The sequence below is a fragment of the Streptomyces sp. DSM 106670 genome (genome assembly GCF_055792845.1).
Map to the genome: position 1 here is coordinate 5910663 of NZ_CM147704.1, position 57671 is coordinate 5968333.

Consider the following 57671-nt stretch of genomic DNA (forward strand, 5'->3'; position numbering starts at 1 on the left):
CGACACCGCCGCCCGCCGGGTCCACCGCGGCGAGGACGAATACGCCCTCACCGCCAAGGAGTTCGCCGTGCTGGAGCAACTCGCCCTGCGCGCCGGGCAGGTGGTCAGCAAGGCGGAGATCCTGGAGCACGTCTGGGACTTCGCCTACGACGGCGACCCGAACATCGTCGAGGTCTACATCTCCACCCTGCGCCGCAAGTTGGGCGCCGCCGCCATTCGTACGGTGCGCGGCGCCGGCTACCGGCTGGAGGCGGCATGAGGTCCGTCCGGGCCAGGGCCGCCATCGGCGCCACCCTGGTCGTCGCCGCCGCCCTGGTCGCGGCCGGGCTCGCCGTCCTCCTCGTCCTGCGGGCCAACCTGATCGACCAGGCGGACCTCCAGGCCGAGGTGGCGGCCCGCGAGGCGGCCGGGCAGCTCGCCACGGGCACACCGTACGAGGACGTGGAGCTGGACGACGAGGAGGACCACCCGGTCCAGGTGACCGACGAGGAGGACCGGGTCGTCATCGTCTCCAAGGACCTGCGGGCCGTCACCGGCACCGGCGCGAGCGGGGTCACCCCGGTGCCCTCGGCCTCGGCGGGGGCCACCCCGTCACCCGGCGACGATGACGACGGGGACGACGACGCCGACGACGACGGGGACGACGACCGCAGTCGGCCGGGCCGGGGCGAGGTCTCCTCCGACGACCCGGACTTCTCCGACGGCACCGCCACCGTGGGCCGCACCACCGCCGACTACCGCTTCGCCGCCGTCGAGGCGACCACCCCCGACGGTGTCACCCTCACCGTGTACGCGGGCGCCCCGCTCGCCGCCGAGCAGGAGGCGGTGAACACGGTGCGCGGGGCCATGCTCACCGGGCTGCCGCTGCTTCTGGTCGTCGTCGCCGGGGTGACCTGGCTGGTGACCCGCCGGGCGCTGCGGCCGGTCGAGGGCATCCGCCGCGAGATGGCGGCGATCACCGCGTCCGAGGACCTGGCCCGCCGGGTGCCGGAGCCCGGTTCGCGGGACGAGATCGCGGCGCTGGCCCGGACGACGAACGAGACGCTCACGGTGCTGGAGGCGTCGGTGGAGCGGCAGCGGAGGTTCGTCGCGGACGCCTCGCACGAGCTGCGTTCCCCGATCGCCTCGCTGCGCACCCAGCTGGAGGTGGCCGAGGCCCACCCGGAGCTGCTGGACCTCCCGGGCGCGGTCGCCGACACCGTACGGCTCCAGGTGCTGGCGGCGGACCTGCTGCTGCTCGCCCGGCTGGACGCGGGGGAGAAGCCCGGCAGTGCGACGGTGGAGCTGGGCGCGCTGGTCCGGGAGGAGGTGTCGCAGCGGACCGGGGACCGGATCCCGGTGGCGGTGGAGGTCCCGGAGGGCGGTGCGTTCGAGGTGAACGGGTCGCGCGGGCAGCTGTCCCGGGTGATCGGCAATCTGCTGGACAACGCCCAGCGGCACGCCGATGCAAGCGTCGCGGTGTCGGTGGCGGCCGACGGGCGCGGTGTGCGGGTGGAGGTCCGGGACGACGGGGCCGGTGTCCCCGAGGAGGAGCGGGAGCGGATCTTCGAGCGGTTCGTCCGGCTCGACGACGCCCGCAGCCGGGACGACGGCGGGGCCGGTCTGGGCCTCGCCATCGCCCGGGACGTCGCCTCGCGCCACGGCGGGACCCTGACGGTGCACCGGGCGGCCGAGGGCGGTGCGGCCTTCCGGCTGTGGCTGCCCCGCCCGTCCTGAGGCGCCCAGGGCGTGTCCGGCGGATCCTGACCGGGGCCGCGACGCCTGGCACGCCCCAGCCGCTACGGCTTGCCGCGCTTGCCGCGCAGGTGTTCCGCGATCGGGGTCAGTGCCGCGTGCAGATCGGCCAGCGCCTCGGGGGACAGCAGGTCCATGAAGTGCTGCCGCACCGAGTCGACGTGGTGCGGGGCGACCTTCCGCATGGTCTCCGCGCCGTGCTCGGTGAGGACCGCGAACAGTCCGCGCCGGTCCGACTCGCAGTGCGTACGCCGCACAAGACCGGCGGTCTCCATGCGGGTGATCTGGTGCGAGAGCCGGCTCTTGGACTGCAGGGTGGCGGCGGCGAGGTCGCTCATCCGCATCCGCTGGTCGTCCGACTCGGAGAGGTTGACCAGGATCTCGTAGTCGTTCATGGTCAGGCCGAACGGCTGGAGGTCCTTCTCCAGCTGGTGCGTCAGCAGCCTGCTGACGTCCAGGTGGGTGCGCCAGGCGCACTGCTCCGTGTCGCTCAGCCAGCGGGTGGCCGTCTCGGTCTCCATATATGGATTCTACCTAAGAAGTTGAAAGCCGGACGAAATCAGGAAGGTCTGAGAGTGTGACAATCGGCGCACACGTTCGATGTCACACTCCGCAGACTACCGCTCACAACCCGAAGCGACGCTGGAGGTCCCCCAGCTGGCCGGGCATGCGCGGGCCGGATCCGGGGTGACCGCCGCCCGGAACGCCCGGCTCGTTGGGCACCGCACCGGTCGCCTGCTCCGCCATCAGCGCCTCGCTCGACTGCATCAGCACCGTGCCCGCCCCGACGAACTCGAACTGGTGCTCCTCGCCCGACGTCCCGCCGATCCCCGTGAGCGACCGGATCCCGCCCATCACGCCCGTCATATAGCCGTGGTCGTAGTGGTGGCACGGCGAGGGGCAGTCGGCCCAGCCCACCAGTGCCTGCGGATCCACCCGCAGCGGCGGCTCCATGAAGACCACCGGCCCGTTCGACGCGGCCACGAACTTCCCCGTACCGATCAGCGTCACGAACCCCGGCACGATCGACTGCTTCAGCGCCAGCGACGGCTGGTACGCCAGCAGATTCCCGGACCGGATGGTGAGGTTGCCGTCGTCCAGGTCGAAGGAGTTCACATCGAACGCCCGGTCCGCCAGCAGCATCTTCCCGCTGCCCTCGGCCACCACCCAGTCGCTCGCGTGCAGCGGCGAATGGAAGCTGGAGCGCACCAGCCGCTCGAACCGGCCGTGCCCGATGCCGTCGAAGTTGATCTGCCCGTAGTAGGCGATCATCTTGCCCTTCTGCAGGAACCACTGGCTCCCCTTGAGCTCCACGCAGAAGGTGTAGGAGTTGACGTTGTCGTCCGACGGCAGCGTCATCGGATCGAAGACCACGGGCGCGCTCACAGCTTCTCCTCCGACGCCTGGACGTACACCGCACCACTGCCGCTCAGCTCCAGCTGGAACGCCTCTCCGGAGCCCCGTCCCACCATGTCCCGCCAGCCGACCGCCGTGGACAGCTTGTTGCGGACCTCCCCGTGGTGGGCGACGTACGCCTGCGGGTCCACATGGACGTCCCGGCCCGGTGTGATCGGCAGTTCGATCACCCCGCCGTGCGCCATCACCGCGACCGCGCCGTGCCCCTTGAGGGTGGTGGTGAACAGGCCCTGGCCGGTCACCTGGCCGCGCACCATGCCCATCACGCCGCCCTGCGAGCCCATGAACATCGTGCCCTGCTGGAGCGTCCCGTCGAACGCCAGCAGCCGGTCGGCCTCCACGTACAGGGTGTCGCCGGACAGATTGATCACCTGGATGTGGTGACCGCCGTGGCCGAACATCACCGTGCCCGAGCCCTCGACCGTCATCAGCGGCGTCGCCTCGCCCGCCACCCGGCGGCCGATCATCGACGCGAAGCCGCCCTGGCCGCCCTGGATGTTCGGGGTGAAGGACACCTCGCCCCGGTACGCCAGCATCGCGCCGCGCTGGCTGAACAGCTTCTGGCCCGGGGCCAGCGTGGCCTCGACCATCTTGGAGTTGATCTCCCGGAACGGCATCAGACATCGCCTCCGACGGTGTTGCGCTCGCTCGGCTGTACGTAGACCAGTCCGTCGCCCTCGAAGCGGATCTGGAACGCCTCGCCGGAGCCCTCGCCCATCAGCGTCCGGAAGTTCACGCCCGACTGGAAGCTCTGCTGGAGCCGGCCCTGATGGGCGATGTACGCGCCGGGGTCCACCATCAGCGGATACTGCGGCGACACCCGCAGCAGCACCGCCGCGCCGTCCGACATGATCGCCGCCTGCCCGGTGCCCTCCACCGTGGTGGTGAACAGGCCGTTGCCGCTCGCCCCGCCGCGCAGCCCGGTGAAGGTGGTGCCCGTGCGCAGCCCGGCGTCGGTGGCCAGCAGATTGCTCGCCTCCACGTACAGCTTGTCGCCGTGCAGCGCGACCAGGCTGATCTCGCTCGCCCGGTCGGCGAAGTAGCAGGTGCCCTGCCCGGACACCTCCATCACGGTCATCTGCTCACCGGTCAGCCGGCGGGTCACCATGCCGCGGAGCCCCTCACCGCCGCCGGTCATCTTCTTGAAGGTCATCCGGCCGTCGTACGCGACCATCGAGCCGTTCTTCGCCTTGACGGAATCGCCGGCCAGATCGACGGCGAGCGTCTTGCTGCCTTGGAGTCGGAACATCGCCACGCGACGACGTTAGCCCTCCGCGCCGCACCCCGGCCAGAGTCTCCGGAACCGTTACGCCCCTGATGCTCCCCTGATGCACACCCGGACCGGCCCTGATATGCGGCGATACGCCCGCCCGCGGCCGGGGCGGAACCCGGCGACGGGGGCGTACCGGCGCGATGCCACAATGGGGGCGGCTTGTGCCTGGGTTCACAAGCCCTCGCGACCCTCCCACCGAAGGTGCCCCTGTGGACATCAAGACCGCTTCCGCCCTGCACCGGCTGCGCCTCATCTCGATTCCCGAGGCGCTGTCCTTCCCCGCCCTGATCCTCTTCGGCTCGGTCCTCAGCCGGGTCTCGGACATCGACTTCCTGATGATGCCGCTCGGCATGATCCACGGCATCCTCTTCGTGATCTACGCCGTGTTCCTGCTGGACGTCTGGATGAAGGCGAAGTGGCCGCTGGGGCGCGTCGCCCTGTTCTTCCTGCTGTCGCTGATCCCCTTCGGCGGCCTCTACGGCGACAAGCGCCTCAAGCAGTACGAGGCCGACGGCGTCATCGCCGCCCGCGCCCGCCGCGAGGGCACGGTCAGCGCATGATCGTCGCGTTCTCGGTCTCCCCGCTCGGTGTCGGTGAGGACGTCGGGGAGTACGTCGCCGACGCCGTGCGCGTCGTCCGTGAGTCCGGGCTCCCCAACCGCACCGACGCCATGTTCACCTCCATCGAGGGGGAGTGGGACGAGGTCATGGACGTCGTCAAGCGCGCCGTGGCCGCCGTCGAGGCCCGCGCGGGCCGCGTCTCCCTGGTACTGAAGGCCGACATCCGGCCCGGTGTCACCGACGGTCTGACCTCGAAGGTCGAGACCGTGGAGCGCCATCTCGCCTCCTGACGCACCGTCGCGCGGGCCCGGCCCGCGTTCACCCGAAAAGCCCCCGGCACCACACGGCCGGGGGCTTTTCCGGTGCCGGACCGAAAACCGCTCACTCGGACCTGCCAAGTCGACACGCCGTTAGCTGTCCCCTTCTGTGGGGATATCAACCCGTTCGACAGTGGGAGGCACGGTGCGGTCGGAGGGCTACGACTACGACACCTACAGCCGGCTCGCGGGTCCGCTCACGGAGCCGGATCCGACGGGGTACCGGGTGCGGTACAAGAGCCTGCTCTCGACGGAGAAGCACCGAATAAGAGCCGTCCTGCTGATGACGCTCGCCCCGGTGCTCACGGGCATCCTGCTGCTCTACCTGGTCTGGCCCACACACTGGACCGAGCGGGAGAACGGCGAGCGCTGGCTGGTCGTCGCCGACACCGTGATGCTGGTGTCGATCGCCCTGATCGAGCTGTTCATGCTGGTCAACGTGGTCTCCATCGCGCACGCCACGCTCGTCGCGCGCGACCCCGTGCCGGTGACGGCCGAGCCCGGCACCCGGGTCGCCTTCCTGACCACGTACGTCCCCGGCAAGGAACCGCTCTCCATGGTCCGCGCCACCCTCAAGGGCGCCGTACAGCTGAACCACCCCGGCCCGCTGGACGTCTGGCTGCTCGACGAGGGCGACGACCCCGGGGCCCGGATGCTCTGCGCCGAACTGGGCGTCCACCACTTCACCCGGCACGGCGTCCCCGAGTGGAACCGCGACAAGGGCGTGCACAAGGCGAAGACCAAGCACGGCAACTACAACGCCTGGATCGCCCTGCACGGCGACGACTACGACTTCTTCGCCTCCGTCGACACCGACCATGTGCCGATGCCCAACTTCCTGGAACGGATGATGGGCTACTTCCGCGACCCGGACGTCGCCTTCGTCGTCGGGCCGCAGGTCTACGGCAACTACGACTCGGCCGTCACCAAGGCCGCCGAGTCGCAGCAGTTCCTCTTCCACGCCCTCATCCAGCGCGCGGGCAACCGCTACGGCGCCCCGATGTTCGTCGGCACCAACAACGTCGTGCGCATCGCCGCGCTGCGGCAGGTCGGCGGCCTGTACGACTCGATCACCGAGGACATGGCCACCGGCTTCGAGATCCACCGCCGCCGCAACCCGCGTACCGGGCACTACTGGCGCTCCGTCTACACCCCCGACGTGCTCGCCGTCGGCGAGGGCCCCGCCTCCTGGACGGACTTCTTCACCCAGCAGCTGCGCTGGTCCCGTGGCACGTACGAGACGTTGTTCAAGCAGTACGGCAAGGCGCTGTTCCGGGTGCCGCCCGGCCGGCTCCTCAGCTACACGCTGATGCTCGTCTACTACCCGATGACCGCCGTCAACTGGCTGCTCGGCGTCCTCAGCTGTGTGCTGTTCCTCTGGTTCGGGGCCTCCGGCACCCAGGTCGCCGCCTCCATCTGGCTGATGCTCTACAGCGACGCCGCCGCCCTCCAGATCGGGCTCTACCTCTGGAACCGCCGGCACAACGTCTCCCCGCACGAGCCCGAGGGCTCCGGCGGACTCGCCGGCATGGCCATGTCCGCGCTCTCCGCGCCGATCTACCTGAAGTCGCTCGGCTCGGCCGTGCTGCGCACCGACGGCCGGTTCGTCGTCACCCCCAAGGGCGGCCAGGCCTCCCCGGACCGGCTGCTCACCTTCCGGATCCACCTCTTCTGGGCGGCGGTCCTGCTCTCCTCGCTCGCCGCGTCCGTCTACCTCGACCACACCCATGTCGCGATGCGGACCTGGGCGACGCTGGGCCTGGCGATATCCCTCTCCCCGGTCGTCGTCTGGGCCTGGACCGTCCGGCAGGACAAGCGCGCCGAGGCCGCGCGCGCCGTCCCCGTCCCGGCGCCCCCGCCGCCCGAGCCGGCGTACGTCACCACCACGACGGCCCCCGCCCCGTCGGCGACCACCACGGCGAGCGCCGGCACCACCGCCACCACCACCGCAGGAGGGAACTGAGCCATGGCCTACCGGCCCTCGAAGAAGATGAGGAAGACGCTCCTGGGCGGCGGCGCGGTGGTGCTGCTCGCCGGGCTGAACGCGCCCGCCGCCCTGTCCTTCGCCGAGGACAGGTACCACGCGTACAAGATCGACCAGCCGGCGTACAAGGCGGAGTACGGCTCCTGGGAGCGGGTGAACATCCCGAAGGAGTACCGCACCAACGCCATCCACGCGGCGCTCCTGCACACCGGGAAGGTGCTGATCGTCGCGGGCTCCGGCAACGACGAGAAGCACTTCGACGAGGGCACCTTCGACACCGTCCTGTGGGACCCGGCCGCGAACACCTTCCAGAAGATCCCCACCCCCGAGGACTTCTTCTGCGGCGGCCACGCCCAGCTCCCCGACGGGCGGCTCCTCATCGCGGGCGGCACCGCCCGCTACGAGGTGCTCGACGACAAGGTGAAGCGGGCCGGCGGCGGTATGCGGGTCAAGAACGAGAACCCGGACAAGCCGCTGAAGCTCAAGAAGGGCACGGTCTTCCGCTCGCCCTCCGGCGTGGAGTACCGCGCCAAATTCGACGTCACCGTGCCCAAGGCCAAGCGCGAGTTCGAGGTCGACTACTTCAAGAGCGGCCAGATGAAGCCGTGGAAGACCAAGGTGACCGCCGCCGAGCAGCGCGTCTTCGTCGAGGCGGTGGACGACGGCCCCGAGGCGGTGGCGACGGACGCCGCCCAGTACGAGATCGTCGGGCTCAAGGGCAAGGAGGCCGACAACTCCTACGGCCTCGCCGAGAAGATCACCATGGACAAGCAGGACTTCCAGGGGATCCGCGCCGCCTACGAGTTCGACCCGACGGCGGAGAAGTACATCAAGGTCGACCCGATGAAGGAGGCCCGCTGGTACCCGACGCTCGTCGGCCTGGAGGACGGCAAGGTGCTCGCCGTCTCCGGCCTCGACGACGTCGGCGCGATCCTCCCGGGCGACAACGAGATCTACGACCCGAAGACCAAGAAGTGGGCCAAGGGCCCCTTCCGCTACTTCCCGACCTACCCGGCGCTCTTCCTGACCAAGGGCGGCAAGCTCTTCTACCCGGGCGCCAACGCCGGTTACGGCCCGGCGGACAAGGGCCGCGAGCCCGGCATCTGGGACCTGAAGAAGAACACCTTCACCAAGGTGCCCGGGCTGACCGACACCGACGAGCTGGAGACGGCGGCCTCGCTGATGCTGCCGCCCGTACAGGACCAGAAGGTGATGGTGCTGGGCGGCGGCGGGGTCGGCGAGTCCAAGAAGTCCACGGCCCGCACGGCGGTCATCGACCTCAAGCAGGACAGCCCGGCCTTCGAGGCGGGCCCCGACCTGCCGCAGGGCACGCGCTACCTCAACAGCGTGATCATGCCCGACGACACCGTCTTCACCAGCGGCGGATCCGAGGACTACCGGGGCCGCGGCGACAGCAACATCCTCAAGGCGCAGTCCTACGACCCGAAGACCAACACCTTCAAGGAGGCGGCCGAGCCGACGGTGGGGCGCAACTACCACTCCGAGGCGCTGCTGCTGCCCGACGGACGGGTGGCGACCTTCGGCTCCGACTCGCTCTACGGCGACAAGGACAACACCAAACTCGGCAAGTTCGAGCAGCGGATGGAGGTCTACACCCCGCCCGCCCTGCACCGCGGCAAGGACAAGCGCCCGGTGATCGGGAACGGCCCGGAGAACACCGAGCGCGGCGCGACGGTGACGTACGAGAGCGCCGACGCCGACCGGATCGCCACCGCCCGGCTGATGCGCCCGAGCGCCGTCACCCACACCACCGACGTGGAGCAGCGCTCCATCGAGCTGGGCCTGAAGAAGGCCGGCGGCAAGCTGAGCGTGACCGTGCCGGACGACCCCACCCTGGTCCCTCCCGGCTGGTACATGCTCTTCGTGACGGACACCGACGGCATCCCCTCCGAGGCGAAGTGGGTCAAGGTGGCCTGAGCAGGCATAGCGGGAGGCGCCCGCGCGCGTCAGTACGGTCAGGGAGGGCAGGGGGCTCGCCCGGGAAGAGAAGGTGACCGTGGACGCGGCAGGCCAGGAGAGCTTCGTCGAATTCGTGAGCACCCGTTCGGCGGCGCTGCTGAAGACGGCCGTCCTGCTCAGTGGCGGGGACCGCCACGCGGGCGAGGACCTGTTGCAGAACGCGCTGATCAAGGCCGCCGGACGGTGGGGGCGGATCGACGAACCCGAGGCGTACGTACGCCGGATCCTCTACCGGCAGCAGGTCAGCCGCTGGCGGCTGAAGGGGCGCAGACGGGAGCTGACGGTCGCCGAGCCGCCCGACCGCGGCAGCGGCACGGACGGCGCGGGCGCCGCCGAACTGCGTCTGGTGATGCGTGAGGCGCTGTCCCGGCTCACCGCCCGGCAGCGCACCGTCCTCGTGCTGCGCTTCTTCGAGGACCTGCCCGAGGCCGATGTGGCCCGCCTCCTCGGCTGCTCGGTCGGCACCGTACGGTCCACCACCCACCGCTCCCTGGCCCGACTGCGCGCCCACGCGCCCGAACTCACCGCCCTCGGCGGGTCCGGCGCGGAGCAGCCGTCGTCCCGCAATCTCGCTGCCGTGGAGGTACGACCGTGAACGTCGAGGAACTCGTCCGTGACTCCCTGCGCGAGCAGGCGGCCGTCGTCCCGGCTCCGCGCCCCGGTCTGGCCGGCCGGGTGCTCGCCGAGCGGCGGCGTCGCCGGGCCCGTACCCTCGCCGCCGCCGCGGCCACCACGGTTCTCGTCGTCGCCGCGGCCGTGGGCGTACCCACGCTGCTCGACGCCGAGGGTCCGAAGAGGATCCATGTGGCCGGCGGCGAGGTCTCCGACCAGGGCGTCCAGAGCCATGTCGACCAGTCCCCGCCGCGCGACCGGATCGCCGTCGGCGACCAGGTCCTCGCCGCGTACTTCACCTCGAAGAAGGTCCGCCAGCCCAACCGCGACGAGATCGTCGAGCGCACCTATTCGGTGCTGAACCAGGAGACCGGCCGCTACGAGGCGGACGAGCGCTGGTCCTTCCTCGCCGTCGCGCCCGGCATGCGGACCGCCGCCGTCCTGGAACGCGAACTGCCGGCCCCCCGCATCGGGCTGCTCGACCTCCGTACCGGGAAGGTGACCCGCTGGATCCCGCTGGACCGGGGCGCCGGTGGCCTGTTCTTCTCGCCCGACGGCAGCAAGCTGGTGGCCACCACGTACGACAAGAACCCGGACCGCGCCTACTGGTCCCACAAGGTCCAGGTGAACGACGACTTCGAGCCGTGGCGGGTGCCCTGCCGCACCGGGTTCGCCGTCGTCGACGTGGCGACGGGGGCCTCCGACTGGCATGCGCTGCCCGCGTTCTCCGGCGGGGGCGGCGGCTACGGCTCCGGCGAGAACCTGCGCTTCAACGACGACGGCACCCTGTTGTACGAGCCCATCAACATGGACCCCGGCGTCATCTACCGCGACTTCGACGGCCGGAAGGTGACCGCACCGGCCGGGGAGGCCCACATCGACCTCTGGTCCGCGCCGGCCGGCCTCTCCCCGGACGGCAAGCTCGTCGCCGGGGGCTTCGCGGGCGGTGCGAAGACCACCGCAACCCAGGTCCTCGACCCCCGCACGGGTGAGCGCGTCGCCAAGCTGCGGGGCCAGGAACTCCTGGCCTGGGTCGACAACGAGCGACTGATCGCCTGGGACATCGCACCGGGCGGCGGGGAGTACGAGAACCGTCTGGTGCTGGTCGGCATCGGCAGCAAGAAGACGATCTCCCTCAGCGGCGCCCGTACGCCCAAGGACCACTCGTCCAAGCGCTGGGAGCCGATCTTCGCCCGGAGCTGAGGGCGAGCGGCGGCCTCAGGAGGCGGCGCGCCGGGCGAGGCCGAGTGCGTACTCCGGCCACCAGTCGCCGGCCGGCGGGCCGCCCCGGCAGGTGCCGTCGGAGTCGCCCGGCCGCTTGATCCACAGATAGGCGTCGAGCCGGTCGTCGCCGGTGTCGGTGGTCGGGGGTGTGCCGAGCCCCCGGCCCGGCGGATTGCACCAGGCCTCCTCACGGCCCCCGGACAGGGGGCCGTTGCCGTTGCGGCTGGTGTCGATCACGAAGTGCGCGCCGCCGACCGCGTCGGAGAGCTGTCCCGCGTACGACTTCACGCTCTCGTTCGACTGGAAGTTGGAGACGTTCAGCGAGAAGCCGTCGGCCCGGTCGATGCCCGCCTGCCGCAGCGGCTGCGCCATCTTGGCCGGTTCGTCGATCCAGTCCGGGTTTCCGGCGTCCAGGTAGACCTTGGTGCCGGGCCGGGCCTTGAGCGTGTCCACCGCCTCGGAGAGGAGCTGGTAGCGCTCGGCGTGGTGCTCGGGCGGGGTGCAGCCGTCCGTGATGTGGGGGAGGGCGTCCGGTTCCAGGATCACGGTCGCGGGCGCGTCCCCGATGGCGTCGGCGAACTCCCCGATCCAGGTCCGGTAGGCGTCCGCGTCCTTCGCGCCGCCCGCGGAGTAGAGCCCGCAGTCGCGGTGCGGGATGTTGTACGCCACGAGCAGGATGGTCTTCTTCGTCCGGGCGGCGGACCTCGCGGCGGCCCGGATCCCCGGGGCCGGGTCGTCCCACGCGGGCCAGTCGGCCACCGGCCGGCCGGAGATCCGCCGCAGGATCTTCGCCTCCGCCTCGCGCCCCTGTTTCTCCCAGGTGCGCACCTGGCGGGCCGCGTCGCTGTTCGGGTCGACCCAGTACGGGGAGGCCGCGCTCGGGGCGGGCTCGCCCCGGACGAGTTCGCCGCCCTCCTCGGCGGTCCCGGTGACCCGCGGCTCCGGCGTCGAGCACCCCGCGGTGAGGGCGCTCGCCAGGGCGAGGACGGCCAGGGCGCGGACGGTACGGGGGAGAGCGCGGGGGACGATTCTGCGGCCGGACATCCAGACCCCTCGGACGGCGGTGGCTCACGGACACGGGAAACAGGGCAATCGTGACATAACGGTTACGGGGAGTGGTGACGCGACACCGTCCGTGACACGTCCGTACGCCGGATGCCGACAGCCGCGCCCTCAGTCCGAGCCGGCCAGCGCGATCCCCAGCGGGGTGCGCTCGTACAGCACCTGGTGCCCGTACCGCCGCGAGGTCAGCAGCCCCGCCCCGCGCAGCACGGAGAGATGGGCCGACACGGACGAGGCGGCGAGGTCCAGCCGGTGCGCCAGCGCGCTGGTCCCGGCCGGTTCGTCCAGCGCGCACAGCACATCGGCCCGGACCCGGCCCAGCAGCCGGGTGAGGGCTTCCGGCGTCCGCTCCCCGGCCTCGCTCCACAGCCCGCCGATCCCGCGCGCCGGGTAGATCAGCCCGGGCTGCCAGGGCTCCAGGTGGCCGCCCACCACCTCGGGCCAGACGAAGACGCTCGGCATCAGCGCCAGCCCCTGGCCGCCCAGCACCTGGTGGTGGTCGCCCCGCGTCCCCTTCACGGTGAGCGTCGAACCGTTCCAGCTCAGCTGGGTGCTCACCTCGCCCAGCAGCCCTTCCAGACCGCTGTCCGCGAGCCGCCGGGAGTGGTAGGCGATGTCCGCCTCCAGCAGGGCCCGCAGCCGGGGCCAGTACGGCTCGATCAGGGCCCGCCAGACCTGCTCCAGCAGATCGGCGAGCTCGTGCACGGCCCGTGCCGGATCGGCCAGCAGGCGCCGGCCCGTCGCGGATTCCCGGGCGCCGGGCCGTCCCGCCAGCGCCAGCGCCATGTCCGCCCACGCCACCTCCGGGTCGACCGCCCGGACGCCCGCGATCTCCTCGTCGAAGGTGGCGAACGGGCCGATCGGCGGCGGGCAGATGAAGTCCGGGTTGTGGCCGCCGTCCGGCATCAGCAGCCACAGCGGCTCCAGGTCCAGGGCCGCGGCCGCCTCCCGGATCCGGCGGAGCCACGGCAGGTGGTAGCCGTGCCGGTGGCGACGGGCCAGGGTGCGCACGGCCTCCTGGGTCTCGAACAGCGGGGACAGGGCGAACCGGCAGCGCAGCAGGTCGCTCTCGCTGAAATGCAGCTGGAACGGCATGCCTCTCCCTCCGCCGCGAAGCCCCGGCGGGCAGCCCACGCGGGCCTCAACATTCGGCCTGAGCCGAAAGTCTACAAAGAGCGGGGTCCCGGCCCCAGGCTCGTCCCATGCCGACCGACAGCCCCGCCCCGGCGGACACACCCCGTACCCCGCCCGTCCCGGCGGCGCAGGTCCCGGCTCCCTCCCCGGAGCGTGCCGCCCACCGTGACCCGGGCCCCGGGCCCACGCTCCGGGACCCCGCCGCCCCGGCCCCCGAAGTCCCGCGCGGCTACCGCGCGGTCTTCGCCGTCGCCGAGTTCCGGGCCGTCTTCGCCGCGCACCTGCTCTCGCTGCTCGGCGTCGTCGTCAGCGAGCTGGCGCTCACCGTCCTCGTCTACGACCTCACCGGCTCCCCGCTGCTCAGCGCCCTGACCTTCGCGCTGGGGCTGCTCCCGTACATCGTCGGCGGCACGCTCTTCGCCGGGGTCGCCGACCGCTACCCGGCCCGTCGCGTCCTGGTCGTCTGCGATCTGCTCTGCGCGGCCTGCGTCGCCGTGATGCTGGTGCCCGCCACCCCGGTCGCCGGACTCCTCGCCCTGCGCTGCCTGGTCGCCGCGATCGCGCCCGTCTTCACCGGGACGCGGATGGCGGCGCTCACCGACATCCTCGGCGAGGGCGACCTCTATGTACTGGGCCGTTCGCTGCTGCGGATCGTCTCGCAGAGCGCGATGCTCATCGGGTTCGGCGCCGGAGGGGTGCTGCTCACCGTGCTCTCCCCGCGCGGCGCGATCACCGTCACCGTGGTGACCTTCCTCTGCTCGGCCGCCCTGCTCCGCTTCGGCACCCGCGACCGCCCCGCCCGCGCCACCGGTGGTGACGGCGGCGGGACCCTCCTCAAGGAGTCGCTCTCCGGGGCCCGCCTCGTCCTGGGCGACCGCCGCATCCGCGCCCTGATGCTGCTGTTCTGGCTGCCCGCGATGTTCGTGGTGGCCCCGGAGGCGCTCGCCGCCCCGTACGCCGACGCGATCGGGGCCCCGCCCGCCGCGCTCGGGCTGCTGCTCTGCGCGATGGCCGTCGGGCACATCGGGGCCGAACTGTTCGTGGGCTCCGCGCTCAGCCCCTGTAACCGCTCCCGGATCGTCCTGCCGGTCGCCGCCGTCGGCCTGTTCCCGCTCCTCGTGTACGTGGTCCGGCCCGGGCTGTCGCTCGCCCTGGCCGCCCTGGCGCTGGCCGGGGCGGGAGCGGCGTACGTCATCGGGCTCGACCAGTGGTTCGTCGACGCCGTGCCCCAGGAACTGCGCGGCCGGGCCATGACGCTGCTCACCGCCGGACTGATGACCGTCCAGGGCCTCGGGATGGCGCTGGCGGGGCTCGCGGCCGAGTTCTTCCCCGTGCACCAGGTGGTCGTTGGATCCGGAATCATCGGTACCGTCTGCACGCTGCTGCTCGTCGCCGAGGTCCGCCGGACAGCCCCCGGACGGATGTCCGATACCGAAGGACGAGACGGGGCTGACCGGCATATGACCAGTCGGTAAGGTCGGTGCCGTGCCGAAGCCGCTCAGCCTTCCCTTCGATCCCATCGCCCGCGCCGACGAGCTCTGGCAGCAGCGCTGGGGACCCGTGCCCTCGATGGGGGCGATCACCTCGATCATGCGGGCCCAGCAGATCCTGCTCGCCGAGGTCGACGCCGTCGTCAAGCCGTACGGGCTGACCTTCGCCCGGTACGAGGCGCTGGTGCTGCTCACCTTCTCCAAGGCCGGTGAACTGCCGATGTCCAAGATCGGCGAGCGGCTGATGGTGCACCCCACCTCGGTCACCAACACCGTGGACCGGCTGGTCAAGTCCGGTCTGGTCGGCAAGCGCCCGAACCCGAACGACGGCCGCGGAACGCTGGCGGCCATCACCGACAAGGGCCGCGAGGTCGTCGAGGCGGCCACCCGGGACCTGGTCGCGGTCGACTTCGGGCTCGGGGTGTACGACTCCGAGGAGTGCGCCGAGATCTTCGCCATGCTGCGTCCGCTGCGGGTGGCGGCCCAGGACTTCGAGGAGGAGTGAGCGCGGCCCCGCCCGGCCGCCGTCGCCGGGGCCGCGCGAAGATCGCCCCGGTCGTCCCGTTACGCTCGTAGCCATGAAACAGAACGTGCTCACCCGCTACCGGGTGATGGCCTACGTCACCGCCGTCTGGCTGCTCGTCTTCACCGCGGCGATCATCGCGAAGTACGGCTTCGAGACCGGCGACACCATGCTGATCTCCCAGATCCACGGCGTGCTGTTCATCGTCTACGTCGTCTTCGCCTTCGATCTCGGCTCCAAGGCGAAGTGGCCCTTCGGCAAGCTCCTGTGGGTGCTGGCCGCGGGCTGCATCCCCTTCGCCTCGTTCTTCGTCGAACCGAAGGTCAGCCGCGAGGCCCGCGCCCTGGTCACCGACCCGGCGCCGGCCCCCGCCAAGGCCTGAGGCCAGGGCTTCCGGATCACCCGAACCGCCCCGCGCGCAAAGCGCCGGGCGGTTTGCCATCGACATTTACTAGGACGTCCTAGTAAATTCGAGGGTATGGACGCTGACGCGATCGAGGAAGGCCGCCTCCGCTGGCAGGCCCGTTACGACAAGGCCCGCAAGCGTGACGCGGACTTCACCACGCTCTCCGGGGATCCGGTCGAGCCGGCGTACGGGCCCCGCCCCGGCGACACGTACGAGGGGTTCGAGCGGATCGGCTGGCCCGGGGAGTACCCCTTCACCCGCGGGCTGCACCCCACCGGCTACCGGGGCCGTACGTGGACGATCCGCCAGTTCGCCGGCTTCGGCAACGCCCAGCAGACCAACGAGCGCTACAAGATGATCCTCGCGGCGGGCGGCGGCGGACTCAGCGTCGCCTTCGACATGCCGACGCTGATGGGCCGCGACTCCGACGACCCGCGCTCGCTCGGCGAGGTCGGCCACTGCGGGGTCGCCATCGACTCCGCCGCCGACATGGAGGTCCTCTTCGGGGACATCCCGCTCGGCGACGTCACCACCTCGATGACGATCAGCGGCCCGGCCGTCCCCGTCTTCTGCATGTACCTGGTCGCCGCCGAGCGCCAGGGCGTCGACCCGGGGGTGCTCAACGGCACGCTCCAGACCGACATCTTCAAGGAGTACATCGCGCAGAAGGAGTGGCTCTTCCAGCCCGAGCCCCATCTGCGCCTCATCGGCGACCTGATGGAGCACTGCGCCGCCGCCATCCCCGCCTACAAGCCGCTCTCCGTCTCCGGCTACCACATCCGCGAGGCCGGGGCGACGGCCGCGCAGGAGCTCGCGTACACCCTCGCGGACGGCTTCGGCTATGTGGAGCTGGGCCTCTCGCGCGGCCTGGACGTCGACACCTTCGCCCCCGGGCTCTCCTTCTTCTTCGACGCGCACCTCGATTTCTTCGAGGAGATCGCCAAGTTCCGCGCCGCCCGCCGCATCTGGGCCCGCTGGATGAAGGAGACGTACGGCGCGAAGACCGACAAGGCCCAGTGGCTGCGCTTCCACACCCAGACCGCCGGGGTCTCGCTCACCGCGCAGCAGCCGTACAACAACGTCGTCCGCACGGCCGTCGAAGCCCTCTCCGCCGTCCTCGGCGGCACCAACTCGCTGCACACCAACGCCCTCGACGAGACCCTCGCGCTCCCCTCCGAGCAGGCCGCCGAGATCGCCCTGCGCACCCAGCAGGTGCTGATGGAGGAGACCGGCGTCGCCAATGTGGCCGACCCGCTGGGCGGCTCCTGGTACGTCGAGCAGCTCACCGACCGGATCGAGGCCGAGGCCGAGAAGATCTTCGACCAGATCAGGGAGCGCGGCACCCGGGCCCACCCGGACGGGCAGCACCCCATCGGGCCGATCACCTCCGGCATCCTGCGCGGCATCGAGGACGGCTGGTTCACCGGCGAGATCGCCGAGTCCGCCTTCCAGTACCAGCGGGCCCTGGAGAAGGGCGACAAGCGGGTCGTCGGCGTCAACGTCCACCACGGCTCGGTCACCGGCGACCTGGAGATCCTGCGGGTCAGCCACGAGGTCGAGCGCGACCAGGTCAGCCAGCTCGCCGACCGCAAGGCCGCCCGCGACGACGCGAAGGTCACCGCCGCCCTCGACGCGATGCTCGCCGCCGCCCGCGACGGCTCCAACATGATCGCGCCGATGCTCGACGCCGTACGGGCCGAGGCCACGCTCGGCGAGATCTGCGGGGTGCTGCGCGAGGAGTGGGGCGTCTACACGGAGCCGCCGGGCTTCTGAGCGTCGGCTCAGGAGAGCGTAGGGGTCGGACAAGCGCTCGGCCGGGGTTTCCCGGTCGAGCGCTTCGTCGTGCGCGGTGGTCGAATCCGGCGGCGTCCGGCTGCCGGGAGCGTACGAAGGCCGGGGCGCGCGGGGTACCCCCTTTTCTGGTGGGTACCCCGGCCTCCGACCGGCTGCTTTGGTTGCCTCCATTGGTCGCTCACCCGCCGTCTTCCGGCTGACTTCCGCTCGACGCGGAGCCACGCCGGTCCAGTGGTCCCGGACGTGGTCGCGGGACGGTGCGGCGGTGGGCACGGAACAGAAATGGGAGGCATTCCTGTGCAGTTCTCACCGAAGGTGATCGCCACCGCCCTTGCGGCGGCCGTCGCTCTGGGGGCCGGTGTCGTCGGCACCGCTCAGGCGTCCGCGGCACAGACGGCCCCGCCGGCCGCCGTGGCGGTCAAGAAGGCCGCATCGGCGGAGGAGGACGGCCGCGCCCTGTTCGGCGGCCTGGTCTTCACTCAGGGGCGGGTGGCCGACAGCCTCATCGCGGGCGGCTACTACCGGAGTTCGAAGGAGACGCTCAAGGAGAACCGCGGCGCCAAGTCCGTGGCCGCGGTCGGCAAGCTGATGGACGTCATGGAGAAGACCGAGCCGGGCTTCTTCGCCGGGCTCTCCACCGACCTCCGCAGCGGCGACCCCCGACGGGTCGAAGCGGCGCTGGACCACACCTCGGCGCTTCTCAAGAACCACGTCAAGGTCATCGAGAAGAGCGGGGACGGCAGCACCGGGGCGTGTGTCGCCGTCGTCGTCGCGGTGAACGTCGCGGTGGTCGGCAACGTTGTCGCCGTCTTCAACGCCGAGGTGGCGTGGGACGTCCAGCACTTCTGGATGGAGCAGCGGCCGATGCTGTCGGCGGAGGAAAGCATCGCCCTCCTGACGACGCTTCTGAAGGACGCCTGACGGCGGCGGGGTGTCCGGAGCCGGTCCCTCGGCCCGGACACCCCGCACCGTTCTTCCCCGGCGCCCCGGTGCCGGGGAAGAACGGTGACCGCGTCGAGCGACGAGCGAAGGAAGACCTCGTATGAACTGGCCAGCGAGCGGTCGCCGGTGGGCCCGACTGTCACTCTCCCCGCCCCGTACCCGTCGCGTCCCACGGTCCATGGCGGCAGGAGTCACCGCTGTGTGGGCGGTGCTCCTCCTGTATGTGGTGCAGACACAACTGCCGGACAACGCGGTGAAGTTGCCGGGGCAGGCCTCGGTGGAATCCACGACGCGGACCGTGGTCCCCCAAGGGTGGGCGTTCTTCACCAAGTCCCCGCGGGAGACGGACATGGACCCCTACGGCCCGGTCGACGGCGCCTGGCGCAGCCTGCGGTCGGGCCGGCACGCCGAGTACGGCTTCAACAGGGAGTCGCGAGCCCAGGGCCTGGAGATCGGCCTGCTGTTCTACCAGGTCCAGGACAGCAAGCCCTTCGCCTGCGAACGCCGTGCGCTGACGGACTGTCTCGACCGCGCGAGTGCGGACATCATCCCGGTCGGCAACCCGTCACCGTCGCCCACCTTGTGCGGCCGGGTCGCGCTGGTCGACCAGTTGCCCGTTCCGTACGCCTGGCGCGACTTCTACGCGGACACCCACACGCCGAAGAGCGTGCGGGTCCTGGAGGTGAAGTGCGGATGAGATCCTTCCCGTCGCCGTGGACCAACGTCTACGGACTGGCACGCACGCTGCTGGCCCTGGCCACATCGGGCACCCTGCTGTGGAGCGGTTCGGACACGCTCTTCCGCCCGTCCGCGGGCCGCGACGACATCGTGGGCTGCGACGGCCTGCGGTCGATCGGCCTGTTCTGCCACGTTCCCGAGCAACGGCTGGACGTGGCGCGCCTGGTGTGCGTGGCGGTCCTGCTCGTCGTCGCGTCCGGCTGGCGGCCCAGGTGGACGGCGCTGCCGCACCTGTGGATCACGTACAGCGTCTGGGCCAATATCGCCATCCCGGACGGCGGCGATCAGATCGCGTGCAACCTCGCCGTCCTCCTCGCCCTCGCGGCCCTCGGCGATCCCCGGCGCTGGCACTGGGACGATCCGCCGGAGGAGCGGACGGACTCGGTACCCGCGCAGGTCACGGCCTTCGCCTGCTGCTCCGCCCTGTTCATGGCCCAGTTGCAGATGTCGTTCCTGTACTTCCAGGCCTGCGTCGCGAAGCTTCCCCACGCGGAGTGGGCGGACGGAACCGCGATGTGGTACTGGACCAACAACCTCGCCTTCGGCGCTCCCGGCTGGCTCCACCCGGTGGTGGACCTCGTCGTCCGGCAGCCTCTGGGGGTCGCGGCGCTGACCTGGGTGCCCCTGTTCATCGAACTGGGCCTCGCCCTGGCCCTCCTGCTGCCGCGGCGCCACCGCCTTTACCTGCTGGCGGCCGGCTTCCTCTTCCATCTCTCCATCGCGCTGATGATGGGGCTGTGGAGCTTCGCCTTCGCCATGTGGGCGGGGCTCGTCCTCCTCTGCCTCCCGCTGGGCGCGCAGCTGCGCGCCGGACCACGGGCGCGGAGTCTCACCCCGCCTGAGCGCCGGCCAGCCCCAGCAGCAGCAGCGAGGTGAAGCCGCTCGCCCACTCGGCGTCCACCGGCTCCGCGCTCACCAGGGTGCGGTGCACCACCGCGCCGGCGATCACGTCGAAGATCAGGTCCGCGTTGCGGGCGGCCGTCGAGGCGTCGTCCTCGTACCGCAGCTCGCCGCGGGCCTGAGCGCGTTCCCGGCCCAGCAGCACCAGCCGCTTCTGCCGGTCCACGATCGCCGAGCGGATCCGCCGGCGCAGCGAGTCGTCGCGGGTGGACTCGGCGACCACCGCCATCAGCGCGGTCCGGGCCTCCGGCCGCTCCAGCAGCGAGGCGAACTGGAGCACGACCCCCTGCACATCGGCGGCCAGGCTGCCCCGGTCGGGCAGCTCCAGCTCGTCGAAGAGGACCGCGACCGCGTCCACGACCAGTTCGTTCTTGCCCGCCCACCGCCGGTAGAGGGTCGTCTTGGCGACCCCGGCCCGGGTCGCCACATCGCCCATCGTCAGCTTCGACCAGCCGAGATCGACCAGGGACGCCCGTGTCGCTTCGAGGATCGCGGCATCGGCTGCGGTGCTCCGCGGACGTCCTGTTCGGGTGGCTTTGGGGTCGCTGTCGCTCATGATGCGGCGACCATACCGGCCAGTAGGGAGAACCGTTGTGCCCCGGTGCCCGTGAGACAGATCACCGGGATCACCTGTCCCAGCAGGGTGATCGGCAGTTACGCTACGGGTCGTAGCGTAAGGAAGGCGGCTTGCCCGCCCCCGTACGCCACGGAACGAACGAGCGACAGCCACCGGGTCTCATGGAGACCCAGGCGCCGGGTGGGGACCCGGGGCCGCACGGACCGGCCGGATGGGGATCCGGAAGGTCCACCCGGGTCTTTCAGGGGCCCTCGACCGCTCCGGTCCGTACGCCCCCGCACGCCGGTGGGGGCTCGGACCGGGCCGGTTCTCGCACTCGCTTTCCGGAACGGTGTGCTCAGGGGGGAGGATGTACGTATGCAGCCTAGGAACATGTCCATGAGCGGCGTTGTCGACCTCGCCGCTGTCAAGGCGGCCGGTGAGGCCAAGGCCAAGGCGGAGCAGGCCCGCGCGGAGGCCGCCCGTACCGGGGGCAGCGGCGCCGTCGCGCCCGCCGCCCTGGTGATCGACGTCGATGAAGCCGGCTTCGAGCGCGATGTCCTCCAGCGCTCCGCCGAGGTCCCCGTCGTCATCGACTTCTGGGCCGAGTGGTGTGAGCCGTGCAAGCAGCTGGGCCCTCTGCTGGAGCGCCTGGCGGTCGAGTACAACGGCCGCTTCCTGCTGGCCAAGGTCGATGTCGACGCCAACCAGATGCTGATGCAGCAGTTCGGCATCCAGGGCATTCCGGCCGTTTTCGCCGTCGTCGCCGGACAGGCCCTCCCGCTCTTCCAGGGCGCGGCCCCCGAGGCCCAGATCCGCGAGACGCTGGACCAGCTGATCCAGGTCGGCGAGGAGCGCTTCGGGCTGACCGGGATCGTCGTCGACCCGGACGCCGGGGCGCCGGGCGCGGCCCCGGCCGAGGTGCCGGCCGGCCCGTACGACGCCGTGCTGGAGGCCGCCGCTTCGGCGCTGGACGCCAATGACTTCGGCGGCGCGGTCCAGGCGTACAAGAACGTCCTCGCGGACGACCCGGGCAACCCGGAGGCCAAGCTCGGTCTGGCCCAGGCGGAGTTGCTCGGCCGGGTGCAGAGCATGGACCCGCAGGCGGTCCGCAAGGAGGCGGCGGACAACCCGGGCGATGTGCGGGCCCAGCTCGCCGCGGCCGATCTGGATCTGGTCGGCGGCCATGTCGAGGACGCCTTCGGCCGGCTCGTCGAGGCGGTCCGCCGCACCGCGGGCGAGGACCGCGACGCCGCCCGGCTGCGGCTGCTGGAGCTGTTCGAGGTGATCGGCCCGGAGGACCCCAGGGTCACCGCCGCGCGCACCGCGCTGGCCCGCGTCCTGTTCTGAGGCCGGCCCGCCGTCCGCTCCGGACGAGGCCGATTGTTCCGATGTGACAAGACGGCCGCACCGCCTCCCCGGCGGTGCGGCCGTTTTGCCGTCCTGACGCCAAAGAGCGGTACGGAACGCCTTCGCTTTACCAAATCTTGACAAAGATGCGAGCTGTTACTCGCAGTAAAGCAGGCTGGTGATTCTGTCCCGTTTCCTTGAAGTTTCCCGCCATTCCGATGTCCCTTTCGTGCCACCCTGCGTCGCCGTGCGATGCCGCCCTGTCGCACTGCGGTTATCGGGCCGTTACTAGCCAGTAACGATCCCCCTTGTGTCGCGGGCGTGAATGCACCACGATCGGCCACGCTCGGTCCAATACCTCCAGCCCGGTCTCCAGCCGGTGCCTGAGGGTCTGTTGGGTCCCCACCGGGTGGGTCGGCGGCAGTGGCGCCGACCGCGGACAGGGGGGTTCCCGCTCACGGGCGGGGCCTGTCCGACCGGCTGTGCTGAACGCGCGGCCAGTGGTTGTCGCTCGGGGGTGAACGCCGGTGGATCGGATGCGGGACACGTCTCCGATACGGGCGCTCTCCTTCCCCGAGGACGTAGCACTTCTCCCATCCCAGACGGGCACGATGCCCGGCCGGAGATGTACGTCCGAGAAGAAGGAGCAAGTATGAGTTCCCAGGTTCGCGGTGGGACGAGATGGAAGCGGTTCGCTCTGGTCATGGTGCCGAGCGTCGTCGCCACGGCGGCGGTGGGCGTCGGCCTCGCACAGGGCGCGCTGGCGGCGTCGTTCAGTGTGTCCGGGCAGAGCTTCAAGGTCAGCACCGACAAGCTGGAGGGCGAGAACTTCGTCCAGTACGGCAGCGTCGCCGTCGGCAAGGACCTTGAGGGCAAGGAAGCGGCGCACGCGGTCGCGGTGTCGGGCTTCAGCGACGCCACGATCACCAACATGTGCCAGTCGGTGGTCACGCCGAAGGTTCCCTTCATCGGCAACGTCAGCCTCATGCTGAACGCCGGTACGAACCCGAAGAAGCCGGTCAAGGCGACCAACCTCTACCTGGACGTCGCGCAGCTCGACGCCGACGCCGAGTTCGAGAACATCGACATCGGTGTCGCGGCCGGCTCGCTGAAGAAGCCGAACAAGCCGGGAAGCATCGGCATCCAGCCGGGCACCCAGGCGAAGGAGGAAGGCTTCTCGCAGCGCGCCGACAAGGCGACGCTGACCAACGTGAAGCAGACGGCGTGGGCGACCACGGCCGGCACCTTCAAGCTCAGCGACCTGAAGCTGAGGCTGCACACGGGCGTCAAGGAGTGCTTCTAAGCACTCGCCCGGGTGGCCGGAACACCCCTCGCCGGGTCTTCCGGCCGCCCCCCTCCTCCTTTTACGGCAGTACCGGTTCCAGGGAGCTGTTTTCCATGAGCCCCGAGTCCACAGGGCAGAACGAGCACTACCTTCACGTCGCCCGGCGACGCTTCCGCGCCTGGCGGGGTGACCGGCCGTTCTGGGCGGGTCTGTTCACCATCCTCGGCGGTGCGCCCATCGCCTACTTCCCGTACGCCGATCTGCATCTCGGCAACATGACGCTGACGATGTCCACCACCGCCGGCGCCGGGTCCCTGATCATCGGGGTTCTGCTGATCACGCTGGGCCTGACGATGTGGTTCCACCACATCGTGCGGGTGTTCGCCGGCGTCGCGGCCATCCTGCTCGCGCTGATCTCCATACCCGTCGCCAACATCGGCGGCTTCGTGATCGGGTTCGTCTTCGCCCTCATCGGCGGGGCCCTGTCCGTTTCCTGGGCCCCCGGCGAAACCGGGAGCGACGAGGACCCGCTCGACGAGCAGGACCCCCGGCGCACGTCGCTGGAGAAGGACCTGCCGTACGAGGACGCGCTCCACGGCGCGGCCGTGCCCCAGCAGCAGGCCGCCGGGCCCGACCCGGCAGCCGACGCCGACGCCGGGAGGCATCGTGCGGGGTGACGACGGACAGCGGACGGACGCCTACCCCGGCGACGACTTCCGCGAGCGCAGGGGCCCCCGTCACGCGGCCCCCAAGAAGTCCCTCCTGACCAAGCTTCACCTGCCCAGCGGCAAGAAGGCGCTGGCGCTCGCGGCGATGCCGACGGCGGTCTTCGTGGGCATGGGGCTGACCCCCAAGCTCGCCCTGGCCGACGACCGGGCCGACATCCCGTTCGCGCCGGGACCGTGCGTCACCCGGTCCGACGAGCCGAGCGAGAGCGAGTCGCCGGAGGCCACCCCGTCCCCGTCGGCCACGGCGAAGGACGACAAGAAGGACGGCGCGTCCGGCACGGACGACACCGCGACCCCGAAGCCCTCGGCGAGCGGTTCGGCCTCCGACGCGGACCAGGACACGGCGGACGGCGCGAAGCCCGACACCGGGGACAAGTCGGCCCGAGCCGAGCAGGAGAAGCCCGCCGAGACGCCCTCCGCGACCCCGACGCCCACCAGGTCGAAGAACCCGCTGGACCCGCTCGGGCTCGGCGACGCGCTGAAGGACCTCTTCGACGGCCCGGACAAGAAGGACGACGAGGCCGAGGAGAAGGCCGGGGACGAGAAGCCGGCGAGCCCGTCCCCGAGCCCGACGGCCAAGGCCCCGAAGGCGTCCGACAAGCCTGAGGACAAGCCGAAGGACGAGTCGAAGGACCCGGTCAAGGGCGCGGCCGACCAGGCGAAGGAGACGTCCGACAAGACGGCCGACGCCATCCGCGAGGCGGCCGGGAAGGCCGGCAAGGACGTCGAGGAGCTCGACGAGGACGTCAAGGGACTCGACCCCAAGAAGGACGAGGACATCCCGGAGGGCGCCAAGCCGCGCTTCCCGTGCCCCGAGGCCGACCCGGACGCGCTCGCCGCGGCCGAGCTGGAGCCCGGCATCCCGCTGCTCCCGTCCGACCCGTGGACGCTGGAGTCGACGCTGCTCACCCTCAACGGCCTGGACTACCACGGCATCGTCGAGGTGAAGAAGGCGGACGGCAGCATCAAGAAGGTGCTGAAGTTCACCGCCAGCTCCATCGACATCAAGGACCTGCACCAGCTGACCGTCGGCCCCGCGGGCACCACCGGGCATGTGAAGTCGCGGCCCGGCTCCACGTCGACGATCCGCAACGGCGAGGTGACGATGTACACGGAGGAGCTGAAGGGCAATCTCTTCGGCCTCATCCCGATCACCTTCAGCCCGGAGACCCCGCCGCCGCTGAACGTCCCCTTCGCCTTCTTCACCAAGGTGAAGGTGGTTCAGGCCGGCCAGTTCGGCGGCACGCTCACCGTTCCGGGACTGAACAACTACCTGGAAGGCGGCAAGGGCTAGCAGCCGCGCCGCACCCCCCGAACCCGTCCGGGAGCCGCACAGCACCGTGGGCCGTACTCCTCACCAGGAGTACGGCCCACGGTCATGCGGTGGAGCGGGTGCGGGTCAGTTGCGCTCGCCGCCGCCCAGGTGGTGCACCCGGACCATGTTGGTGGTGCCGGGGACGCCGGGGGGCGAGCCGGCGGTGATGACCATCGTGTCGCCGTCGCTGTAGCGGTTCAGCTTCAGCAGCTCCGCGTCGACCAGGTCGACCATCGCGTCGGTGTTGTCCACGTGCGGGACGACGTACGACTCGACGCCCCAGCTCAGCGCGAGCTGGTTGCGGGTGTTCTCGTCCGTGGTGAAGGCCAGGATCGGCTGGGCCGTGCGGTAGCGGGAGAGACGGCGGGCGGTGTCGCCGGACTGGGTGAAGGCGACCAGGGCCTTGCCGTCGAGGAAGTCCGCGATCTCGCAGGCGGCGCGGGCCACCGAACCACCCTGCGTACGGGGCTTCTTGCCCTGGACCAGCGGCTGGAGGCCCTTGGAGAGCAGCTCCTCCTCGGCGGCGCAGACGATCTTCGACATCGTCTTGACCGTCTCGATCGGATACGCGCCCACCGAGGACTCGGCGGACAGCATGACCGCGTCCGCGCCGTCCAGGATCGCGTTGGCGACGTCGGACGCCTCGGCGCGGGTCGGCCGCGAGTTGGTGATCATCGACTCCATCATCTGGGTCGCCACGATCACCGGCTTGGCGTTGCGCCGGCAGAGCTCCACCAGGCGCTTCTGCACCATCGGGACCTTCTCCAGCGGGTACTCGACGGCCAGGTCGCCGCGGGCCACCATCACACCGTCGAACGCCGCGACGACGCCCTCCATGTGCTCGACGGCCTGCGGCTTCTCCACCTTGGCGATGACGGGGACCCGGCGGCCCTCCTCGTCCATCACCTTGTGGACGTCCTTGACGTCGTCGGCGTCCCGGACGAAGGAGAGGGCGACCAGGTCGCAGCCCATCCGCAGGGCGAAGCGCAGGTCCTCGACGTCCTTCTCGGACAGGGCCGGGACGTTGACCGCCGCGCCGGGCAGGTTGATGCCCTTGTGGTCGGAGATGACACCGCCCTCGATGACGATGGTCCTGACCCGGGGGCCCTCGACCGCGACGACCTTCAGCTCGACGTTGCCGTCGTTGATCAGGATCGGGTCGCCCTTGGTGACGTCGCCGGGCAGCCCCTTGTAGGTCGTGCCGCAGATCGACTTGTCGCCGGGGACGTCCTCGGAGGTGATGGTGAACTCGTCCCCGCGGACCAGCTCGACCGGGCCCTCGGCGAACTTCGCCAGCCGGATCTTGGGGCCCTGGAGGTCGGCGAGCACGCCCACCGCGCGGCCGGTCTCGGCGGCCGCCTTGCGGACACGGTCGTAACGGCCCTGGTGTTCCTCGTGGGTGCCGTGACTGAAGTTGAAACGGGCCACGCTCATGCCGGCCTCGATCAGAGCGACGAGCTGCTCATGGGAGTCGACGGCGGGACCGAGGGTGCAGACGATTTTGGAACGGCGCATGAGGCGGATCCTATCGGTTTGTTTCGCTGCGGAATATTCCGTCTGGTGGAAGATACAAAGGGGCGCGGGGCCGCTCAGTTGTCGACCTGTCCGAACCGTGGACTACGGCCTCCCGACGAGCGCGAACGTCTGGTCGGCGATCTCCAGCTCCTCGTCCGTCGGCACCACGGCGACCGCCACCCGGGCGTACTCCGGCGAGATCAGCCGCGGTTCACCGGACCGTATGGAGTTGAGCGAGGCGTCCACCGCCATGCCCAGCTCCTCCAGGCCCGCGATGGCAGCTTCCCGCACCGGAGCCGCGTTCTCCCCGACCCCCGCCGTGAACGCCACCGCGTCCACCCGGCCGAGCACCGCCGTATAGGCGCCGATGTACTTCTTCAGCCGGTGGATGTAGATGTCGAAGGCCAGCGCGGCCCGCTCGTCGCCCTCGTCGATCCGGCGGCGGATCACCCGCATGTCGTTGTCGCCGCAGAGGCCGACCAGCCCGCTCCTCTTGTTCAGCAGGACGTCGATCTCGTCGGTCGACATGCCCGCCACCCGCTTCAGATGGAAGGTGACCGCCGGATCGATGTCCCCGGAGCGGGTACCCATCACGAGCCCTTCCAAAGGCGTCAGCCCCATCGAGGTCTCGACGCACCGCCCGCCCGCGACCGCCGAGGCCGACGCCCCGTTGCCCAGGTGCAGCACGATGACGTTCACCTCCTCGGGGGTCTTCCCCAGCAGCTCGGCCGTCTTCCGCGAGACGTACGCGTGCGAGGTGCCGTGGAAGCCGTAGCGGCGGATGCGGTGCGCGTCGGCGGTCTCCACGTCGATCGCGTACCGCGCGGCGGCCTCCGGCATCGTCGTGTGGAACGCCGTGTCGAACACCGCCACCTGCGGCAGGTCCGGCCGCAGCGCCTGCGCCGTACGGATACCCGTGATGTTGGCCGGGTTGTGCAGCGGCGCGACCGGCACGAGGCGCTCGATCTCCTTCAGCACCTCGTCGGTGATCACGGTCGGTGCGCTGAACCGCAGCCCGCCGTGCACCACCCGGTGCCCGATCGCGGCGAGTTCGGGGGAGTCGAGGCCGAGGCCGTCCGCCGCCAGCTCCTCGGCCGCCGCCTTGAGCGCCTCGTCGTGGTCCGCGATCCGGCCCGTACGCTCCCGGGGCTCGGCGCCGCCGCCGGCCAGCGGTGTGTGCACCAGGCGCGAGGTCTCCTCGCCGATCCGCTCGACCAAGCCCGAGGCGAGCCGGGAGCGGTCGCGCATGTCGAGGAGCTGGTACTTCACCGACGAGGAGCCGGAGTTGAGGACGAGGACGCGATGCGGTTCCACAGAGGCCGTACCTTCGTGCTGGGGGATGGAGGAAGTCGTCATGCGGGGCGCTCCTCGCTCTGCGCCTGGATCGCCGTGATCGCCACGGTGTTGACGATGTCCTGGACGAGCGCGCCGCGCGACAGGTCGTTGACCGGCTTGCGCAGACCCTGGAGCACCGGACCGACCGCCACCGCGCCCGCCGAGCGCTGCACGGCCTTGTAGGTGTTGTTGCCGGTGTTCAGGTCCGGGAAGATCAGCACGGTGGCCTGCCCGGCCACCTCCGAATCCGGCAGCTTCGTCGCCGCGACGGACGGCTCGACCGCCGCGTCGTACTGGATCGGCCCCTCCACCCGCAGCTCCGGCCGCTCCGCCCGCACCCGCTCGGTGGCCTCGCGCACCTTGTCGACGTCCGCGCCGGAGCCCGAGGTCCCGGTGGAGTACGACAGCATCGCGATCCGGGGCTCCACGCCGAAGCGGGCCGCCGTCACCGCCGACTGCACCGCGATGTCCGCGAGCTGCTCGGCGTTCGGGTCCGGGTTGACCGCGCAGTCGCCGTACACGAGGACCTTGTCGGCCAGGCACATGAAGAAGACGGAGGAGACGATCGACGCGTCCGGCTTCGTCTTGATGATCTCGAACGCCGGGCGGATCGTGGCCGCCGTGGAGTGCACCGACCCCGACACCATCCCGTCGGCCAGACCCTCCTGCACCATCAGCGTGCCGAAGTAGTTCACGTCCGCCACCACGTCGTGCGCCAGCTCCACCGTCACCCCGCGGTGCGCGCGCAGTTCGGCGTACCGCTCGGCGAAGGCCCCGCGCAGCTCCGAGGTCTGCGGGTCGATCAGCTGGGTGTCCGCGAGGTCGATGCCGAGGTCGGCGGCCTTCTTGCGGATCACGTCCACATCGCCGAGCAGCGTCAGATCGCAGACGTCCCGGCGCAGCAGCACGTCGGCGGCGCGCAGCACCCGCTCCTCGGCGCCCTCCGGCAGCACCACGCGCTTGCGGTCGGAGCGGGCCTGCTCCAGCAGCTCGTGCTCGAACATCATCGGCGTGACCCGGCCGCTGCGGGCCACCGAGATCCGGTCGAGGAGGGCGCCGGTGTCGACGTGCCGCTCGAACAGGCCCAGCGCGGTCTCCGCCTTACGGGGCGTCGCCGCGTTCAACTTGCCTTCGAGGGTGAAGAGTTCCGCCGCCGTGGGGAAGGATCCGCCGGCCACCGAGACGACCGGGGTACCCGGTGCGAGCCGGGCGGCCAGCGTGAGTATCTCCTCGCCGGGGCGCTCGTTCAGGGTCAGCAGGACGCCCGCGATGGGCGGGGTGCCGGCGCTGTGCGCGGCCAGCGAGCCCACCACCAGGTCGGCCCGGTCCCCGGGGGTGACCACCATGCAGCCGGGCGTCAGCGCGTTCAGCAGATTCGGCAGCATCGCCCCGCCGAAGACGAAGTCCAGCGCGTCCCGCGCGAGGCCCGAGTCGTCGCCGAGCAGCACGGTGCCGTCCAGCGCCGCGGTGATCTGCGCGACCGTGGGGGCGGAGAGCGCCGGGTCGTCGGGCAGCACGGAGACGGGCACGGGCAGCCGGGCCGCGAGCCGCTCCGCTATCACCGCCCGGTCCTCGGGAGCGACGCGGTTCACCACCATCGCCAGCACATCGCAGCCGAGGCCGGCGTAGGCGCGGTAGGCGTTACGGGTCTCGGCGCGGACGGACTCCGCGGTCTGCCCCTTGCCGCCGACGACCGCGATCACCGAGGCGCCGAACTCGTTGGCCAGCCGGGCGTTGAGCGCCAGCTCGTCCGGGAGCTGGGTGGCGGCGAAGTCGCTGCCGAGGACGAGGACCACCTCGTACTCCCGGGCCACCTGGTGGAAGCGCTCGACGAGCCGGGAGACCAGCTCGTCGGTACCCTTCTCCGCCTGCACGGTGGAGGCGTCGTGGTAGTCCAGGCCGTAGACGGAGTCCGGGCTCTGGGAGAGCCGGTAGCGGGCCCGCAGCAGCTCGTAGAGCCGGTCGGGTCCGTCATGGACCAGCGGGCGGAAGACGCCGACCCGGTCCACCTGACGCGTCAGAAGCTCCATGACTCCCAGCTCGACGACCTGACGGCCGTCCCCCCGGTCGATCCCGGTCACGTACACGCTGCGCGCCACGCGTGGTCTCCCGTCCATGTTCGGTGCCGCGACCCGCGGGGCGTCCGGACGTACGGTGATGCCCCCGTGCCCGCCCGGCGTGTCCACCGGGTGCGGCATTGGCCTGCATTGCCTCTTGACGATACCTGCGGGGGCCGCTATGCCGCCCGCCGGAGGTCCCGGCCCGGCCGAAAGCGCCGGGTCCCTGCCGGGCGTGGGAGACTCGTGGAGGTTCAGGGCACGGGAGCCGCCTCGGTCGGCTCCCCGGAAAGCGCGGTTACTAACGAGCAGGAGAAACACCTCGATGCGCATCGGCATTCTCACCGCGGGCGGCGACTGCCCCGGCCTGAACGCAGTGATCCGGTCGGTCGTCCACCGGGCCGTCGTCGGCCACGGCGACGAGGTCATCGGCTTCGAGGACGGCTTCAAGGGGCTGCTCGACGGCCACTTCCGCCCCCTCGACCTCAACGCGGTCAGCGGCATCCTGGCCCGCGGCGGCACCATCCTCGGCTCGGCCCGCCTGGAGCGCGACCGGCTGCGCGAGGCCGCCGAGAACTGCGAGGAGCTGTCCCGCCGTTACGGCATCGACGCGCTCATCCCGATCGGCGGCGAGGGCACGCTCACCGCGGCCCGGATGCTCTCCGACGCGGGCATGCCGGTCGTCGGCGTCCCGAAGACCATCGACAACGACATCTCCGCCACCGACCGCACCTTCGGGTTCGACACGGCGGTGGGCGTCGCGACCGAGGCCATAGACCGTCTCAAGACCACCGCCGAGTCCCACCAGCGGGTGATGGTCGTCGAGGTGATGGGCCGGCACGCGGGCTGGATCGCCCTGGAGTCCGGGATGGCCGGCGGCGCCCACGGCATCTGCCTGCCCGAGCGGCCCTTCGCGGTCGACGACCTGGTCAAGATGGTCGAGGAACGGTTCGCGCGCGGCAAGAAGTTCGCCGTCATCTGCGTCGCCGAGGGCGCGCACCCGGCCGAGGGCTCCATGCCGTACGCCAAGGGCGAGATCGACCAGTACGGCCACGAGCGCTTCCAGGGCATCGGCAACCGCCTCGCCATCGAGCTGGAGACCCGCCTCGGCAAGGAGGCCCGGCCGGTCATTCTCGGCCATGTCCAGCGCGGCGGCACGCCGACCGCGTACGACCGGGTGCTCGCCACCCGCTTCGGCTGGAACGCCGTGGAGGCCGTGCACCGCGGCGACTTCGGCCGGATGACCGCCCTGCGCGGCAACGACATCGCCATGGTCCCGCTCGCCGACGCCGTCACCCAGCTGAAGCGGGTACCCACCGAGCGGATGTACGAGGCCGAGTCGGTCTTCTAGCCCCGCCCGGTCGCTCCGACCGCACGGGCCGCACGGGCTGCCCGTGCGGAGTCACACTCCGGCGGTCCGCCAGAACTGCTCCACCACCCGGGACAGGAACGCCCGGCCCGCGTCGCCCGTCGACCCGGAGCGTTCCTGGCCCGTGCTGCTCCAGCTCAGCGTGGAGACCATCAGCGCCTGGTAGTCGGTGTGCAGCTGTTCCAGTACGTCCTGGATCAGCACCCGGTCCAGCGGCACGATCTTGGCCACCGGCCGGACGTACGCCTGCCAGCGCGTGGTGACCGCGCTGCTCAGCAGCTCCGCCAGCTCCTCGTCCCGGCCGGTCGCCGTCAGGAACTGCGCCGCCGACAGACCCAGCGCCCGGCACAGCGCCGCCGACTGCTTCTCGTTGCCCCGCCAGCGCCCCGACTCCTCCATCCGCAGGTACGAGGCGCCGGTCATGCCCAGCTGCCGGGCCAGGTCGTCCACGGTCAGTTCCCGGGTCATACGGTGTTCGCGCAGGGTGGCGGCGGCCGCCAGCAGCTCGCCGGGGGCGCACCAGAGGACGCCGGCGAGGGCGGTCAGCTCACGTTCCCCGGGAGTCGCGATGCCGCGCTCCCAGGCGATGACGGTCTCTGCGCTGATCCGGAGTCCGTACTGGGCGGCGAGCCCGTAGGCGACATGGCCGGGAGCCATCCCCAGTGCCTCGCGGAGACGGCGCGCGGCGGGGGCGTTGAATGGCGGGGTGGGGTGCACGGGCCCACCGTAGAAGTCCATTTCCGCCCTGGCTACGGTACGTTCCCCACAGAACACGCTTCGTAGGAACCTCCAGCCACGAACCGGGCGGGCGGTACGCGAATCCCTCCCCACCAGCGCTTTCTTTTCGGCTCCGGCAGAGGGGCGCCGGAGCTGCGAAACCGACCGGTAAGCGTTTTCCGGCCGGCCGCCCGCTACCGGGTCAGCGCCCTGCCGCCAGCCAGCTGTAGTGCAGCTCCGGTCGGCCGACCTGCCCATAATGCGGACGCCTCGCGGCGCTGCCGACGGTCACCAGATGCTCCAGGTACCGCCGGGCGGTGATCCGCGAGATCCCCAGCCGCTCCCCGGCGGCGGCCGCCGTCACCCCCTCGGGCGACTCCTTCAGCACCCGGGTCACCGCCTCCAGCGTCGGACCGCTGAGCCCTTTGGGCAGCGCGGCCGGATGCGCGACCCGCAGCGCGCCCAGCGCCCGGTCCACCTCCTCCTGGCCGCTCGCCTCCCCGGCGACGCCCCGGAACTCCGCGTACCGCACCAGCCGGTCGCGCAGCGTGGGGTACGTGAACGGCTTCAGCACGTACTGCACGACGCCCAGCGACACCCCTTCCCGCACCACCGCGAGATCCCGCGCCGAGGTCACCGCGATCACATCGGCCCCGTGGCCGGAGGCCCGCAGCGAGCGCAGCAGCCCCAGCCCGTGCCCGTCGGGCAGATAGAGGTCGAGCAGCAGCAGATCCACCGGCGTCCGCTCCAGCGCACGCACCGCCGCCGCCCGGGTGTGCGCCACCGCCGTCACCGTGAAGCCCTCGACCCGCTCCACATACATCTGGTGGGCGTCGGCTGCCACCGGATCGTCCTCCACCACCAGGACTTTGATCATGCCGTGACCTCCTTCGCGGCGACCCCCGCCGCCGTACGGTCCCCGAGCGGCAGCCGTACGGTGAACCGCGCGCCGCCGTCCGGACCCGCGTCCAGCTCCACCGTGCCCCCGTTGCGGTGCGCCGCCTGCCGGACCAGCGCCAGGCCGAGGCCGCGCCCCGCCCCGTGCGTCGACCAGCCCCGCCGGAACACCTCGTCCGCCGCCTCCGGGCCGATGCCCGCGCCCGTGTCCGCGACCCGCAACAACAGCTCCCGCTCGTCCGCGAGCGCGGTCACCGTGACCCGGGCCCGCCCCGCCGGAGCCCCGGCCGCCCGGGGCGCGGGCACCTCGGCCCCGGACTCCTCCGCGCCTTCCGGGCCCTCCGACGCGGCCTCCACCGCGTTGTCGATCAGATTGCCGAGGATCGTCACCAGATCGCGCTGGGCCAGCGAGGGCGGCAGCGCCCCGTCGTCGATCAGGCTGTCCTCCGCGAGCACCAGCTCCACGCCCCGCTCGTTCGCCTGGGCCGCCTTGCCCAGCAGCAGCGCCGCCAGCACCGGCTCCTCCACCGCCCCCACCACCCGGTCGGTCAGCACCTGGGCCAGCTCCAGCTCCGCCGTCGCGAAGTCCACCGCCTCCTCCACCCGGCCCAGCTCGATCAGCGACACCACGGTGTGCAGCCGGTTCGCCGCCTCATGGGCCTGCGAGCGCAGCGCCTGCGTGAAGCCGCGCTCGGAGTCCAGCTCGCCGGAGAGCGCCTGGAGCTCGGTGTGGTCGCGCAGGGTCACCACCGTGCCGCGCCGCTCACCGCCCACCACCGGACGGGTGTTGACCACGATCACCCGCTCCGCCGTCAGATGCAGTTCGTCCACCCGGGCCTCCGACGCCAGCAGCGCCCCGGTCAGCGGCGCGGGCAGCGCCAGCTCGTCGACCGTACGGCCGACCGCCTCCGCGTCCGCCCCCAGACCCAGCAGCTCCCGCCCGGCGTCGTTGATCAGCGCGATCCGCCGCCGCCCGTCCAGCATCAGCAGCCCCTCGCGCACCGCGTGCAGGGTGGCCTGGTGGTAGTCGTGCAGCCGGCTCAGCTCGGCCGCGTTCATCCCGTGGGTGTGCCGCCGCAGCCGGGCGTTGACCACGTACGTACCGATCCCGCCGAGCGCCAGCGCCCCGCCCGCCGCCAGCGCGAGGGCGCCGAGCTGTTCCCGTACCTGCGAGGAGACCCGGTCCACCGTGATGCCCGCGCTGACCAGGCCGACGATCTTCCCGTCGTCGCGGATCGGGGTGACCACCCGTATCGAGGGGCCCAGTGTGCCGGTGTACGTCTCGGTGAAGGTCTGCCCGCGCAGCGCCTTCGCGGTGTTCCCGAGGAAGGTGTCGCCGATCTGCGTCGTGTCCGGATGCGTCCAGCGCACCCGCTCGGTGTCCATGATCGTGACGAAGGCGATCCCGGTGTCCTCGCGCACCCGCTCCGCGTACGGCTGGAGTACGGCGGACGGGTCCGGGGTACGGATGGCCTCCCGTACGGAGGGGGAATCGGCCACGGCGAGGGCCGCCACCCGCACCTGCCGGGCGGCCGTCTCCTCGGCCTGCGCGCTGCCCGACACGTACGCGAAGACGGCGCACCCGGCCACCACCGCGGCGATGAGCACGACCTGCATGGCGAAGAGCTGACCCGCCAGGCTGCGCGGGAGGGTACGGGGGAGACGCATACCCCACAGTCTGCCTGGCCCGGCCGGAGGCTCCCAGAGGTCTCCCGGTTGGCCGGAAAGCGACCGTGAACGATATGAACGCAAGGGTGACCGGGGTCACAGGGCGGTGGATAGTCACCGAAGCCCCCAGGGACGGGGGCGCAAGCCCACCGAGCCGAGGAGCCCCACCATGGCTGTGGCAGCCAAACAACGGGACCGCACCCACTACCTGTACATCGCCGTGATCGCCGCCGTGGCGCTCGGCATCCTGGTGGGCTTCGCGGCCCCCGGGGTGGCCGTCGAGCTGAAGCCCATCGGCGCCGGATTCGTGAACCTGATCAAGATGATGATCTCGCCGATCATCTTCTGCACGATCGTCCTGGGCGTCGGCTCGGTCCGCAAGGCCGCCAAGGTCGGCGCGGTCGGCGGTCTGGCGCTCGGCTACTTCCTGGTCATGTCGACCGTGGCCCTCGCCATCGGTCTGCTGGTCGGCAACGTCCTGGAGCCCGGCTCCACCCTGCACATCACCGAGCAGGCGCGGGCCGCGGGCGAGGCGCAGGCGGCGGGCGCGAGCGAGTCCACCGTGGACTTCCTGCTCGGCATCATCCCGACCACGATCGTCTCCGCCTTCACCGCGGGCGAGGTCCTCCAGACCCTCCTCGTCGCGCTGCTCGCGGGCTTCGCGCTCCAGGCGATGGGCTCGGCGGGCGAGCCGATCATCCGTGGCATCACCCACATCCAGCGCCTCGTCTTCCGCATCCTCGCCATGATCATGTGGGCCGCCCCGGTCGGCGCGTTCGGCGCGATCGCCGCGGTGGTCGGCGAGAGACCGGCCTCGACGCCCTGAAGTCGCTGGCGATCATCATGATCGGCTTCTACGTCACCTGTGCGCTGTTCGTCTTCGTGGTGCTCGGCGCGATCCTGCGGCTGGTCGCCGGGGTGAACCTGTTCGCGCTGCTGAAGTACCTGGGCCGCGAGTTCCTGCTCATCCTGTCCACCTCCTCCTCCGAGTCGGCCCTGCCGCGGCTGATCGCGAAGATGGAGCACCTGGGCGTCAGCAAGCCCGTCGTCGGCATCACCGTGCCGACCGGCTACTCCTTCAACCTCGACGGCACCGCGATCTACCTGACGATGTCCTCGCTCTTCATCGCCAACGCGATGGGCGACCCGCTGAGCGCGAGCGAGCAGATCTCGCTGCTGGTCTTCATGATCATCGCCTCGAAGGGTGCGGCGGGCGTGACCGGCGCCGGCCTCGCGACCCTGGCCGGCGGACTCCAGTCGCACCGCCCCGAACTCGTCGACGGCGTCGGCCTGATCGTCGGCATCGACCGCTTCATGAGCGAGGCCCGCGCGCTGACCAACTTCGCGGGCAACGCGGTCGCCACGGTGCTGGTCGGCCACTGGACCAAGGAGATCGACAAGGACCGGGTGAACGAGGTGCTGGCCGGCCGGGTCCCGTTCGACGAGAAGACCCTGGTGGACGACCACGCCCCGTCCGGCGGCTCCGACGAGCTGCCCGAGCAGCGGGACGCCGCCTCCGAGCAGCCCGCCAAGGTCTGACCCGCACCACCCCGCACCGCCGCGTCACCCCCCGACGCCGCAGCGGCGCCCCCGGGCCGCTGCGGTACCCCCCACACAAGGACACCCGTGCCTCCCCCGGTACGGGTGTCCTTATGTCTGTGTTCTGTCACGACCGTCCCGGCGGGCACAACCCCCCTTGTCCGGCACCGGTCTTGAGAGGTGAAGGACCGCAGTCCGCCCCACGCGCCCCACGACCGAAGGACTTCCATGCGCATCACGCCTTCCCGCCGCCGGACCCTCCGTGGCTCCACCGCCGCCGTAGCCGCCACCGCGCTGGTGGCGTTGGGCGCCGCGCCGGCGCTCGCCGACGAACCGGAGCCGGACCTCGGCGTCGGAACGATCGCACCGATCAAGGGAGTTCAGGCCGGGGCCGGGTTCTCCACCCCGCTGACCTTCCTCAACAAGGGGACGGCGGAGGTGCCCGTCTCCTATGTGACGTACGAGGTGTCGCCCGGTCTGAAGGCGGACGAGACGTACCGCAACTGCAGCTACTACACGATCCCGTCCTACGACGAGATGCCCGACTCGCACGTCGCCGCCTGCAAGATCGACCAGCCGCTGAAGCCGGGCGTCGTCTACGGCACGGCGAAGCCCGTCTCGCTCAAGGCGCTCGACTCCGCGCTCAACGACGACCTGCGGGTGACGATCGGCGTCACCGAGCCGGACCCGGACGAGGGCGACAGCGGCTCCACCGAGCCGGTGCCGGGCACCGGCGACCCGCTCACCCTGGTCGAGAAGGGCCCGGCCACCGACGCCGACCGGAAGGACCACCCCGAGCCGGTCGCCTCGGCCGGCGTCACCGCGGCGAACACCGCCGACTTCGGCCTGGCCGGCGCCGAGCTGAAGGGCGAGCCCGGCGAGAAGGTCACCGCCACGGTGAAGTTCACCAACGCGGGCCCCGCCCGGGTGCAGGTGGCCCGCGAACAGGGCGTGGCCACCGTCGACGTCCACATCCCGAAGGGCACGTCCGTCGTCAAGGCGCACGGATTCTGCGACGCGGTCACCAAGACCCACTACCGCTGCGGGACCTCGCAGTCCTGGGTCGACGTGAACGGCGGCGAGAGCTACGACTTCGTCCTGCGCATCGACAAGGCGGTGGGCCGCACCACGGGTGAGGTCTCCTTCGGCGGCCCGGAGCGCCCCTTCGACCGCAACGCCGCCAACGACACCGCGCAGATCGTGATTGACACCGGCAAGGGCTCGGACACCTCGGGCTCCTCCGGCTCGTCCGGTTCCACCGGCGGTACGGGCGGCTCCTCGTCCACCGGCGGCTCCGACACCACCGGAGGCACGAGCGGCACCGGCGGTTCGGGCTCCTCCGGCTCCTCCGCCGGCACGGGCGGTTCGACGACCGGCGGCGCCACCCCGCAGACCGGCGGCAACCTCGCGGCGACCGGCTCGGACTCCACCGCCCCGCTCGCCGGCATGGCGGCCGCAGCGGTGGCGGCGGGCGGCGGCATCGTCTGGGCCGTGCGCCGGCGTTCCGCGGCCCGGGGGAACTGACGCCCCGGGCCGGTGGGCCGCTGACCTGCATCCTTTCCCCGAAGTGCGTATCTGACAGTCAAGTGGGTTCTGGTCACGCCCTGTTCGCGCGCCCAGCATGGTCCCCATGAAGCAAGCGAACACGACCACCGATCCCACCCCCGTCACCGTTCTCGGCCTCGGCGACATGGGCCGCTCCCTGGCCCGCGCCTTCCTGGCGGCCGGCCACCCCACCACCGTCTGGAACCGTTCGTCAGGAAAGGGCGAGGACGTCGTCGGCCTCGGCGCGGTGCGGGCCGCGTCCGCCGAGGAGGCCGTGCGGGCGAGCGGACTCGTCGTGGTCTGCCTCGTCGACTACGACGCCTCCGACGCGGTCCTGGAGCCGCTGGCCGAAGCGCTTCGGGGGCGGGTCCTGGTCAACCTCACCTCGGACATCCCGGCCCGTTCGCGGCGGACCGCCGCCTGGGCCGAGAAGCACGATCTGTCCTACCTCGACGGCGCGATCATGGTGCCGGTCGACGTGGTCGGCTCGGCGGACGCGCTGATCTTCCACTCCGGCGACCGGGCCGCGTTCGAGACGCACGAGGCCGCCCTCAAGGCGCTCGGCGCGCCCGCCACCTTCCTCGGCGAGGACCACGGGCTCGCCGCCGCCTACGACATGGCGATGCTGGACTTCTTCTACGGAGCCATGGGCGGTCTGGTCCACGCCTTCGCGCTGGCCCGCGCGGAGGGCATCGACGGCGCGTCGCTCGCCCCGTACCTCAACACCATCGCGGGCATCCTGCCGCCGATCGCGGCCTACACGGCGACCGACATCGACTCCCGTACCTATGTCGGCGAGGGCGGGAACCTCGCCATGATGGCGGCCAGCGTCGACCACATCCTGCACACCTCGAAGGACCACGGCCTGGACGTCTCGCAGCTGGCGGGGCTGAAGTCCGTCACCGACCGGGCCGTCGCCGAGGGCCACGGCTCCTCGTCCTGGTCGAGCATCGTCGAGGTGATCGCCGCCGGGCGCTGACCCGCCGGGAACGGGGGAGGGCCCGTACCGCGTCCACCGTCGACGCGGTACGGGCCCCGGGCTCATCCCGCCGTGGCGGCTACGCCGGGCGGAACCACACCGTCGCCAGCGGCGGCAGCGTCAGCGAGATGCTGGCGGGCCGGCCGTGCGCGGGCACCGCCTCCGCCTTCAGCGGCTCCTCGTTGCGCACATCGCCACCGCCGTACCGGGCCGCGTCGGTGTTCAGGACCTCCACCCAGCCCTCCGTACCGGTCTCCGGCACCCCCAGGCGGTAGTCGCTGCGGACCGCCGGGGAGAAGTGCGAGACCGCGAGCAGCGGCGAGCCGTCCGCGTCGTACCGCAGGAACGCGAACACATTGTCCTCGGCCGCCCCGCCGTCCACCCAGCTGAACCCCTCCGGCACGGTGTCGCGCTGCCACAGCGCGGGCACCGCCCCGTACACCGCGTTCAGATCGCCGACCAGGGTCCGCACCCCGCGGTGGTCGCCGGACGCGTCGTACGCCGGGTCCAGCAGCCACCAGTCCGGGCCGTGCCCCTCGGACCACTCCGCACCCTGGGCGAACTCCTGTCCCATGAACAGGAGTTGCTTGCCGGGGTGGGCCCACATGAAGCCCAGGTAGGCGCGGTGGTTGGCGCGCTGCTGCCACCAGTCGCCGGGCATCTTCGCCACCAGCGCCTGCTTGCCGTGCACCACCTCGTCGTGCGAGATCGGCAGCACGTAGTTCTCGCTGTAGGCGTACACCATCGAGAACGTCATCTCGTTGTGGTGGTACTTGCGGTGGATCGGCTCCTTGGACATGTAGACCAGCGAGTCGTGCATCCAGCCCATGTTCCACTTCAGCCCGAAGCCCAGGCCGCCGCTGTCGGTGGGCCGGGTGACACCGTCCCAGGCGGTGGACTCCTCGGCGATGGTGACGACGCCCGGATTGCGGCGGTAGACGGTCGCGTTCATCTCCTGGAGGAAGGCGACCGCGTCCAGGTTCTCCCGGCCGCCGAACTCGTTGGGCGACCACTGGCCGTCCTCGCGGGAGTAGTCGAGGTAGAGCATCGAGGCCACCGCGTCGACCCGCAGCCCGTCGATGTGGAACTCCTCGCACCAGTACGTGGCGTTGGCGACCAGGAAGTTACGCACCTCGGTGCGGCCGTAGTCGAACTCCAGCGTCCCCCAGTCCGGGTGCGCCGCACGCTGCGGATCGGAGTGCTCGTACAGCGGGCGCCCGTCGAACTCGGCCAACGCCCAGTCGTCGCGCGGGAAATGAGCCGGAACCCAGTCCATGATCACACCGATGCCGGCCCGGTGCAGCGCGTCCACCAGGAAGCGGAAGTCGTCCGGAGTGCCCATCCGCGAGGTCGGCGCGTAGAAGCCGGTGACCTGATAGCCCCAGGAGCCGCCGAAGGGATGCTCGGAGACCGGCATCAGCTCGACATGCGTGAAGCCCAGGTCCTTGACGTACGCGGGCAGCTGCTCGGCGAGCTGACGATACGTCAGACCAGGTCGCCAGGAGCCGAGATGGACCTCGTACACCGAGAACGGGGCCTCGTGGACCGGCCGGTCGCCCCGGTGCGCCATCCAGTCCGCGTCCTGCCACTCGTGGTGCGGGGCGGTGACGATCGACGCGGTCGCGGGCGGCACCTCGGTGCGCCGGGCCATCGGGTCGGCCCGCACCGTGTGCGAACCGTCCGGGCGGCAGATGTCGTACTTGTACAGCGCGCCCTCGCCGACCCCGGGCAGGAACAGCTCCCACACCCCGGTCGAGCCGAGCGAACGCATCGGCGTGCCCGTGCCGTCCCAGTAGGTGAAGTCACCGGTGACCCGCACACCGCGCGCGTTCGGCGCCCAGAGCGTGAACCGGGTCCCGGCCACCCCCTGGTGGACCATCGGCTCCGCGCCGAGCGCCCGCCACAGCTCCTCGTGCCGGCCCTCGCCGATCAGATGCAGATCGAGTTCGCCGATCGCGGGCCAGAAGCGGTACGGGTCCTCCACCTCGATGGTGGTGTCCTCGTACGCCACTTCCAGCCGGTACGCGGGCGCCTCCGGCACCGGCAGCACTCCGGAGAAGAAGCCGTCGCCGTCGTCGTGCAGCTCGGCCCGGAGCCCGGTCGCCAGCACCGTGACCGACCGTGCGAACGGCCGCAGCGCCCGGACCAGCACCCCGCCCGGGATCGGGTGCGCGCCGAGCACATCGTGCGGCGCGTGATGGTCGCCGGCCAGCAGCCGGCCGCGGTCCGCGCCGTCCAGGGCCGGTGCGGGGCGCGCGCCCTGGCCGTCGCCGGCCTGCCGGGGGCGCGGCGGACCCGCGTCGGCGCGCCGGGGCCTGGCGCGCTTGGCGGGTGCGGCCTTGGTGGCGGTGGCGGCGGGCGCCGGTGCGGGGGCGGCCGCCGCGTCGGCGGAGGTCTCGGCGGCGGCGATCTCGACGGCGGGTTCGGCGGCGGTCTCGACGGGCACGTCGGCCGGCACTGCGGCGGTCTTGCGGGATGCCTTGCGGGACGGCTTGCGGGCGGTCACAGGGACGGCCTCCTCGGAGGGGGTCGGAGGGTGAAGGGGAGAAGCACGGGTGGAGGGGCGGGAGGTACGTGGGGGAGCGCGGCTCAGGCCGCGGCGGACTGGGCCAGCCGTTGGATGGCCGCCATCGGAACCGGCAGCCAGTCGGGGCGGTGCCGGGCCTCGTACAGCACCTCGTACACGGCCTTGTCGGTCTCATGGGCGCGCAGCAGCTCCGGCTCGCCGCGCGGATCGGTGCCCGAACCCTGTGCGTAGCCCTCGCAGTAGGCGGCGCGGCAGCGGGCCGCCCACTCCGGGTTCCACGGGCGGTGCGAGCGGGCCGCGTAGTCGAAGGACCGAAGCATCCCCGCGACATCGCGCACCGGGGGCGCGGGCCTGCGGCGCTCGGGCAGCGGGCGGGCCGGCTCGCCCTCGAAGTCGATCAGCGACCAGAAGCCGTCGGCGGAGCGCAGGGTCTGCCCGAGGTGGAGATCGCCGTGCACCCGCTGCTGGGCCCAGCCGCTGCCCCGCGCCCCCAGGTCCGTCACCGCCTCGAACGCGGCGCGCAGCCCGGGGACGTACGGCACGAGCGCCGGGACCGCCTGGGCGGCGGCCTCCAGCCGCTGGGTCATCTGCGAGACGAGCTGCCGGGTCTGGGTGCCGCGCAGCGCCGGGGTCGGCAGCGCGGCGGCGAGCGCGGTGTGCACCTCGGCGGTGGCCCGGCCCAGCGCCCGCGCCTCGGGCAGGAAGTCGCGGCCCGCGGCGAGCGCGGCCAGCGCGAGCTGCCAGCCGTCGCGCGCTCCGTGCAGAAAGGGCTGCAGGACGCCGAGGGTGAGCGGTTCGGGGCCCGGGACCTCGAACCAGGCGACCGGCGCGGGCACCCGCTCGCACCCCTCGCCGGTGAGCGCGAGGGGCAGCTCCAGGTCCGGGTTGGTGCCCGGGAAGACGCGCCGGAAGATTTTGAGGATGAACGCGTCCCCGTAGACGAGCGAGGAGTTGGACTGCTCGGCGTCCAGCACCCGGGGCGCGAGACCGGCCGGGATCGCGGCGGTCCGCTCGAAGCGCAGCGAGCCGAGGTGCCCGGGGCGGCGGAAGCGCTCCAGCAGCAGATCGGCCAGGCGTGGATCGTGCAGCGCGTCGTAGACGGTCCGGCCGGCGAGCGGACCCCGCTCCACCCGGCCGATCAGGGCGCCCGAGAGCAGCGGCGGCAGTGACGTTCTTGCGCCCAGGAGCAGTTGGTAGCAGTCCTCGGCGGGACGGGACTGCTGGGAGGGCTGCTCGACCCGCAGCAGCAGATGCAGGAGCCCCGGGCCGGCCGTGCCGTCCAGCGGCAGCATCTCGGTGGCCGAGACCAGGGAGAAGCCGGTGACCGGCCGGCCCTTGCCGGCGAACCACCGCTGTCGGGGCAGCCATGCGTGGAGCAGCGGGGCGAGGGACGGGAGCAGGGCCCCGTCCGTCGTACTACTGGGGGTTGCGCTGATCCTCGTGCTCTTCGCCAGGGCGACGTGAGTGGATGCAGCCTCCGACATGGCATCGCGTCCTTTCCCCGGGCACACAGGATGCGAAGAGTGTCCCGGATTGCGGCAATGGCTGTCCGGCTGTGCGGGACGTGTCGGGAGAGGAAGGTGCTTACGGACTCGAACGGCGGAACCGTGAAGGCCGGGGGCGGCGGATCCAGGAGAGGCCCGCGGCCTTGCGTTGGGGTCAGGGTGCCCGGTGCGGGACGGCGGAAACCGTCCCGCACCGGGCGGACGGGGCGTCAGGCCGGCGGCGCGTCCTTGCGCAGCCGGAACCAGTAGAAGCCGTGTCCCGCGAGGGTCAGCAGGTAGGGCCACTGGCCGATGGCCGGGAAGCGTACCCCGCCGATCAATTCCACCGGATGACGTCCGTTGAACGATCGCAGGTCCAGTTCCGTCGGCTGCGCGAACCGCGAGAAGTTGTGCACGCACAGGACGAGGTCGTCCTTGTACTCGCGGGTGAACGCCAGCACCGCCGGGTTGGAGGACGGGAGTTCGGTGTACTCGCCGAGACCGAAGGCCGGATTCTGCTTACGGATCTCGATCATCCGGCGGGTCCAGTGCAGCAGCGAGGACGGCGAGGCCATCGACGCCTCCACGTTGGTGACCTGGTAGCCGTAGACCGGGTCCATGATCGTGGGGAGGTAGAGCCGCCCCGGATCGCTGGAGGAGAACCCGGCGTTGCGGTCGGGCGTCCACTGCATCGGGGTGCGCACCGCGTCCCGGTCGCCCAGCCAGATGTTGTCGCCCATCCCGATCTCGTCCCCGTAGTAGAGGATCGGGGAGCCGGGCAGCGACAGCAGCAGCGCGGTGAACAGCTCGATCTGGTTGCGGTCGTTGTCCAGCAGCGGGGCGAGCCGCCGGCGGATGCCGATGTTGGCGCGCATCCGCGGGTCCTTGGCGTACTCCGCGTACATGTAGTCGCGCTCTTCGTCCGTGACCATTTCGAGGGTCAGCTCGTCGTGGTTGCGCAGGAAGATGCCCCACTGGCAGTTCTTCGGGATCGCCGGGGTCTTCGCCAGGATTTCGGAGACCGGGTAGCGGCTCTCGCGGCGCACCGCCATGAAGATCCGCGGCATGACGGGGAAGTGGAACGCCATATGGCATTCGTCGCCGCCCTGCTCGTAGTCGCCGAAGTAGTCGACGACGTCCTCCGGCCACTGGTTGGCCTCGGCGAGGAGCACGGTGTCCGGGTAGTTGGCGTCGATCTCCTTGCGGACCCGCTTCAGGAAGTGGTGGGTCTCGGGGAGGTTCTCGCAGTTGGTGCCCTCGCGCTGGTAGAGGTAGGGCACCGCGTCGACCCGGAAGCCGTCGATGCCCAGGTCCAGCCAGAAGCGCAGGGCCGCGAGGATCTCCTCCTGCACCGCCGGGTTCTCGTAGTTGAGGTCCGGCTGGTGCGAGAAGAAGCGGTGCCAGTAGTACTGCTTGCGGACCGGGTCGAAGGTCCAGTTGGACGTCTCGGTGTCGACGAAGATGATCCGGGCGTCCTGGAACTGCTTGTCGTCGTCCGCCCAGACGTAGTAGTCGCCGTACGGCCCGTCGGGGTCGGTGCGGGACTGCTGGAACCACTCGTGCTGATCGCTCGTGTGGTTCATGACGAAGTCGATGATGACGCGCATGCCGCGCTGGTGCGCGGCGTCCACGAACTCCACGAAGTCGGCGAGATCGCCGAACTCCGGCAGCACGGCGGTGTAGTCGGAGACGTCGTAGCCCCCGTCGCGCAGCGGCGACTTGAAGAACGGCGGCAGCCAGAGGCAGTCGACGCCGAGCCACTGGAGATAGTCCAGCTTGGCGGTGATGCCCTTGAGGTCGCCGATTCCGTCGCCGTTGGAGTCCTGGAAGGACCGGACGAGCACCTCGTAGAAGACGGCGCGCTTGAACCAGTCGGGATCGCGGTCCTTGGCGGGAGTGTCCTCGAACGTGTCGTGGACAGGCTCATTGACGATCATGGTGTGGGTGACCCTCCGGTCGGCGGGGACGGTCGCAGGACGGCGATGTGCGCGGGCGTGATGCCCGGCTCTAGGCGCACATAGAAGGCCCTGCCCCAGTGGTAGGTATCGCCGGTGAGCTCGTCGCGCACCGGTACGCGCTCGTGCCATGAGAGGCCGAGCCGCTCCATGTCCAACGAGACCGTGGCCTCCTGGGTGTGGTGCGGGTCGAGGTTCACGACCACCAGAACGGTGTTCGTTCCGGAGCGCTTGCTGTAGGAGATCAGCGCTTCGTTGTCGGTGTGGTGGAAGTGGACGTCGCGCAGCTGCCGCAGAGCGGGGTTACGCCGGCGGATCCGGTTCAGCGAGGTGATCAGGGGGGTGAGCGTGCGGCCCTCGCGTTCCGCCGACTCCCAGTCCCTCGGGCGCAGTTCGTACTTCTCCGAGTGCAGGTACTCCTCGCTCCCCGGCTTGGCCGGAGTGTTCTCGCACAGCTCGAATCCCGCGTACACGCCCCAGGACGGGGCGAGCGTCGCGGCCAGCACCGCCCGTGCCTCGAAGGCCGGGCGGCCACCCTCCTGGAGGTAACCGGGAAGGATGTCGGGGGTGTTCACGAAGAAGTTGGGCCGCATGTACGAGGCGGCATCGCCGGACAGCTCCGTGACGTACTCGGTGAGCTCCTGCTTGGTGTTGCGCCAGGTGAAGTAGGTGTACGACTGCTGGAAGCCGACCGCGCCGAGCGTGTGCATCATCGCCGGCCGGGTGAACGCCTCCGCCAGGAAGACGACGTCGGGGTCGGCGCCGTTGATCTCGGCGATGACCTTCTCCCAGAACACCACCGGCTTGGTGTGCGGGTTGTCGACCCGGAAGATACGCACCCCGTGGTCCATCCAGAAGCGCAGGATCCGTACGGTCTCCGCCACCAGACCGCGCATGTCCTTGTCGAAGGCGATCGGATAGATGTCCTGGTACTTCTTCGGCGGGTTCTCGGCGTACGCGATCGAACCGTCCGGGCGGTGGTGGAACCAGTCCGGGTGCTCCTTGACCCACGGGTGGTCCGGCGAGCACTGGAGCGCGAAGTCCAGCGCGATCTCCATCCGCAGATTGCGGGCCACCGACACGAAGTGGTCGAAGTCCTCCAGCGTGCCCAGCTCCGGATGGACCGCGTCGTGCCCGCCGTCGGCCGAACCGATCGCCCACGGCACCCCCGGGTCGTGCTCCCCGGGCGTCAGGCTGTTGTTCGGGCCCTTGCGGTGCGTGGTCCCGATCGGGTGGATCGGCGGCAGGTACACGACATCGAACCCCATGGCGGCGACCGCGGGCAGCCGCTCGGCCGCCGTCCGGAAGGTGCCGCTGACCAGCCGGGTCTCCGCGTCCGGCGAGGTGTCGGAGGGGTCCACCGGTACCTCCCGCGCCCCCTCGGAGCGCGGGAACAGCTCGTACCACGACCCGAACAGCGCCCGCTCGCGCTCCACCCGCACCGCCAGCGGCTTGGAGCGGGTGACCAGTTCACGCAGCGGATAGCGGGCGAGGACCGCGTCGGCGGCCGGGGTCAGGGCGGCAGCCAGCCGGGCGTCCGCCGGGTGGGCGGTGTCGCGCAGCGCGTCCACCGCGGCGAGCACCGCCTCGCGGCCGTGCTTCTTCGGCACGCCGGCGGCGGCCCGCTCCAGCAGCGCCGCGCCCTCGGCCAGCACCAGGTCCGTGTCGATGCCCGCCGGGATCTTGATCGCGGCATGGTGCCGCCAGGTGGTGACCGGATCGCTCCAGGCCTCCACCGTGTACGTCCAGCGGCCCTCGGAGGCCGGGGTGATCTCCGCGCCCCACCGGTCCGTGCCCGGCGCCAGCTCGCGCATCGGGGTCCACGGTCCGACCCGTCCGCTCGGATCGCGCAGCACGACATTGGCGGCCACCGCGTCATGGCCTTCGCGGAAGACGGTGGCGGTGACCTGGAAGGTCTCACCGGCGACGGCCTTCGCCGCCCGTCTGCCGCAGTCGACGAGAGGACGGACGTCCAGGACGGGAATACGACCGATCATGGAATCACCTGAGGGCTGGAGGAGCTCGGCGTGCACGGGGGACGGCACGGGCGCGGAGGACCGACCGCGTGTGCCGCGAAGACGGGGATCTGTCCTTTGTAGCTGCTCAGCTGTCTGCTGACGGGCTGTGGGCATGGCCGCTCCTGTCCGCGTTCACTCGAATGGCACTCGAATGGGTGGGTCACGGGGGTTTCGTGCATGTTTCGGGATGCACGGAGAACGTCTGCGGGCCGGGTCGTGCCGCGTACCGGGGAAGCCTTCCCCGCGTCCGCGGGTGGGAAATCCGGCGCCGTGTTAACTACTCGGTCGTAGCCAACCGCTCGGGAACCGCCGCGCGCGGCGCGCACGCCCCGGTGGGCGCGGGAACCCGAGGCGCCCCCACAGGTTCCGGATACCCGTTCTGCGGCGCCACACGGCAGCCTTCCCTGTGCCGGTGAGGTCCACAAGGCTGCGTACGGGAGAGAAATCGGCCAAACCACCAGGTGAGCGGTGTGACGGAGGATCACGGGCGAGGTGGGTGAGGCGTCTGTGAAGCGCCTGCGGAGTGCTCGCGGGGCGGCGCGCGGCGATCACTCGCGGACCTGGTGCGCCGTCCGCGCGCCGTGGCAGCCCGCCACGGACGGCCGCTACCGTCAGGGGTGACGGAAGGGACGCACACCGTGGTGCGTCCGCTCGGATGCGCAAGTCCCCTGTAAAGGTGGAGTACGTGAAGGCCATTCGTCGATTCACCGTGCGTCCTGTCCTCCCCGAACCCCTCCGACCCCTCCACGACCTCGCGCGCAACCTGCGCTGGTCGTGGCACACCGAGACCCGTGAGCTCTTCCGGTCCGCCGACCCCGAGGGCTGGCGGCCCGCGGACGCCGACCCCGTACGGCTGCTCGGCTCGCTGTCCGCCGGGCGGCTCACCGAACTGGCCGGGGACGAGGCGTACCTCGCCCGCCTCGCCGAGGCCTCCGCCGACCTGGCCGAGTATCTCCAGGGCCCCCGCTGGTACCAGGAACAGCGGGCCGCCGGAGCCGAACTCCCCTCCGCCGTCGCCTACTTCTCACCCGAATTCGGCGTCACCGCGGCGCTGCCCCAGTACAGCGGCGGTCTCGGCATCCTGGCCGGCGACCACCTCAAGGCCGCCAGCGACCTCGGCGTCCCGCTCATCGGCGTCGGGCTGCTCTACCGCCACGGCTACTTCCGCCAGAGCCTCTCGCGCGACGGCTGGCAGCAGGAGCACTATCCCGTCCTCGACCCCAACGAACTCCCGCTCGACCTGGTCCGCGAGGCCGACGGCACCCCCGCCCGGGTGGTGCTCGCCCTGCCCGGCGGACGCTCGCTGCACGCGTGCATCTGGCTGGCCCGGGTCGGCCGCGTACCGCTGCTCCTGCTCGACTCCGACGTCGAGGAGAACGCGCCGGGCGAACGCGACGTCACCGACCGGCTCTACGGCGGCGGCAGCGACCACCGCCTCCTCCAGGAGATGCTGCTCGGCATCGGCGGGGTGCGCGCGGTGCGCACCTGGTGCCGCCTCACCGGCACCCCGGAGCCGGAGGTGTTCCACACCAACGAGGGCCACGCCGGCTTCCTCGGCCTGGAGCGCATCCGCGAACTCGTCCCCGCCGGGCTCGACTTCGACGCCGCCCTCGAAGTGGTGCGGGCCGGAACCGTCTTCACCACCCACACCCCGGTGCCCGCCGGGATAGACCGTTTCGACCGGCAGCTGATCGCCCGCCACTTCGGCGACGACGGCGAGCTGTCCGGCGTACCCGTCGAGAAGATCCTGCGGCTCGGCACCGAGACCTACCCGGGCGGCGAGCCGGAGCTGTTCAACATGGCGGTGATGGGCCTCCGGCTCGCCCAGCGCGCCAACGGCGTCTCCACCCTGCACGGGGCCGTCAGCCGGGAGATGTTCTCCGGGCTCTGGCCGGGCTTCGACCCCGCCGAGGTGCCGATCACCTCCGTCACCAACGGCGTCCACGCACCGACCTGGGTCGCCCCCGAGGTGTTCCGGCTCGGCGCGGGCCAGGTCGGCGAGGGCCGCGCCCATCAGGTGCTGGCGGGCGGCCCGGTGGCCGACGAGACCTCCGCACAGGCCGGCACCCCGCGCCGCTGGGACGCGGTGACCGGCATCGGCGACCAGGAGATCTGGGACCTGCGCCGGGATCTGCGCGGACAGCTGGTCACCGAGGTCCGCCGTCGCCTCTACGCCTCCTGGCGACGGCGCGGCGCGGGCACCGCCGAGCTGGGCTGGATCGACGGCGTCCTCGACCCGGACGTCCTGACCATCGGTTTCGCCCGGCGCGTCCCCTCGTACAAGCGGCTCACGCTGATGCTGCGCGACCGCGACCGGCTGCGGGAGCTGCTGCTCCACCCGACGCACCCGATCCAGATCGTCGTCGCGGGCAAGGCCCACCCCGCCGACGACGGCGGCAAGCGGCTGGTCCAGGAGCTGGTGCGGTTCGCCGACGACCCGCGGGTGCGCCACCGCATCGTCTTCCTCCCGGACTACGGCATGGGCATGGCGCAGAAGCTCTACCCGGGCTGCGACGTCTGGCTCAACAACCCGCTGCGCCCGCTGGAGGCCTGCGGCACGAGCGGGATGAAGGCGGCGCTGAACGGCTGCCTCAACCTGTCGGTGCGCGACGGCTGGTGGGACGAGTGGTTCGACCCGGACTTCGGCTGGGAGATTCCCACCGCCGACGGCTCCGCGGTCGACGAGGACCGCCGCGACGAGCTGGAGTCGAACGCCCTGTACGCCCTGATCGAGGACCGGGTCGCCCCGCGCTTCTACGACCGGGGCGCGCAGGGGCTGCCGGACCGCTGGATCGAGATGGTCCGCTCCACCCTGGTCAACCTCGGTCCGAAGGTGCTCGCGGGGCGGATGGTGCGTGAGTACACCGAGCGCCTGTACGCCCCCGCCGCGCAGTCCCGCCGGGCCCTGGAGCCCGGGGCCGCGCGGGAGCTCGCCCGGTGGAAGGCCGAGGTCCGGGCGGCCTGGCCGGATGTCGCCGTCGACCATGTGGAGTCGGTCACCGACACCGCGGCGGGCGGCTCGGCGGAGCTCGGCGCCACTCTGGCGCTGCGGGTGCGGATCGCGCTCGGCGGTCTGGACCCGGACGACGTGGAGGTCCAGGTGGTCGCGGGCCGGGTCGACTCCGGCGACGCCATCGCGGACGCCCAGACCTTCCCGCTGAAGCCGGCGGGCGGTCAGGACCTGGAGGACCGCTGGCTCTACGAGGGTCCGCTCGCGCTGGACCGGACGGGACCGTACGGCTACACCGTGCGCGTGCTGCCCGCCCATCCGCTGCTGGCCACCAGCGCCGAGATGGGCCTGGTCGCGCTGCCGGCCGAGGCGGCGGGGGAGGGCGCGGGCGTGCTGCTGCGCTGAGCGCGCGCCCCGGCCGACCCGGGGGGCCCGGCACCCGTGCGGTGCCGGGCCCCTGTGCGTGGTGCGACGGGTTCCTTCGTGCAGTGAACGCAGAACCTTGACGTGTCCATGGAATGGCTTTACGTTCCTGACTCATCGCAGGGTTCATCATGCGGCCCACAGTTCACATCCATGAACGTCGTGGACTCCCGTGACCACCCATCACCACCCCTGTCGGGTCGGGCCGTCGAACCGTCACCGCACCGGAAGGCACCCCACATGCGCACCGGCACCATCCCCCGCGTCCTCGGCACCGCCGCCGCCCTGGCCGCGCTGCTCACCACGGCCCTCGCCGCACCGGCCCTCGCGGAGAGATCCCCGGACCCGGCGAAGGCCCCCGCCGCGGCCCCCGTCGCAGCCGCCGCCCCGGCGAACTTCACCCACCCCGGCGTACTCGTCAGCCGCCCCCAACTGGACTTCGTCCGGGGCCGGGTGCAGGCGGGCGCGCAGCCCTGGAAGAGCGCCTACGACCAGATGATGGGCAGCAAGTACGCCTCGCTGACCCGCACCGCCAAGCCCCGCGCCGTCGTCGAGTGCGGCTCCTACTCCAACCCCAACTACGGCTGCACGGACGAGCGCGAGGACGCCATCGCCGCGTACACGCTCTCGCTGGCCTGGTACCTCACCCAGGACAGCCGGTACGCGCAGAAGGCCATCGAGATCATGGACGCCTGGTCCGCCGTGATCAAGGACCACACCAACAGCAACGCCCCGCTCCAGACCGGCTGGGCGGGCTCCTCCTGGCCGAGGGCCGCCGAGATCATCAAGTACACCTACAGCAGCTGGCCGAACTCCGGCCGCTTCGGCACGATGCTCCGCAACGTCTACCTGCCGAAGGTCGCGGGCGGCTCCCACTCCAACGGCAACTGGGAGCTGTCGATGACCGAGGCGGCGATCGGGATCGCGGTCTTCCTGGAGGACCGCGCCGCCTATGACAGGGCGGTGGCGAAATTCCGCGGACGTGTCCCGGCGTACATCTATGTGACCGCCGACGGCTCACTGCCCAAGGTCGCGCCGGGCAGCGGCCTCGACACCCGGGCCAAAGTCATCAACTACTGGCAGGGCCAGTCGACCTTCATGGACGGACTCTCCCAGGAGACCTGCCGCGATCTGACCCACACCGGCTACGGCATCTCCGCCATCTCCCACATCGCCGAGACCAGCCGCATCCAGGGCCAGGACCTCTACCCGGAGGTCGCCGACCGGCTGCGGCACGCGATGGGGCTGCACGCCAAGCACCAGCTGGGCACGCCCGTCCCGTCCTCGCTGTGCGGCGGCTCGCTCAAGGACCACCTCGGGCCGATCACCGAGGTCGGCTTCAACGCGCTCGCCAACCGCCTCGGTTACGCGATGACCAACACGCAGACGCTGACCGAGCGGCAGCGTCCCGCCGGATCCAACAACCTCTTCGTCGCCTGGGAGACCCTGACCCACGCGAACAACCCCGCCTGACCCGGGGGTTGTTGAGGAACGCGCCATGACGAACGGCCCGGGAGGGGGCGGAACCCCTCCCGGGCCGTTCGGTTCGGTGCGCGTGGATCAGAAGGTGAGCTTGAAGCTGTTGATCCGTCCGGTGTCCTGCCGCGCGAGGTCCTGGACCTTCAGCTTCCAGACCCCGTTGGCCACCTCGGACGAGGCGTTGACCGTGTAGGTCTCCACCACGTTGTCCGCGGAGTCGCCGGCGGAGCGGTTCTTCAGCCGGTAGTTCGTGCCGTCCGGGGCGACCAGGTCGACGACCAGGTCACCGCGCCAGGTGTGCGTGATGTCCACGCCGACCTTGAGGGCGCTCGGCGCGTTGCCGGCCACACCGGAGACGGTGACCGAGCTGGTGACGGCCGCACCGGCGTCCGGGATGTTCACCACGGTGGTGTTCTCGAACACCTTGCCGCCCGGGTCGGGGTCGCCGCCGCCGGGGCGGGCGCCCACGTTGATGCCGGCCCAGGCGTGGGCCACGGCCGCGTACTCCGGGCTGGTGGCCCCGTACAGCTCACTGGCGACCGCGAGCGTGCCGGTGCGGGCCGCGGCGTAGTTGGTCGTCGAGGTGAACTTGGTGGTGAGCGCCTTGAACCAGATCTGCAGCGCCTTGTCCCGGCCGATGCCGGTCACCGGGAGGCCGTCGGAGGTCGGCGAGTCGTAGTTGACGCCGTTGACGGTCTTGGCGCCGCTGCCCTCGGAGAGCAGGTAGAACCAGTGGTTCGCCGGGCCCGAGGAGTAGTGGACGTCGACGTTGCCGATGCCCGAGTACCAGTAGTCCTTGGACGAACCGTCCTTGGAGGGCTTGTCCATGTAGCGCAGCGGCGTGCCGTTGCCGTTGATGTCGATCTTCTCGCCGACCAGGTAGTCGCCCGGGTCCTCGCTGGTGTTGGAGTAGAACTCCACGCCCGCGGCGAAGATGTCGGAGGTGGCCTCGTTGAGACCGCCGGACTCACCGCTGTAGACGAGCTTGGCCGTGACCGAGGTCAGACCGTGCGTCATCTCGTGGGCGGCCACGTCCAGGGAGGTCAGCGGCTTGACGTTGCCGCTGCCGTCGCCGTACGTCATGCAGAAGCAGCTGTCCTGCCAGAACGCGTTGACGTAGTTGTTGCCGTAGTGGACGCGGGAGTACGCGCCGACGCCGTCACCGCGGATGCCGGTACGGCCGTGCACGTTCTTGTAGTAGTCCCAGGTCTCGGCGGCGCCGTAGTGGGCGTCCGCGCCGGCCGTCTCGGCGTTCTGCGGCGTGCCGTTGCCCCAGACGTCGGTCGAGTTGGTGAACAGCGTGCCGGTGCCGGAGCTGCCCCGGTTCAGGTTGTACGTCTTGTGGTTGCCGCGCGTGGTGTCGGTCAGGGTGTACGAGGGCGCGGTGCCCAGGGTGACCTGGCCGTTGTACTGCGTGTTGCCGGTGCCGTTGTGGACGGCCTGCCACTCGTAGAGCTTCTCGCCCGTGGTGGCGTCCGTGAGCACGTGCAGCTCGTTCGGGGTGCCGTCGTGCTGGAGTCCGCCGACCACGGTCTCGTACGCGAGCTGCGGCGCACCGCTGCCCAGCCACACCACCTTGCGCGGGGCCTCACTGGCCTCCTCGGCCTTCGAGCCCTCGGCCTTCGCCGCGCCGAGCGCCTGCTTCTCGGCCGCGGCCGGGGCCACGTCGGCGGTCAGGCCGACGGCCTTCAGCTGCGCGCTGGTCGCCTTCGACGCCTTGCTGACGCCCTCGGTCGTCCCGGCCGCGGACTCCTTGACCACGAGGTCGCCGCCGAGGACGGGGAGGCCGTCCAGGGTGCGCTCGTAGCGGGTGTGCGTCGTGCCGTCGCGGTCCTGGACGACATCGCGGACCACGAGCTTCTCGGTGGACCCGAGGCCGAGTTCCTTGGCGGTGGCCGCCTTGGTGGCGTTCGCCTCGCTGAGCAGCTCGGCGCGCTGGGCGGGCGAGAGCTTGGCGGGCAGGGCGCCCGGGTCGGCCTTGGTGCCGGCGGTGATGCCGCCGAGCGGGGCCGAGGCGGGCGCGGAGGTGGCGGTCGCGGCGCCGGACGGAACGGCGACGGCTATGAGGGCTGCTGCGGCTATCAGAGCGCCGGTCGCGGTGGCGCGACGGCTGGGCGTGGATCTCACGCGGACTCCTTCTGCGAGGGGGGTACCGGCGGCGCTGGACGGGCCGTCCGGACGGTGCAGGCGGTGCGCAGAACGGGGTGAAGAGTGTCAGCAGATGACCGTGTCTGTCAGGAGCGCGTCAATAACTTGGCCGGTTTTCGTTCGTTGCCGGAAAGGTTATGTTCGTTAAGCGGACGTTTCGTCGATCATTGCCGCAGTGTTACCGGGCGTTGTGGAGCCCGGTATTCACAGGGTGGTCACAGGTTTCGTGCGCGACGGGCACCGCATGGTCGCGGGCGGGAAGAGGCGTGATGACCGCCTGATGAGACGACGTCGGGTTCTGGCCAGATCCGCACGCCGGAATGCGCCGGTCCGTCAGGATGCGGCCCGGGGCGGAGCGGAGCGCTCAGGCGGTCGCGTCCGGCGGGTACACCGCGTCCAGGAGATCGCGCACGAAGCGGTCGAGGTCGTCGAGTCCCGCCGCCGCGAGGGTGTCGGGGCCGTTCGTCAGCAGATGCGGGACCGCCGCGTGCAGGGCGAGGGTGACGACGGCCGCCCGCTGCGGGGTGACGGGCAGTCCGGCGGCGCGCTGGGCCGCCTCGAAGCCCGCGAAGTCGCCCCTGGCCATCGGGTCGAGGATGCCGGAGAGCCAGGGCCGCCGGGTCGCCTCGGCCTGGAGCTCCAGCACGGCGAGGAGACGGGCGCGGCCGGGTCCCGCGACGTTCTCCAGGAGCGAGCGGAAGAGGGCGGTCAGGCCCTCGCGGTCCGTCGGCCCCGGGCGGGCGGCCAACTGCGCGGTGAGCGCGACGTACTGCTCCAGGCAGCGCTCCGCCACCGCGCGGAGCACCGCGTCACGGGTCGGGAAGTAGTTCTTGGTGGTACCGGGCGGCACCTCGGCGGCCCGGTCCACGGCCCGGTGGGTCAGCCCGCGCCCGCCGTCCCGGGCCAGCACCTCGATCGCCGCGTCCCGCAGCCGGTCCCGCCGGTCCGGATTCACGCGCGCTCCCTCACTCCCGTACCGAGGCCCTGGCGTACCGAGGCCCTGGCTTCCTCGCTCTCCTTGCCGATGCTACCCCAGCCGTGGTACCACGGATGTGGTGGTTCTTCTGCACCGGCCGGACGAGCTTCGGGAGTGCGACATGACGGGAACGGCGACCGTGGTCGGCGCGGGCATCGGCGGACTGGCGACCGCGATCGGACTCCGCCGCGCGGGCTGGAGCGTGACCGTGCTGGAGCGGCGCACCGGACCGGAGCGTTACGGTGCGGCCTTCGGCATCCACCCCACCGCACAGTCCGCGCTCGACCGGCTCGGCGTCGGCGACGCGCTGCGCGACCACGCCGTCCCCTACCGCGACGCGCACATCCGCACCCCGGACGGAACGCCGATCGCCCGCCTCCCGCTGGAACGCATCGAACGCAAGGCGGGCCGCCCCGAACTCCTCATCTCCCGCCCGTATCTGCTCGACGCCCTGCTCGCGGGCCTCGAAGCCTTCGGCGACGTACCGCTGAAGCTCGGGGAGCGGGTCACCGATGTGGACGCCCTCGCCGCCGGGCAGGACCTGGTGATCGGCGCCGACGGCATCCGCAGCGCCGTCCGCACCGCCCGCTTCGGCGACCGCAGCGGCCCGCGCGCGGTCGGCACCGTCGCCTGGATCGGCATCGCCGACATCGAGAGCCCGGTGCACGGCGAGACCTGGGGGAGCGGCCGCTTCTTCGGGCTGACCCCGGTCGAACCGGGCCGCACCAACTGGTACGCCACCGCCCCCGAGGCCACCACCGCCGAGGAGCTGCGCGGCTGCTTCGCCGGCTGGCACGACCCGATCCCGCGCATCCTGGACGCCACCGATCCGGCGACCTGGATCCGCTACGAGATGCGCCACCTGTACCCGGCGCTGCCCTCCTTCGTCTCCGCCGACACCGACACCGACACCGACGCCGACAGCGACACCAACACCGACGCCGGGCCTGCCTCCGCCGCTCCCGTCGCCCCCGTCGCTCTGGTCGGCGACGCGGCCCACGCCATGACGCCCAACCTGGGCCAGGGCGCCTGCACCGCGATCCTGGACGCGGACGCCCTGACCCGCGCGCTCGCCGCCGCGCCCCCGGGCCCGGCGGGCGTCATCGGCGCCCTGCGCGCCTACGACCGTGAACGCCGCCGCAGCGCCCAGCGGACCGCCTTCGCCTCCCGGACCCTGCACCGCTTCATGAGCACGGAACGCACCCGGCTGCGCAATGGGGCGGTGCGGCTGCTGCCGGGGTGAGGGGGCGCGCATGCGGTCGCCCGAGCGCCGGGGGGCGTGCGCGGGTGTGAGGCGGGTCACGTAGTTCCGGCCATGGCCGGATACAACCTCGCACCACCCCTGACGGTCACACCCATTGGCCTCACCCGTGTCTCCCTCCACCTTCGAACCCGGACGGCCCTCCCAGCCTTCGTGCCGCTCCGGCGGCACCCAGACTCATCGAGGACCTCACGTCATGAAGATCCGCCGCGCCCTGGCCGTCGCCGCAGCGACCGCCGTGCTCGCCCCGGTCACCCTCCTCGCGGCCCCCGTCGCCCTCGCGACCCCCGGCCCGCAGCCCGAGACCACCGAAAGCTCGCCGGCCCCGGAGGAGTCCGCGAGCTCTCCCGCCCCGGAGGGCTCCGCTACCTCCCCCGCTTCGGAGGAGTCCGAGACGTCCCCGGTGCCCGGAGAGTCCGAGGGCTCCCCGGCCCCCGAGGAGAGCGAGACGGCCCCCGCGCCCGGGAAGACGGAGACCGCCCCGTCCCCCTCCGCGAGCACCACCGCCCCCTCGCCCTCCGCCACCTCGCCCGAGGACATCTGCGACGGCGGCGACGAGGACAGCGACCCCGTGGTCGACGAGAACGTGCGGATCTCGATCTCCGGACTGCCGTCCAAGGTCGTCGCGGGCAGCGGCTTCCACGGCTTCCGGCTGAACGTGACCAACAAGAGCGACCGGGCCTACGATCGCGTCGACGTCGGCGTCTTCGCCGCCAAGGTCGACAAGGGGACGTGGAACGACTCCAGCGGCCACCTCACGCTCCAGTTCAAGGACCCGGAGACGGGCGTCTGGACGGACATCCTGCTCGATGACGAGAACGAGGCCTCCGGCTACCTGGGCCACACCTCCCTGCGGGCCAAGGAGTCCTTCGCCATCGACCTGCGGGTGAGCGTCGCCAAGAAGTCCCCGGCGGGCACCGCCTTCGTCATCACCGCAGGCGTCTACCCCGACGCCCAGGGCGGCTGCGTCCTCGCCGACAGCCCGGGCTTCTACGAGTTCGACGTCCTCGCCGCGGGCGCCGAGGCGGGCGACCCGAACGAGGCGAAGCCCCAGGAGGGCGGCAAGAAGCCGCTTCCGGCCAAGCCCGTGGGCAACACCGAGATCAAGCCCGAGGGCACCCTCGCCCAGACCGGCTCGGACTCCGACCTGCCGCTCATCGCGACCATCGGCGGGGTGTCGGTCCTCGTCGGCGCCGGTGTCGTCTTCGCCCTCGGCCGCCGCCGCAAGGCCGGCGCGACCGCCTGACGGATGTGACGCCAGGGGGGTGCCGCCCGGCCGGGCGGCACCCCCCTCGTACATCCCCGGGTCGCGGTTCAGCCGTCGGCGGTGTCCTCGCCGGATTCCTCGGCGTCGTCCTCCGGCTCCCAGCGGAGCAGGTCGCCCGGCTGGCACGCGAGCGCGTCGCAGAGTGCGGCGAGCGTCGCGAAACGCACCGCCTTGGCGCGGCCGTTCTTGAGCACCGCCAGGTTGGCGGGGGTGATCCCCACGCGGTCCGCGAGTTCGCC

46 protein-coding genes and 1 pseudogene (2 of these 47 cut by a window edge) are annotated in these 57671 nt (G+C 71.4%); 27 read left to right on the plus strand and 20 right to left on the minus strand.

Going from position 1 to position 57671, the window contains the following annotated elements:
* Window positions 1–259 carry the final stretch of a response regulator transcription factor gene (locus ACSMXR_RS26340; protein WP_473170052.1) on the plus strand. The gene continues 404 nt to the left of window position 1, outside the view, so the window shows 259 of its 663 coding nt (coding positions 405–663); the start codon falls outside the window, past its left edge; its stop codon occupies window positions 257–259.
* Entirely contained in the window at window positions 256–1716 is a 1461-nt protein-coding gene (locus ACSMXR_RS26345; protein ID WP_473170053.1) for an ATP-binding protein, read from the plus strand. The genes ACSMXR_RS26340 and ACSMXR_RS26345 overlap by 4 nt, the downstream gene beginning before the upstream one ends.
* A 62-nt stretch (window positions 1717–1778) precedes the next feature.
* Here the strand turns inward: ACSMXR_RS26345 and ACSMXR_RS26350 are convergent, their stop codons facing one another.
* The 4 genes from ACSMXR_RS26350 to ACSMXR_RS26365 form a co-directional block, all read right to left on the minus strand.
* Window positions 1779–2255 (minus strand): MarR family winged helix-turn-helix transcriptional regulator, encoded by a 477-nt coding sequence (locus ACSMXR_RS26350; protein ID WP_359141846.1) that lies wholly within the window; start codon window positions 2253–2255, stop codon window positions 1779–1781.
* Between the two features lie 103 nt (window positions 2256–2358).
* The gene (locus ACSMXR_RS26355; protein ID WP_473170054.1) at window positions 2359–3120 is read right to left on the minus strand and encodes an AIM24 family protein; all 762 of its coding nucleotides are present in this window, start codon (window positions 3118–3120) and stop codon (window positions 2359–2361) included.
* Window positions 3117–3767 carry an AIM24 family protein gene (locus ACSMXR_RS26360; protein WP_030079255.1) on the minus strand — a complete coding sequence of 217 codons (651 nt, stop codon included), beginning with the start codon at window positions 3765–3767 and terminating at the stop codon, window positions 3117–3119. Before ACSMXR_RS26360 ends, ACSMXR_RS26355 begins: the two co-directional genes overlap by 4 nt.
* Entirely contained in the window at window positions 3767–4399 is a 633-nt protein-coding gene (locus ACSMXR_RS26365; RefSeq protein WP_137233597.1) for an AIM24 family protein, read from the minus strand. The genes ACSMXR_RS26360 and ACSMXR_RS26365 overlap by 1 nt, the downstream gene beginning before the upstream one ends.
* Window positions 4400–4632: 233 nt before the next feature.
* Here ACSMXR_RS26365 and ACSMXR_RS26370 point away from each other — a divergent pair, with 233 nt between their 5' ends.
* The 6 genes from ACSMXR_RS26370 to ACSMXR_RS26395 all read left to right on the plus strand — a co-directional run bounded on the left by ACSMXR_RS26370 (window position 4633) and on the right by ACSMXR_RS26395 (window position 11079).
* The gene (locus tag ACSMXR_RS26370) at window positions 4633–4983 is read left to right on the plus strand and encodes a DUF3817 domain-containing protein (RefSeq protein ID WP_065488269.1); all 351 of its coding nucleotides are present in this window, start codon (window positions 4633–4635) and stop codon (window positions 4981–4983) included.
* Window positions 4980–5273: an MTH1187 family thiamine-binding protein gene (locus tag ACSMXR_RS26375; protein ID WP_030079249.1), complete on the plus strand. Its 294-nt coding sequence runs from the start codon at window positions 4980–4982 to the stop codon at window positions 5271–5273. Before ACSMXR_RS26370 ends, ACSMXR_RS26375 begins: the two co-directional genes overlap by 4 nt.
* 172 nt (window positions 5274–5445) lie before the next feature.
* Window positions 5446–7263 (plus strand): glycosyltransferase family 2 protein, encoded by a 1818-nt coding sequence (locus ACSMXR_RS26380; RefSeq protein ID WP_381789515.1) that lies wholly within the window; start codon window positions 5446–5448, stop codon window positions 7261–7263.
* A gap of 3 nt (window positions 7264–7266) precedes the next feature.
* Complete coding sequence (glxA, locus tag ACSMXR_RS26385) at window positions 7267–9222, plus strand: radical copper oxidase GlxA (protein ID WP_473170055.1); 1956 nt, start codon at window positions 7267–7269, stop codon at window positions 9220–9222.
* Between the two features lie 79 nt (window positions 9223–9301).
* On the plus strand, window positions 9302–9859 hold the full coding sequence (locus ACSMXR_RS26390; protein ID WP_137233533.1) for a SigE family RNA polymerase sigma factor: 558 nt from the start codon (window positions 9302–9304) through the stop codon (window positions 9857–9859).
* Window positions 9856–11079 carry a hypothetical protein gene (locus tag ACSMXR_RS26395; RefSeq protein ID WP_473170056.1) on the plus strand — a complete coding sequence of 408 codons (1224 nt, stop codon included), beginning with the start codon at window positions 9856–9858 and terminating at the stop codon, window positions 11077–11079. The genes ACSMXR_RS26390 and ACSMXR_RS26395 overlap by 4 nt, the downstream gene beginning before the upstream one ends.
* A 15-nt stretch (window positions 11080–11094) precedes the next feature.
* Here ACSMXR_RS26395 and ACSMXR_RS26400 read toward each other — a convergent pair whose 3' ends face one another.
* Both ACSMXR_RS26400 and ACSMXR_RS26405 read right to left on the minus strand, forming a co-directional pair.
* Window positions 11095–12144, minus strand: a complete 1050-nt coding sequence (locus ACSMXR_RS26400; protein WP_473170057.1) for a glycoside hydrolase family 6 protein — start codon at window positions 12142–12144, stop codon at window positions 11095–11097.
* A gap of 129 nt (window positions 12145–12273) precedes the next feature.
* Entirely contained in the window at window positions 12274–13257 is a 984-nt protein-coding gene (locus tag ACSMXR_RS26405) for an ArsR/SmtB family transcription factor (RefSeq protein WP_473170058.1), read from the minus strand.
* 107 nt (window positions 13258–13364) lie between these two features.
* Between ACSMXR_RS26405 and ACSMXR_RS26410 the strand changes: the two genes are divergently transcribed.
* The 7 genes from ACSMXR_RS26410 to ACSMXR_RS26440 all read left to right on the plus strand — a co-directional run bounded on the left by ACSMXR_RS26410 (window position 13365) and on the right by ACSMXR_RS26440 (window position 20065).
* Window positions 13365–14771, plus strand: coding sequence for an MFS transporter (locus tag ACSMXR_RS26410; protein WP_473170059.1), 1407 nt, complete (start codon window positions 13365–13367; stop codon window positions 14769–14771).
* Between the two features lie 10 nt (window positions 14772–14781).
* A complete protein-coding gene (locus ACSMXR_RS26415) occupies window positions 14782–15291 on the plus strand; it encodes a MarR family winged helix-turn-helix transcriptional regulator (protein ID WP_137233538.1) in 510 nt (169 codons plus the stop codon).
* A gap of 73 nt (window positions 15292–15364) precedes the next feature.
* The gene (locus tag ACSMXR_RS26420) at window positions 15365–15691 is read left to right on the plus strand and encodes a DUF3817 domain-containing protein (protein ID WP_030079230.1); all 327 of its coding nucleotides are present in this window, start codon (window positions 15365–15367) and stop codon (window positions 15689–15691) included.
* Window positions 15692–15787: 96 nt separating this feature from the next.
* The gene (locus tag ACSMXR_RS26425; RefSeq protein ID WP_137233540.1) at window positions 15788–17488 is read left to right on the plus strand and encodes an acyl-CoA mutase large subunit family protein; all 1701 of its coding nucleotides are present in this window, start codon (window positions 15788–15790) and stop codon (window positions 17486–17488) included.
* 303 nt (window positions 17489–17791) lie between these two features.
* Window positions 17792–18430 (plus strand): sporulation delaying protein family toxin, encoded by a 639-nt coding sequence (locus ACSMXR_RS26430; protein ID WP_218524724.1) that lies wholly within the window; start codon window positions 17792–17794, stop codon window positions 18428–18430.
* Between the two features lie 199 nt (window positions 18431–18629).
* Window positions 18630–19148: an SdpA family antimicrobial peptide system protein gene (locus ACSMXR_RS26435; protein WP_218524723.1), complete on the plus strand. Its 519-nt coding sequence runs from the start codon at window positions 18630–18632 to the stop codon at window positions 19146–19148.
* Window positions 19145–20065 carry a sporulation-delaying protein SdpB family protein gene (locus ACSMXR_RS26440; RefSeq protein ID WP_473170060.1) on the plus strand — a complete coding sequence of 307 codons (921 nt, stop codon included), beginning with the start codon at window positions 19145–19147 and terminating at the stop codon, window positions 20063–20065. Before ACSMXR_RS26435 ends, ACSMXR_RS26440 begins: the two co-directional genes overlap by 4 nt.
* Here the strand turns inward: ACSMXR_RS26440 and ACSMXR_RS26445 are convergent.
* Window positions 20019–20645, minus strand: a complete 627-nt coding sequence (locus tag ACSMXR_RS26445) for a TetR/AcrR family transcriptional regulator (RefSeq protein WP_137233544.1) — start codon at window positions 20643–20645, stop codon at window positions 20019–20021. The genes ACSMXR_RS26440 and ACSMXR_RS26445 overlap by 47 nt on opposite strands.
* Before the next feature lie 378 nt (window positions 20646–21023).
* Between ACSMXR_RS26445 and ACSMXR_RS26450 the strand changes: the two genes are divergently transcribed.
* The 4 genes from ACSMXR_RS26450 to ACSMXR_RS26465 all read left to right on the plus strand — a co-directional run bounded on the left by ACSMXR_RS26450 (window position 21024) and on the right by ACSMXR_RS26465 (window position 25302).
* Entirely contained in the window at window positions 21024–21995 is a 972-nt protein-coding gene (locus tag ACSMXR_RS26450) for a tetratricopeptide repeat protein (RefSeq protein WP_170994620.1), read from the plus strand.
* Between the two features lie 652 nt (window positions 21996–22647).
* On the plus strand, window positions 22648–23298 hold the full coding sequence (locus ACSMXR_RS26455) for a DUF6230 family protein (RefSeq protein ID WP_030079216.1): 651 nt from the start codon (window positions 22648–22650) through the stop codon (window positions 23296–23298).
* A 95-nt stretch (window positions 23299–23393) separates the two neighbouring features.
* A complete protein-coding gene (locus ACSMXR_RS26460) occupies window positions 23394–23957 on the plus strand; it encodes a DUF6114 domain-containing protein (RefSeq protein ID WP_218524720.1) in 564 nt (187 codons plus the stop codon).
* Entirely contained in the window at window positions 23947–25302 is a 1356-nt protein-coding gene (locus tag ACSMXR_RS26465; RefSeq protein WP_473170061.1) for an ICP22 family protein, read from the plus strand. Before ACSMXR_RS26460 ends, ACSMXR_RS26465 begins: the two co-directional genes overlap by 11 nt.
* A gap of 105 nt (window positions 25303–25407) precedes the next feature.
* Here ACSMXR_RS26465 and pyk read toward each other — a convergent pair whose 3' ends face one another.
* The 3 genes from pyk to pta all read right to left on the minus strand — a co-directional run bounded on the left by pyk (window position 25408) and on the right by pta (window position 30272).
* On the minus strand, window positions 25408–26838 hold the full coding sequence (gene pyk, locus ACSMXR_RS26470; protein WP_137233548.1) for a pyruvate kinase: 1431 nt from the start codon (window positions 26836–26838) through the stop codon (window positions 25408–25410).
* 102 nt (window positions 26839–26940) lie between these two features.
* Window positions 26941–28194: an acetate kinase gene (locus tag ACSMXR_RS26475; protein WP_473170062.1), complete on the minus strand. Its 1254-nt coding sequence runs from the start codon at window positions 28192–28194 to the stop codon at window positions 26941–26943.
* Window positions 28191–30272, minus strand: coding sequence for a phosphate acetyltransferase (gene pta, locus ACSMXR_RS26480; protein ID WP_137233550.1), 2082 nt, complete (start codon window positions 30270–30272; stop codon window positions 28191–28193). The genes ACSMXR_RS26475 and pta overlap by 4 nt, the downstream gene beginning before the upstream one ends.
* 283 nt (window positions 30273–30555) lie before the next feature.
* Here pta and ACSMXR_RS26485 point away from each other — a divergent pair, with 283 nt between their 5' ends.
* Entirely contained in the window at window positions 30556–31581 is a 1026-nt protein-coding gene (locus tag ACSMXR_RS26485) for an ATP-dependent 6-phosphofructokinase (protein ID WP_137233551.1), read from the plus strand.
* 51 nt (window positions 31582–31632) lie between these two features.
* On the opposite strand, the gene ACSMXR_RS26490 is transcribed toward ACSMXR_RS26485, so the two are convergent.
* From ACSMXR_RS26490 to ACSMXR_RS26500, 3 genes are all read right to left on the minus strand, one after another.
* Window positions 31633–32337, minus strand: a complete 705-nt coding sequence (locus ACSMXR_RS26490; RefSeq protein ID WP_170994621.1) for a helix-turn-helix domain-containing protein — start codon at window positions 32335–32337, stop codon at window positions 31633–31635.
* Window positions 32338–32518: 181 nt separating this feature from the next.
* On the minus strand, window positions 32519–33193 hold the full coding sequence (locus ACSMXR_RS26495) for a response regulator (RefSeq protein ID WP_473170063.1): 675 nt from the start codon (window positions 33191–33193) through the stop codon (window positions 32519–32521).
* A complete protein-coding gene (locus tag ACSMXR_RS26500) occupies window positions 33190–34881 on the minus strand; it encodes a sensor histidine kinase (RefSeq protein WP_137233552.1) in 1692 nt (563 codons plus the stop codon). The genes ACSMXR_RS26495 and ACSMXR_RS26500 overlap by 4 nt, the downstream gene beginning before the upstream one ends.
* Window positions 34882–35050: 169 nt before the next feature.
* Between ACSMXR_RS26500 and ACSMXR_RS26505 the strand changes: the two are divergent.
* The 3 genes and pseudogenes from ACSMXR_RS26505 to ACSMXR_RS26515 all read left to right on the plus strand — a co-directional run bounded on the left by ACSMXR_RS26505 (window position 35051) and on the right by ACSMXR_RS26515 (window position 38944).
* Window positions 35051–36420, plus strand: a pseudogene (locus ACSMXR_RS26505) (cation:dicarboxylate symporter family transporter).
* A gap of 228 nt (window positions 36421–36648) precedes the next feature.
* Entirely contained in the window at window positions 36649–37944 is a 1296-nt protein-coding gene (locus tag ACSMXR_RS26510) for an LAETG motif-containing sortase-dependent surface protein (protein ID WP_473170064.1), read from the plus strand.
* A gap of 106 nt (window positions 37945–38050) precedes the next feature.
* Window positions 38051–38944: an NAD(P)-dependent oxidoreductase gene (locus ACSMXR_RS26515; RefSeq protein WP_376185186.1), complete on the plus strand. Its 894-nt coding sequence runs from the start codon at window positions 38051–38053 to the stop codon at window positions 38942–38944.
* A 79-nt stretch (window positions 38945–39023) separates the two neighbouring features.
* On the opposite strand, the gene glgB is transcribed toward ACSMXR_RS26515, so the two are convergent.
* The 4 genes from glgB to ACSMXR_RS26535 all read right to left on the minus strand — a co-directional run bounded on the left by glgB (window position 39024) and on the right by ACSMXR_RS26535 (window position 46907).
* Window positions 39024–41450, minus strand: coding sequence for a 1,4-alpha-glucan branching enzyme (glgB, locus tag ACSMXR_RS26520; protein WP_473170065.1), 2427 nt, complete (start codon window positions 41448–41450; stop codon window positions 39024–39026).
* 83 nt (window positions 41451–41533) lie between these two features.
* A complete protein-coding gene (locus ACSMXR_RS26525) occupies window positions 41534–42955 on the minus strand; it encodes a maltokinase N-terminal cap-like domain-containing protein (RefSeq protein ID WP_137233557.1) in 1422 nt (473 codons plus the stop codon).
* A 230-nt stretch (window positions 42956–43185) separates the two neighbouring features.
* Window positions 43186–44892 carry a maltose alpha-D-glucosyltransferase gene (treS, locus tag ACSMXR_RS26530; RefSeq protein ID WP_030079176.1) on the minus strand — a complete coding sequence of 569 codons (1707 nt, stop codon included), beginning with the start codon at window positions 44890–44892 and terminating at the stop codon, window positions 43186–43188.
* Entirely contained in the window at window positions 44889–46907 is a 2019-nt protein-coding gene (locus tag ACSMXR_RS26535) for an alpha-1,4-glucan--maltose-1-phosphate maltosyltransferase (RefSeq protein ID WP_473170066.1), read from the minus strand. Before ACSMXR_RS26535 ends, treS begins: the two co-directional genes overlap by 4 nt.
* A gap of 706 nt (window positions 46908–47613) precedes the next feature.
* On the opposite strand from ACSMXR_RS26535, the gene glgP reads away from it, so the two are divergent.
* Window positions 47614–50283 (plus strand): alpha-glucan family phosphorylase, encoded by a 2670-nt coding sequence (glgP, locus tag ACSMXR_RS26540; protein WP_137233559.1) that lies wholly within the window; start codon window positions 47614–47616, stop codon window positions 50281–50283.
* A 258-nt stretch (window positions 50284–50541) separates the two neighbouring features.
* Entirely contained in the window at window positions 50542–51774 is a 1233-nt protein-coding gene (locus tag ACSMXR_RS26545; RefSeq protein ID WP_381789472.1) for an alginate lyase family protein, read from the plus strand.
* An 87-nt stretch (window positions 51775–51861) separates the two neighbouring features.
* On the opposite strand, the gene ACSMXR_RS26550 is transcribed toward ACSMXR_RS26545, so the two are convergent.
* Window positions 51862–53907: a M4 family metallopeptidase gene (locus tag ACSMXR_RS26550; protein WP_137233561.1), complete on the minus strand. Its 2046-nt coding sequence runs from the start codon at window positions 53905–53907 to the stop codon at window positions 51862–51864.
* Between the two features lie 385 nt (window positions 53908–54292).
* Window positions 54293–54883 carry a TetR/AcrR family transcriptional regulator gene (locus ACSMXR_RS26555; protein WP_381789468.1) on the minus strand — a complete coding sequence of 197 codons (591 nt, stop codon included), beginning with the start codon at window positions 54881–54883 and terminating at the stop codon, window positions 54293–54295.
* A gap of 142 nt (window positions 54884–55025) precedes the next feature.
* On the opposite strand from ACSMXR_RS26555, the gene ACSMXR_RS26560 reads away from it, so the two are divergent.
* Both ACSMXR_RS26560 and ACSMXR_RS26565 read left to right on the plus strand, forming a co-directional pair.
* Window positions 55026–56147, plus strand: coding sequence for an FAD-dependent oxidoreductase (locus ACSMXR_RS26560; RefSeq protein WP_473170067.1), 1122 nt, complete (start codon window positions 55026–55028; stop codon window positions 56145–56147).
* A 214-nt stretch (window positions 56148–56361) separates the two neighbouring features.
* Window positions 56362–57411 carry an LPXTG cell wall anchor domain-containing protein gene (locus ACSMXR_RS26565; protein ID WP_473170068.1) on the plus strand — a complete coding sequence of 350 codons (1050 nt, stop codon included), beginning with the start codon at window positions 56362–56364 and terminating at the stop codon, window positions 57409–57411.
* Between the two features lie 68 nt (window positions 57412–57479).
* On the opposite strand, the gene ACSMXR_RS26570 is transcribed toward ACSMXR_RS26565, so the two are convergent.
* A protein-coding gene (locus ACSMXR_RS26570) for a helix-turn-helix domain-containing protein (RefSeq protein ID WP_364885547.1) crosses the window boundary here: on the minus strand, window positions 57480–57671 show its 3' portion. The gene runs 54 nt beyond the window's last position; 192 of the gene's 246 nt are visible here — the last part of the coding sequence; its start codon lies beyond the right edge, outside the window — the gene reads right to left on this strand; its stop codon occupies window positions 57480–57482.

Bases quoted from the DNA above. Each gene is read 5' to 3' on its own strand.
- ACSMXR_RS26345 (WP_473170053.1), top strand. From the start codon at position 256: ATGAGGTCCGTCCGGGCCAGGGCCGCCATCGGCGCCACCCTGGTCGTC.
- ACSMXR_RS26350 (WP_359141846.1), bottom strand. From the start codon at position 2,255: ATGGAGACCGAGACGGCCACCCGCTGGCTGAGCGACACGGAGCAGTGC.
- ACSMXR_RS26360 (WP_030079255.1), bottom strand. From the start codon at position 3,767: ATGCCGTTCCGGGAGATCAACTCCAAGATGGTCGAGGCCACGCTGGCC.
- ACSMXR_RS26365 (WP_137233597.1), bottom strand. From the start codon at position 4,399: ATGTTCCGACTCCAAGGCAGCAAGACGCTCGCCGTCGATCTGGCCGGC.
- ACSMXR_RS26375 (WP_030079249.1), top strand. From the start codon at position 4,980: ATGATCGTCGCGTTCTCGGTCTCCCCGCTCGGTGTCGGTGAGGACGTC.
- glxA (WP_473170055.1), top strand. From the start codon at position 7,267: ATGGCCTACCGGCCCTCGAAGAAGATGAGGAAGACGCTCCTGGGCGGC.
- ACSMXR_RS26400 (WP_473170057.1), bottom strand. From the start codon at position 12,144: ATGTCCGGCCGCAGAATCGTCCCCCGCGCTCTCCCCCGTACCGTCCGC.
- ACSMXR_RS26405 (WP_473170058.1), bottom strand. From the start codon at position 13,257: ATGCCGTTCCAGCTGCATTTCAGCGAGAGCGACCTGCTGCGCTGCCGG.
- ACSMXR_RS26410 (WP_473170059.1), top strand. From the start codon at position 13,365: ATGCCGACCGACAGCCCCGCCCCGGCGGACACACCCCGTACCCCGCCC.
- ACSMXR_RS26420 (WP_030079230.1), top strand. From the start codon at position 15,365: ATGAAACAGAACGTGCTCACCCGCTACCGGGTGATGGCCTACGTCACC.
- ACSMXR_RS26425 (WP_137233540.1), top strand. From the start codon at position 15,788: ATGGACGCTGACGCGATCGAGGAAGGCCGCCTCCGCTGGCAGGCCCGT.
- ACSMXR_RS26430 (WP_218524724.1), top strand. From the start codon at position 17,792: ATGGGAGGCATTCCTGTGCAGTTCTCACCGAAGGTGATCGCCACCGCC.
- ACSMXR_RS26435 (WP_218524723.1), top strand. From the start codon at position 18,630: ATGGCGGCAGGAGTCACCGCTGTGTGGGCGGTGCTCCTCCTGTATGTG.
- ACSMXR_RS26440 (WP_473170060.1), top strand. From the start codon at position 19,145: ATGAGATCCTTCCCGTCGCCGTGGACCAACGTCTACGGACTGGCACGC.
- ACSMXR_RS26445 (WP_137233544.1), bottom strand. From the start codon at position 20,645: ATGAGCGACAGCGACCCCAAAGCCACCCGAACAGGACGTCCGCGGAGC.
- ACSMXR_RS26450 (WP_170994620.1), top strand. From the start codon at position 21,024: ATGCAGCCTAGGAACATGTCCATGAGCGGCGTTGTCGACCTCGCCGCT.
- ACSMXR_RS26455 (WP_030079216.1), top strand. From the start codon at position 22,648: ATGAGTTCCCAGGTTCGCGGTGGGACGAGATGGAAGCGGTTCGCTCTG.
- ACSMXR_RS26460 (WP_218524720.1), top strand. From the start codon at position 23,394: ATGAGCCCCGAGTCCACAGGGCAGAACGAGCACTACCTTCACGTCGCC.
- pyk (WP_137233548.1), bottom strand. From the start codon at position 26,838: ATGCGCCGTTCCAAAATCGTCTGCACCCTCGGTCCCGCCGTCGACTCC.
- ACSMXR_RS26475 (WP_473170062.1), bottom strand. From the start codon at position 28,194: ATGACGACTTCCTCCATCCCCCAGCACGAAGGTACGGCCTCTGTGGAA.
- ACSMXR_RS26485 (WP_137233551.1), top strand. From the start codon at position 30,556: ATGCGCATCGGCATTCTCACCGCGGGCGGCGACTGCCCCGGCCTGAAC.
- ACSMXR_RS26490 (WP_170994621.1), bottom strand. From the start codon at position 32,337: ATGGACTTCTACGGTGGGCCCGTGCACCCCACCCCGCCATTCAACGCC.
- ACSMXR_RS26495 (WP_473170063.1), bottom strand. From the start codon at position 33,193: ATGATCAAAGTCCTGGTGGTGGAGGACGATCCGGTGGCAGCCGACGCC.
- ACSMXR_RS26500 (WP_137233552.1), bottom strand. From the start codon at position 34,881: ATGCGTCTCCCCCGTACCCTCCCGCGCAGCCTGGCGGGTCAGCTCTTC.
- ACSMXR_RS26510 (WP_473170064.1), top strand. From the start codon at position 36,649: ATGCGCATCACGCCTTCCCGCCGCCGGACCCTCCGTGGCTCCACCGCC.
- ACSMXR_RS26515 (WP_376185186.1), top strand. From the start codon at position 38,051: ATGAAGCAAGCGAACACGACCACCGATCCCACCCCCGTCACCGTTCTC.
- ACSMXR_RS26525 (WP_137233557.1), bottom strand. From the start codon at position 42,955: ATGTCGGAGGCTGCATCCACTCACGTCGCCCTGGCGAAGAGCACGAGG.
- treS (WP_030079176.1), bottom strand. From the start codon at position 44,892: ATGATCGTCAATGAGCCTGTCCACGACACGTTCGAGGACACTCCCGCC.
- ACSMXR_RS26535 (WP_473170066.1), bottom strand. From the start codon at position 46,907: ATGATCGGTCGTATTCCCGTCCTGGACGTCCGTCCTCTCGTCGACTGC.
- ACSMXR_RS26545 (WP_381789472.1), top strand. From the start codon at position 50,542: ATGCGCACCGGCACCATCCCCCGCGTCCTCGGCACCGCCGCCGCCCTG.
- ACSMXR_RS26560 (WP_473170067.1), top strand. From the start codon at position 55,026: ATGACGGGAACGGCGACCGTGGTCGGCGCGGGCATCGGCGGACTGGCG.
- ACSMXR_RS26565 (WP_473170068.1), top strand. From the start codon at position 56,362: ATGAAGATCCGCCGCGCCCTGGCCGTCGCCGCAGCGACCGCCGTGCTC.